At 73.2% G+C, this 57,671-nt stretch carries 44 protein-coding genes (1 of these 44 running past the window's edge); 16 read left to right on the top strand and 28 right to left on the bottom strand.

Annotation, left to right across the window (positions count from 1 at the left end; genetic code table 11):
* The 9 genes in view from AB4880_RS04135 to AB4880_RS04095 are tightly spaced (at most 4 nt apart) and all read right to left on the bottom strand, a layout consistent with a single transcriptional unit that may run on beyond the window.
* Nucleotides 1-1,544, bottom strand: partial view of a phage tail protein gene (locus AB4880_RS04135; protein ID WP_367917937.1) — the 5' portion only. The gene continues 460 nt to the left of window position 1, outside the view; the window shows 1,544 of its 2,004 coding nt (coding positions 1-1,544); its start codon is at nucleotides 1,542-1,544; its stop codon lies off the left edge, out of view.
* Nucleotide 1,545: 1 nt separating this feature from the next.
* Nucleotides 1,546-3,747, bottom strand: a complete 2,202-nt coding sequence (locus AB4880_RS04130; protein ID WP_367917936.1) for a putative baseplate assembly protein — start codon at nucleotides 3,745-3,747, stop codon at nucleotides 1,546-1,548.
* Nucleotide 3,748: 1 nt separating this feature from the next.
* Nucleotides 3,749-4,153 carry a GPW/gp25 family protein gene (locus AB4880_RS04125; protein WP_367917935.1) on the bottom strand — a complete coding sequence of 135 codons (405 nt, stop codon included), beginning with the start codon at nucleotides 4,151-4,153 and terminating at the stop codon, nucleotides 3,749-3,751.
* Nucleotides 4,150-5,907 (bottom strand): hypothetical protein, encoded by a 1,758-nt coding sequence (locus tag AB4880_RS04120; protein WP_367917934.1) that lies wholly within the window; start codon nucleotides 5,905-5,907, stop codon nucleotides 4,150-4,152. The genes AB4880_RS04125 and AB4880_RS04120 overlap by 4 nt, the downstream gene beginning before the upstream one ends.
* A 4-nt stretch (nucleotides 5,908-5,911) precedes the next feature.
* Nucleotides 5,912-6,580 (bottom strand): phage baseplate assembly protein V, encoded by a 669-nt coding sequence (locus tag AB4880_RS04115; RefSeq protein WP_367917933.1) that lies wholly within the window; start codon nucleotides 6,578-6,580, stop codon nucleotides 5,912-5,914.
* On the bottom strand, nucleotides 6,577-7,686 hold the full coding sequence (locus AB4880_RS04110; RefSeq protein WP_367917932.1) for a phage late control D family protein: 1,110 nt from the start codon (nucleotides 7,684-7,686) through the stop codon (nucleotides 6,577-6,579). The genes AB4880_RS04115 and AB4880_RS04110 overlap by 4 nt, the downstream gene beginning before the upstream one ends.
* Entirely contained in the window at nucleotides 7,679-7,855 is a 177-nt protein-coding gene (locus AB4880_RS04105; protein WP_367917931.1) for a hypothetical protein, read from the bottom strand. The genes AB4880_RS04110 and AB4880_RS04105 overlap by 8 nt, the downstream gene beginning before the upstream one ends.
* On the bottom strand, nucleotides 7,852-8,844 hold the full coding sequence (locus AB4880_RS04100) for a CIS tube protein (RefSeq protein WP_367917930.1): 993 nt from the start codon (nucleotides 8,842-8,844) through the stop codon (nucleotides 7,852-7,854). The genes AB4880_RS04105 and AB4880_RS04100 overlap by 4 nt, the downstream gene beginning before the upstream one ends.
* Nucleotides 8,841-9,326, bottom strand: a complete 486-nt coding sequence (locus AB4880_RS04095) for a phage tail protein (RefSeq protein WP_367917929.1) — start codon at nucleotides 9,324-9,326, stop codon at nucleotides 8,841-8,843. Before AB4880_RS04095 ends, AB4880_RS04100 begins: the two co-directional genes overlap by 4 nt.
* Before the next feature lie 94 nt (nucleotides 9,327-9,420).
* Here AB4880_RS04095 and AB4880_RS04090 point away from each other — a divergent pair, with 94 nt between their 5' ends.
* Genes AB4880_RS04090 through AB4880_RS04080 form a run of 3 tightly spaced genes read left to right on the top strand, consistent with a single transcriptional unit; the run spans nucleotide 9,421 to nucleotide 12,273 of the window.
* Complete coding sequence (locus AB4880_RS04090; RefSeq protein WP_367917928.1) at nucleotides 9,421-10,950, top strand: eCIS core domain-containing protein; 1,530 nt, start codon at nucleotides 9,421-9,423, stop codon at nucleotides 10,948-10,950.
* A complete protein-coding gene (locus tag AB4880_RS04085; protein ID WP_367917927.1) occupies nucleotides 10,947-11,270 on the top strand; it encodes a hypothetical protein in 324 nt (107 codons plus the stop codon). Before AB4880_RS04090 ends, AB4880_RS04085 begins: the two co-directional genes overlap by 4 nt.
* A 10-nt stretch (nucleotides 11,271-11,280) precedes the next feature.
* On the top strand, nucleotides 11,281-12,273 hold the full coding sequence (locus tag AB4880_RS04080; RefSeq protein ID WP_367917926.1) for a hypothetical protein: 993 nt from the start codon (nucleotides 11,281-11,283) through the stop codon (nucleotides 12,271-12,273).
* A gap of 15 nt (nucleotides 12,274-12,288) precedes the next feature.
* Here AB4880_RS04080 and AB4880_RS04075 read toward each other — a convergent pair whose 3' ends face one another.
* The 6 genes from AB4880_RS04075 to AB4880_RS04050 are packed head-to-tail and all read right to left on the bottom strand — an operon-like array spanning nucleotide 12,289 to nucleotide 22,815.
* Nucleotides 12,289-16,890 (bottom strand): eCIS core domain-containing protein, encoded by a 4,602-nt coding sequence (locus AB4880_RS04075; protein ID WP_367917925.1) that lies wholly within the window; start codon nucleotides 16,888-16,890, stop codon nucleotides 12,289-12,291.
* 8 nt (nucleotides 16,891-16,898) lie between these two features.
* Entirely contained in the window at nucleotides 16,899-18,917 is a 2,019-nt protein-coding gene (locus tag AB4880_RS04070; protein ID WP_367917924.1) for a phage tail sheath C-terminal domain-containing protein, read from the bottom strand.
* 14 nt (nucleotides 18,918-18,931) lie between these two features.
* Nucleotides 18,932-19,393, bottom strand: a complete 462-nt coding sequence (locus AB4880_RS04065; protein ID WP_367917923.1) for a phage tail protein — start codon at nucleotides 19,391-19,393, stop codon at nucleotides 18,932-18,934.
* A gap of 43 nt (nucleotides 19,394-19,436) precedes the next feature.
* Complete coding sequence (locus AB4880_RS04060) at nucleotides 19,437-21,305, bottom strand: phage tail sheath family protein (RefSeq protein ID WP_367917922.1); 1,869 nt, start codon at nucleotides 21,303-21,305, stop codon at nucleotides 19,437-19,439.
* A 24-nt stretch (nucleotides 21,306-21,329) separates the two neighbouring features.
* Entirely contained in the window at nucleotides 21,330-22,205 is an 876-nt protein-coding gene (locus AB4880_RS04055; protein WP_367917921.1) for a hypothetical protein, read from the bottom strand.
* A gap of 7 nt (nucleotides 22,206-22,212) precedes the next feature.
* Entirely contained in the window at nucleotides 22,213-22,815 is a 603-nt protein-coding gene (locus AB4880_RS04050) for a Pvc16 family protein (protein WP_367917920.1), read from the bottom strand.
* Between the two features lie 114 nt (nucleotides 22,816-22,929).
* Here AB4880_RS04050 and AB4880_RS04045 point away from each other — a divergent pair, with 114 nt between their 5' ends.
* The 4 genes from AB4880_RS04045 (at nucleotide 22,930) to serA (ending at nucleotide 26,982) form a co-directional block, all read left to right on the top strand.
* Nucleotides 22,930-24,078, top strand: coding sequence for a prolipoprotein diacylglyceryl transferase family protein (locus AB4880_RS04045; RefSeq protein ID WP_367917919.1), 1,149 nt, complete (start codon nucleotides 22,930-22,932; stop codon nucleotides 24,076-24,078).
* A gap of 48 nt (nucleotides 24,079-24,126) precedes the next feature.
* The gene (locus tag AB4880_RS04040; RefSeq protein WP_367917918.1) at nucleotides 24,127-24,846 is read left to right on the top strand and encodes an AfsR/SARP family transcriptional regulator; all 720 of its coding nucleotides are present in this window, start codon (nucleotides 24,127-24,129) and stop codon (nucleotides 24,844-24,846) included.
* Nucleotides 24,847-24,989: 143 nt separating this feature from the next.
* Nucleotides 24,990-25,661, top strand: coding sequence for an AfsR/SARP family transcriptional regulator (locus tag AB4880_RS04035; protein ID WP_367917917.1), 672 nt, complete (start codon nucleotides 24,990-24,992; stop codon nucleotides 25,659-25,661).
* Nucleotides 25,662-25,785: 124 nt separating this feature from the next.
* Complete coding sequence (gene serA, locus AB4880_RS04030; protein ID WP_367917916.1) at nucleotides 25,786-26,982, top strand: phosphoglycerate dehydrogenase; 1,197 nt, start codon at nucleotides 25,786-25,788, stop codon at nucleotides 26,980-26,982.
* 339 nt (nucleotides 26,983-27,321) lie between these two features.
* Here serA and speB read toward each other — a convergent pair whose 3' ends face one another.
* From speB to rpsA, 5 genes are all read right to left on the bottom strand, one after another.
* The gene (gene speB, locus AB4880_RS04025; protein WP_367917915.1) at nucleotides 27,322-28,260 is read right to left on the bottom strand and encodes an agmatinase; all 939 of its coding nucleotides are present in this window, start codon (nucleotides 28,258-28,260) and stop codon (nucleotides 27,322-27,324) included.
* Nucleotides 28,257-29,579 carry a flavin monoamine oxidase family protein gene (locus tag AB4880_RS04020; protein ID WP_367917914.1) on the bottom strand — a complete coding sequence of 441 codons (1,323 nt, stop codon included), beginning with the start codon at nucleotides 29,577-29,579 and terminating at the stop codon, nucleotides 28,257-28,259. The genes speB and AB4880_RS04020 overlap by 4 nt, the downstream gene beginning before the upstream one ends.
* A 129-nt stretch (nucleotides 29,580-29,708) precedes the next feature.
* Nucleotides 29,709-30,653, bottom strand: a complete 945-nt coding sequence (locus tag AB4880_RS04015) for a helix-turn-helix domain-containing protein (RefSeq protein ID WP_367917913.1) — start codon at nucleotides 30,651-30,653, stop codon at nucleotides 29,709-29,711.
* 218 nt (nucleotides 30,654-30,871) lie between these two features.
* The gene (locus AB4880_RS04010; protein ID WP_367917912.1) at nucleotides 30,872-32,911 is read right to left on the bottom strand and encodes an aryl-sulfate sulfotransferase; all 2,040 of its coding nucleotides are present in this window, start codon (nucleotides 32,909-32,911) and stop codon (nucleotides 30,872-30,874) included.
* A gap of 97 nt (nucleotides 32,912-33,008) precedes the next feature.
* Entirely contained in the window at nucleotides 33,009-34,481 is a 1,473-nt protein-coding gene (gene rpsA, locus AB4880_RS04005; protein WP_367917911.1) for a 30S ribosomal protein S1, read from the bottom strand.
* A gap of 166 nt (nucleotides 34,482-34,647) precedes the next feature.
* Between rpsA and AB4880_RS04000 the strand changes: the two genes are divergently transcribed.
* From AB4880_RS04000 to AB4880_RS03985, 4 genes are all read left to right on the top strand, one after another.
* Entirely contained in the window at nucleotides 34,648-35,475 is an 828-nt protein-coding gene (locus AB4880_RS04000) for a class I SAM-dependent methyltransferase (RefSeq protein ID WP_367917910.1), read from the top strand.
* Between the two features lie 177 nt (nucleotides 35,476-35,652).
* The gene (locus tag AB4880_RS03995; RefSeq protein ID WP_367917909.1) at nucleotides 35,653-38,244 is read left to right on the top strand and encodes a binary toxin-like calcium binding domain-containing protein; all 2,592 of its coding nucleotides are present in this window, start codon (nucleotides 35,653-35,655) and stop codon (nucleotides 38,242-38,244) included.
* Between the two features lie 84 nt (nucleotides 38,245-38,328).
* Complete coding sequence (locus tag AB4880_RS03990; protein ID WP_367917908.1) at nucleotides 38,329-39,027, top strand: class I SAM-dependent methyltransferase; 699 nt, start codon at nucleotides 38,329-38,331, stop codon at nucleotides 39,025-39,027.
* Nucleotides 39,024-40,058: a hypothetical protein gene (locus AB4880_RS03985; RefSeq protein ID WP_367917907.1), complete on the top strand. Its 1,035-nt coding sequence runs from the start codon at nucleotides 39,024-39,026 to the stop codon at nucleotides 40,056-40,058. Before AB4880_RS03990 ends, AB4880_RS03985 begins: the two co-directional genes overlap by 4 nt.
* 24 nt (nucleotides 40,059-40,082) lie before the next feature.
* On the opposite strand, the gene pgfA is transcribed toward AB4880_RS03985, so the two are convergent.
* From pgfA to AB4880_RS03955, 6 genes are all read right to left on the bottom strand, one after another.
* Complete coding sequence (pgfA, locus tag AB4880_RS03980; protein WP_367917906.1) at nucleotides 40,083-41,060, bottom strand: cell envelope lipid trafficking protein PgfA; 978 nt, start codon at nucleotides 41,058-41,060, stop codon at nucleotides 40,083-40,085.
* 14 nt (nucleotides 41,061-41,074) lie between these two features.
* The gene (locus AB4880_RS03975) at nucleotides 41,075-42,292 is read right to left on the bottom strand and encodes a glycosyltransferase family 4 protein (protein ID WP_367917905.1); all 1,218 of its coding nucleotides are present in this window, start codon (nucleotides 42,290-42,292) and stop codon (nucleotides 41,075-41,077) included.
* Nucleotides 42,292-43,086 (bottom strand): glycosyltransferase, encoded by a 795-nt coding sequence (locus tag AB4880_RS03970; protein WP_367917904.1) that lies wholly within the window; start codon nucleotides 43,084-43,086, stop codon nucleotides 42,292-42,294. Before AB4880_RS03970 ends, AB4880_RS03975 begins: the two co-directional genes overlap by 1 nt.
* A 92-nt stretch (nucleotides 43,087-43,178) precedes the next feature.
* Nucleotides 43,179-43,313, bottom strand: coding sequence for a hypothetical protein (locus AB4880_RS03965; protein ID WP_367917903.1), 135 nt, complete (start codon nucleotides 43,311-43,313; stop codon nucleotides 43,179-43,181).
* Between the two features lie 35 nt (nucleotides 43,314-43,348).
* Nucleotides 43,349-45,046 (bottom strand): MmpA family trehalose lipid delivery protein, encoded by a 1,698-nt coding sequence (locus AB4880_RS03960; protein WP_367917902.1) that lies wholly within the window; start codon nucleotides 45,044-45,046, stop codon nucleotides 43,349-43,351.
* A complete protein-coding gene (locus AB4880_RS03955) occupies nucleotides 45,043-49,098 on the bottom strand; it encodes an alpha-(1->3)-arabinofuranosyltransferase domain-containing protein (RefSeq protein ID WP_367917901.1) in 4,056 nt (1,351 codons plus the stop codon). The genes AB4880_RS03960 and AB4880_RS03955 overlap by 4 nt, the downstream gene beginning before the upstream one ends.
* A 93-nt stretch (nucleotides 49,099-49,191) precedes the next feature.
* Here AB4880_RS03955 and AB4880_RS03950 point away from each other — a divergent pair, with 93 nt between their 5' ends.
* The gene (locus tag AB4880_RS03950; protein ID WP_367917900.1) at nucleotides 49,192-50,448 is read left to right on the top strand and encodes a lipopolysaccharide biosynthesis protein; all 1,257 of its coding nucleotides are present in this window, start codon (nucleotides 49,192-49,194) and stop codon (nucleotides 50,446-50,448) included.
* Between the two features lie 807 nt (nucleotides 50,449-51,255).
* Here the strand turns inward: AB4880_RS03950 and polA are convergent.
* Nucleotides 51,256-53,943: a DNA polymerase I gene (gene polA, locus AB4880_RS03945; protein WP_367917899.1), complete on the bottom strand. Its 2,688-nt coding sequence runs from the start codon at nucleotides 53,941-53,943 to the stop codon at nucleotides 51,256-51,258.
* Between the two features lie 63 nt (nucleotides 53,944-54,006).
* Between polA and AB4880_RS03940 the strand changes: the two genes are divergently transcribed.
* The gene (locus tag AB4880_RS03940; RefSeq protein ID WP_367917898.1) at nucleotides 54,007-54,453 is read left to right on the top strand and encodes a PaaI family thioesterase; all 447 of its coding nucleotides are present in this window, start codon (nucleotides 54,007-54,009) and stop codon (nucleotides 54,451-54,453) included.
* A gap of 22 nt (nucleotides 54,454-54,475) precedes the next feature.
* Here the strand turns inward: AB4880_RS03940 and AB4880_RS03935 are convergent, their stop codons facing one another.
* On the bottom strand, nucleotides 54,476-55,018 hold the full coding sequence (locus tag AB4880_RS03935) for a GNAT family N-acetyltransferase (RefSeq protein ID WP_367917897.1): 543 nt from the start codon (nucleotides 55,016-55,018) through the stop codon (nucleotides 54,476-54,478).
* A 275-nt stretch (nucleotides 55,019-55,293) separates the two neighbouring features.
* Here AB4880_RS03935 and AB4880_RS03930 point away from each other — a divergent pair, with 275 nt between their 5' ends.
* The 3 genes from AB4880_RS03930 to AB4880_RS03920 are packed head-to-tail and all read left to right on the top strand — an operon-like array spanning nucleotide 55,294 to nucleotide 57,661.
* Nucleotides 55,294-56,082 (top strand): ABC transporter substrate-binding protein, encoded by a 789-nt coding sequence (locus AB4880_RS03930; protein ID WP_367917896.1) that lies wholly within the window; start codon nucleotides 55,294-55,296, stop codon nucleotides 56,080-56,082.
* Nucleotides 56,079-56,888, top strand: a complete 810-nt coding sequence (locus AB4880_RS03925; RefSeq protein WP_367917895.1) for an amino acid ABC transporter permease — start codon at nucleotides 56,079-56,081, stop codon at nucleotides 56,886-56,888. The genes AB4880_RS03930 and AB4880_RS03925 overlap by 4 nt, the downstream gene beginning before the upstream one ends.
* Nucleotides 56,885-57,661, top strand: a complete 777-nt coding sequence (locus tag AB4880_RS03920; RefSeq protein WP_367917894.1) for an amino acid ABC transporter ATP-binding protein — start codon at nucleotides 56,885-56,887, stop codon at nucleotides 57,659-57,661. Before AB4880_RS03925 ends, AB4880_RS03920 begins: the two co-directional genes overlap by 4 nt.
* The last annotated feature ends 10 nt before the right edge of the window (nucleotides 57,662-57,671 follow it).

Here is a 57,671-nt window from a genome sequence, read left to right as displayed (position 1 = left end):
AGCTGGCGGCGCGCGGCCTCGGCCCACCGGTCGTCGAGGACGAGCCCGAGGAAGGACGCGAGCCAGTCCAGCGCCTCGGCCGGCGTCCCGTGCGGGTCGAGGAGGATGTCACGGCAGCGCGCGCGCAGGTCGAGGTCGTGGAGGACGCCGTCGACGGTCGCGAGGTAGCGCTGCAGGAAGTCCGCCTGCGCCGGGTCCGCCGAGAACACCCCCGGCAGCCGCCGCATCAGGTGGTGGGCGGTGTGCTCGACCCGCAGCTCGTGCACGCGCGGCGTGCGGCGCTCGTTGCCGGTGAGCGCGACGGTCACCCACAGGTAGCGCCCGGGCGGCGCCATCGCCGGCGCCTCGAAGGTCGCGTAGCAGGAATCGCCCTGCCACCAGGGCGTGACCGGGTCGGGACGGCGGTGCAGCGGCTCGATCGCGTTGCCCGGGTGGAACACGAGGGGCGCGGCGTCGGGCTCCTCGGCGGTGGCGGTGGCGATGGACAGCGCCGTCCCGTCCGGCACCGATGCCTCGATGAGGACGCGACCCCAGCGGTTGCGAGGGGTCCCGCTGTCGAGGCGGTAGGTCGCGCACCCGCCGCGCAGCGCATAGGTGACGCGCACCCGGGCAGCGAGCCGGAATCCGGCCGCGGTGAAGTACCCGATCCGGCCGTCGCCGGTGACGCAGATGCCGCCCCCGTCGTAGCCGGTCGCGTCGAGGGGATGCTCGGGGCGCCAGTCCGCCGGCCCGGGCACGAACCGCCGTAGCAGCGCGCTCTCCCCCGGCCCGACGGCGCAGGGCGCGACGACCACGACGCCGTCCGGGTCGACGAGCAGGTCGGACGCGCCGCCGACGGCCAGCGGCGGGCGGCCGTCGGCGACCAGCCAGCTCTCCCCCGCAGCGTCGGTGGCGAGGACGACGGGCGTCCCGTCGTCCAGGACGGCGACCCGCCGCGCGACCGCGCCCGGCGGCAGCGTGAGCGGCACGTCCGTGGGCTCGCCGAGGGCCGAGAACCGCACCAGTCCGGCCGGTCCGAGCGCCGCGTAGACGAGTCCGCCGCGGGCGGCGAGCCCCGAGGCCACGCCGTGGAGCTGGATCCGGCGCAGCACCCGCCGCCCCCACAGGTCGATCACGATGACGGCCCGGGCAGCCCCGTCGGCGAGGAACATCCGGTCCTGCCCGTCGATCGCGATGCCGACCGGATCCAGCAGCGGCGCGGACGTGGCCGCCACGAAGTCGCCGCGCGACACGACCGGAGCCGGGGTTCCGCCCAGGAAGAGGGTCGGCTCGGGCAGCCGGGCATAGTCGAGTCCGCGATCCGTCGGGCCGACCACGAGCCGCTCGACGACCCCGTCGACCAGCCGGTGGATCCGGCACATCCGGTCGACGGCCAGGCCGCGCGCCGTACAGCCTCCGGGCGGGCTGGGCGGCGCCGGTGCGACGCTCCAGGCCAGCGTCAGCGCGCCGGTGCCGTCGACCGACGTGTCGGTGAGGACGCAGCGCTGCCACGCGTCCGGTCCCACGAGCGAGGCCGGACGTCCCTGCAGCGCGAGCGCGTCCACGTCAGCACACCTCCAGCGGCGACCGCACCGGTACGGCGGGCCCGGTCGGCGTCGGCGGGTCGACCACCTGCCCGGGCGGGAGCGCCTCGCCCTGGACGACCGTGACGGCCACCAGCTCGGGCACCTCCCACGCCTCGAGGTCGATCGACCGCGACAGCGGCTCGGACCAGACGCCGGGTGCGGTCTCCTCGGCGAGCCGGATGCCGACCAGGCAGCCGCTGCCCGGCATCGGCGACGGGGTCAGGTACTCCACGCCCTCGACCTGCAGCGCCGCCGCCTCCAGCTCGGGCGCGAACACGCGACGGCCGAGGGGCCACCCCCGCCCCGCCGGTCCGTACGGCGGGAGCGGCGCGAGCAGCTGTCGGAGCACCCGCTCGACCCAGCGTCGTACCGCCTCGGCGCCGTGGCCCGGCAGCACCGTGACGCCCACCGACACCGCGATCCGCCGGTAGGTCGGGGGGATCACGTGCAGCTCGGTGGTGACCAGCCGCCGGCAGTCGAGGTAGCGGCAGACCTGGTCGAGCAGCACCCGGTCGGGCCGCGGCGCGGTCGGGTGGGCGACGTCGACCCGGGGCCAGACGACCACCGACACGACCCCGGGGGCGGTCTCGTGCGGCGTCAGCGGGTGGAAGAGCGGCAGCACCTCGGCCCGCGCGACGCCGGCCCGCTCCGCCAGCTCGCGGAAGTCGGAGGCGGTCACGGCACGGTCACGGGTGCGGAACTCCGCGGGAATGCGGGCCATCGCGTCCGGCAGCCGCTCGGCGTCGGCGCCGCCGCGCATCGGCAGGTCGTTGACCACGGTCGCCTTCGGGCAGTCCGGCGCGGCCTTGATCGCCAGCGGACCGACATTGCCCGCGGCGCCGCCGCCGCTGCGGTAGGAACGCACCCGGATCCGCTCTCCCACCTGCCAGACCCGGCCGCGCCGGCCGTCGCCGCAGGAGACGGCACCGGACTCGCGGTCGACGACGACATGCCGGTCGTCGATGCCCGACGCGCGGAAGTCGTCGACGTGCTCCCACGTCACCCAGCGGCCCTGCTCCTCCACGTCGACGACCACATCGCCCAGGACGCCGGCATGGACCAGCGAGCGCGTCTGGCCGGGCTCCCCCGTGCCGACGCCGAGGAACTCCGCCGTCGAGGTCACCGACTGCTCGACCGCGGCCGCATTGACGACGACCGACTCGGCCGCCGGGATCGCACCGCCACCGGGGCGGAACACGCGCAGCCACGCGACGATCGTCCGCTGCAGCTCGGTGTCCTCGACCAGAGGCGGCTGGTCGCCGGCGCCGAGCGCCTCCGGGTCGGCGGGAACGTAGACGCCGATGTCGCTCAGGTCGGCCGGCAGCCGCAGCTCGACGACGCCCGGCCCCGTGAGCCCGGCAGTCGTGTCGCCGACGACGTCGAGCGCCCGCCAGATCGGGTCGGCTGTCGCGGGATCCGCCGCCCCCGCTACCGGTACGACGGTCGCGACCTGCCACTCCATCGGCGGCGACGGCGGCGCCTGCCCCTCGCCCGCGCACGGATCGAGCGCCCGCACCTGCATCGTCGGGACGTCGCTCTCGGGCACGAAGCCCAGCGTCACCCGGCCGCCGGCGAGCGCCGTCAGGTCGGGCAGCGCACTCGTCAGTGCGACATAGAGCGTGCCGTCGATCGACGTCGCCGGGTCGAGGACGTCGCCACCCGGCTTCATCGGCTCGTAGGCGCCCCAGCTGGTGCGGTAGGCACGGATCTCGGTCGTCGACGCGCCGACCGCGGCCGCCGCGCGGCCGACGTACTCGAGGGTCTCGCGGTCGAGTTCCTCGGTGACCGGCATCCGGATCGCGGCCCGCGCGCCGATCGGCCACGCGGTCACCTCCCGCAGCGTCTGGAAGGGCACGTCCCCCGCCAGCACGCGGGTGTGCTGCTCGACGAGCACGCCCGCCGGCTCCTTCGTCTCGAAGCGCACCAGCCCGGTCGCGGGGGTCGCCGGCAGCATCGGGATGCCGAGCAGGTCGAGGAAGGCGACCTTCGTCGCGTCGGGGATCTGGTTGAACCGGTAGAGGAGGTTCTCGCCCAGGAAGGCGAACAGCTCCAGCAGCGTGATGCCGGGATCGCTCGGGTTGTGGTCGGTCCACTCCGGCGCGAAGACCGGGATCCGGGCGACCAGCTCGTCGCGCAGCTGGGCGTAGGAGCGGTCGTCGAGCACGGGCGTGCGCAGCGGCATCTCAGACCTCCAGGTAGAACGGGTAGACGAGCGTCGCCTCGCTGCCGTCGAGCACGTGCTGGTAGCGGATCGCCAGGTGGATGAGCGAGGGGTCGTCGCCCGGGCTGGCGACGACCTGGTCGACCTTGATCCGCGGCTCGTACGCCGTGAGCGCGTCGGTCACCGCGCGCTCCAGCCGGCTGCGGGTCGCCACGGTGTTGGGCTCCATGAGGAACTGCCGCAACGGACAGCCGAAGCGCGGCCGCATGAGTCGCTCGCCGGGCTCGGTGCGCAGCACCAGCTCGATCGCCTGGCGCACCTTCTCCGCGCCGGAGCGGTACTGCACGTCGCCCCGCAGCAGGTCCGGGCGGACCGGGAACGCCGGGCCCCGGCCCAGGCGCCGCTCGACGACCGTCGGCTCGCTCATGGGTGCACCACCTCGTCGTACCGGACGCGGGCGGTGTAGGTCACCCCGCCCGCGAACACCGGGCTCGCCTCGAGCTCGGTCGCGCGGCCGTAGCCGTTGCGGATCGCCACCTGCAGCAGCGCGTTGGGCGAGAACAGCGGCGTGGCGCCGTCCATCAGGTGCGCGCCGACCTGCCAGGCCGGCGGCGTCGGCCCCAGCTCCGGGTCCACCGGGTCGAAGGCGTGCTTGAGCGCGTCGATCAGCTGGGCCGGGTCGGTGCCCGGCAGCACGTCGACGTCGACACCCGCCTTGAGCTTGATCTCCGGCGGTTGCACGTCGAGCGCCGCGCTGATCTCGCCCTCCACCTCGATCGAGGGCGGGATGCAGAACTTGAGCTTGAGCATCCACCACAGCCCGAACGCGAACATCACCACGGGCAGGAAGATGTTGAGCACGAAGAAGGCGATGATCGTGATCAGCGGGATCGAGAAGAAGCAGATCTGCGCCGGCCCCTTGCTCGCCCCCCTGGTCGGCGTCTTGCCGTCCTTGAGGAAGCGCAGCGTCGAGTTGGGCGGCGCGCTCATCCGCACCGAGGGCGGGGCGTCGCTCGCCTCGAGCTGGCGGAAGTCCGGGAGTCGCACCTCGGTCGGGCGCTGCGCGCAGCCCGCGGGGTCGTAGAAGGACGCGATCCGGAACGGCTGCGAGGCCTCCGACCAGACCAGGTCGCCGGGGCAGTCACCGTCCTTGGTGCGGGCGAAGACCCGGATCTCGTAGGTGTCCTCGTCGTTGAAGCGCGCCGCGCCGCGGTCGTCGACCTCGTCGCTGCTGGTCGGGACGACGGCGTAGTAGATCGTGCCGTCGTGCGCGGCATGGCCCGGATCGGTGGGATCGGGGGCGAGCCGCCGCATCGGGTAGGTGCGCTCGACGACCTCCTCGGGCGCGTCCGGCATCGCCACCCAGGCACCCATGCTGCCCTCTCCCAGCGGGGTCCAGCCCTCGGTGGTCTGCTCGATGCCGTTGCTCTCGGCCCAGGTGCGCAGCCGCCGGGTGTCGAGCTCGGCCTGCCGCGCCGCCGCCAGCAGCGCCGCCGGCCCCGACGCGACGCGGGCGCGCGCCTCGCTGCGGAACGGGTGCAGCACGCGCGACAGGTCGCGGGCGGCGGCGACGCCCGCCTTGGACTCGTTGAACTTGGCCTGCCGTACCAGGTGCGCCGCCTCGACCGCGAGCTCGGCGGGGACCTGCGCCCGGCGCCGCCGGACGACGAAGCCGACCTCGGCCACGCCGGCCGGGTCGACGCGCGGGAAGCCCGGCTGGTCGCAGTGCAGCTCGACGGCGACGACGTAGAAGCGCTGGTGCGCCGGCAGGAAGAGCTTGCGCATCCCGCTCGGGTGGGGCGTCAGCCGGGTGCTCGCGATCCATTTGCGCGTCGTCTTGCCGGGCACGGTGCCCTTGGGGATGGCGGTCACCTTCTGCAGGACGTCGACGGCCGGGTCGAACACCACCGATCGCTGCGGGTCGGCGAGGAAGTCCTTGACGAAGTCGGAGGTGACGAACTTGTGCAGCACCGGGCGCCCGGCCTCGGCGGCGCGCGCGGGGTCGGGGTGGGCGGCGAGGTCCCAGCGGTACCAGGGCGCCACCAGCCGCCAGGTGGACGTCGGCCGCACCGCGGTCGCGGCGGGCGTCGGCGTGGCCCCGGACGTCGTCGTGGACGTGGTCATGGTCGTGGTCGTGGTCATCGACGTGGTCGTGGTCATGGTCGTGGTCGTGGGCGTCATCGGGTCACCACACGTTCCCCGCACCCGGCGTGTACGACGGCGACACGACGCCCGCGTCCGCGATCAGCGTGGTGCACTCGACGATCCCGGTGAACCGGCTCATCGGCGCGTCGACGGTGACCATCGCGGCCGACACCTCGATCGTGCTGGCCGCCTCGATGCGGATCCCGCCCGCCATGTTCATGGTGATCGTGGATCCGCTCGCGCAGCGCACCTCGACGCTGCCCTGGCCGTCGTCGAGCACCAGGTGGTGCCCGCTCGGCGTCTCGACGGTGACCTTCACCGCGCCGGCCGTGTCGTCGAACTCGAGCCTGCTGCCCGCGCGGCTGCGGATCAGCCGCTTGTCGTTGCTGTTGCTGAACGACTCCGGCGCCGCCGCCTTTCCGTTCCACACCGCGCCCACGACGTACGGATGGTCGAGATAGCCGGCCTGGAAGCCCACCACCACGGTGGAGTCGACCTCGGGGAGCATCTGGAAGCCCTGGTCGTCGTCGGCGTACGGCGTGACGATCGTGGCCCACGCACGGGGCGGTCCGGAGCCGACGTCCGGCAGCCAGGGGAACTCGACCTCGATCCGCTGCCGGCCGTCCGGATCGCCCTGCAGCCCGGTCACCGTGGCCGGGTAGAGCCCGTGGAAGAGCTGACCCGGATGCTCGACGGCGTGCGCGCTCACGACGCCAGCTCCGGTCGCTCGGCGCGGAACCGGGTGCGGTAGCCGGTGGTCAGGTCATAGCTGTGCTGCGCGTAGGTGCACCGATAGCCCGCGCCCTCGAAGGGCCTGCCCACCCGGCGCAGGTCGAGCTTGGCGCCGGGCACGAGCTCGGGCGTGCCGCTCGTCGTCCCCTCGACGGTGACGAATCCCCTGGCCCGGCGGCGCATCTCGGCCTCCGCGTAGGCACGCGCGGTCGCGGAGGTGAGCGTGTCCCTCCGCGACCGCACGAGATCGGATTTGCTGAAGATGTCGCCGACGACGTCCGGCCCGAGCTTGCCGCCGCCGGCGACCTCGGCCTGCACGATCGCGACCTCGGCGTCGCCGGTGGCGGCCTCGACGGCCTTGTCGTCCCAGCCGCGGTAGGTCACCTTCGTGCGCTGGTGCGCGACGTCGGCCCGCAGCTCGGCGGCGATGAGCTCGTTGCCCTGCACCAGCGTGATCTCGGTGCCGGGGCGGTCGCCGCGCTCGGCGAGGTGGATCTTGTCGTCGTCGTCGGCCCACAGCTCGGCGTTGAGCCGCACCGCCCGCCCGCGCGCGAACGCCAGGTCGGACTCCTCCCACTGCTGCACGAGCGGGTTGGTCGGCCCGGTGACGCCGTGCGCCTCGAACGCGAGGCCGTGGGCCGAGGCCACCTCGCGGACGATGTCGGCGTCACTGAGGCTCTCGTAGCGGGCGGTGCGCTCGCTGATCCGCAGCTTCATCAGCGCGTCCTCGGCGTACAGGCTGACGATCGGCGGCCCGCCCTCGGTGAACCCGAGCTCGAGCGCCGACACGACGCCGTGGAAGATCTTCCGCTCCCCGCTGGGCGGGCCGATCGTGACGTCGAGCGTGCTGCCGAGGTGGACGATCTCGCCGTCCAGGTAGGAGAGATCGCCGGCGGAGCCGTCGCTCGCCGGACCGACCGCGTGCAGGTGGACCACGAGCGTGCGCAGCCCGAGCGTGCCCTCGCAGACGTCCATCCGGAGCAGGTCGCGGGCGAGCTCGCCGCGGTGGCGGTGGTCGACGGTGAAGATCGGGGCGTGCGAGGCGTAGGGGTGGGCGCCCGGCAGCGTGGTCAGCTCAGTCATCGATGCCCCCGGTCGCGGTGCGGGCCCGGTCGCGGGCGACCCGCTCGACGAGGGCGGCGACGCGCATCCGCTCCTCCCAGGCCGGCGTCTCCTGCTGGGCCGGCGCATCCGGTACGACGGGCGCGGCGGAGTGCACCTCCGACGTCACCTGTCCGATGTGGACGGTCATCCCAGGCTCCCCTCGACGTCGATGCCGGCCCGCAACGGCACGCCCGCACCGAAGGACGTCGCCCGCGCGTCGACGTGCGCCTCCGCTGACGCCGAGAACGCCCCCGACGCCGTGGCCGTGCCGCCGAAGCTCACGCGCGCCGCGTCGACGGCCGTGAGCGACAGCGTCGCCTGCTCCTGCGCGAACGCCAGCGTCGGCCCGCCCGCGGCCGAGAGCGCGAGACCCTGGTCGACACCGACCCCCGCCTCCAGTCCGAGCGAGGCGCCGACGGAGACGTCGAGACCGAGGTGGACGCCGGCGGAGACGCCCAGTCCGGCACCGGCGGACAGGTTGCTGTCGAAGCCGATCGTCATGCCCGCCTGCAGCTCGATGCCGCCGGAGACGTCGAGCGCGGCGCCGAGTCCCCGCCAGGCCTCGGGCGGCAGCCCGTTGCGCGCCATGAAGTCGGCCGCCGACTCGCCCGCCAGCGCGGCGGCCGCACGGTCGACCGGACCGTCGCTCGCGTCCTGGTTGGCGCCCGGGCCGGACTCCAGCGCCGCGAAGCGCGCGTCCTGCTCCTTGATCTGGACGCTCAGCTTGGAGCGCAGCGGCACGCCGTCCCGGGAGAAGAGGCTGAGCTCCTCGCTGAGGCTGTTCATGACGCCGGTCAGCTCGAAGGTGCCCCAGCGGAAGCGCACCCGCGGCGGCGCCTGCTTCGAGCTGGTGCCGCCGGGAAGCACGAACTGGCGCACCTTGTTGGTCCGCGTCCGTACGTCGACCGGGTTGCTGTTGGTGCCCTCCTCGGCCGTGTCGAACTGCAGGTCGAGGCTGAGCTGGGTGCTCGCGCTGCCGTTGTACTGCTGGGTCTGGCGCCCGCGCGACGTCCCGCCGTCGACGCTGTTGGTCATCTGCAGCTGCATCGTGGTCGGGTTGAACTGCACCGGGATGGTGTCGGTGGCCCGGTCGTTCTTGTCGAGCACCTGCAGCTCGGCCTTCACGAGCGCGCTCACGTCGTCCCCTCCAGGACGAGGCCCTCGTGCTGGAGGTGCAGCTCCTCGATGGCGACCTCACCGCTCTTGGCGTTGAGCGCCGGGCCGACGATCTTCGCCGGCAGCGCGCGCTGGAAGCGCCACACCGCCATCGTCGCGCCGGCCTGGTCCTGCACGCGGATCGTGCCGTTGTAGCGCCGCACCGGACGCACGCCCGCGACCACGTCCTGCAGCCACTGCCACATCTCCGACTCGGCGTCGCCGCCCGACGGACCGAACATGCCGCGCTTGCACACCAGCGGCTGGTACTTCGCCCGGCCGATCCACCGCACCGCGCCGTCGTTGCGGCCGCCCTCGGCGTACTCGCCGACGTCCATCTCGACCTCGAGGCCCGACACCTCCTGGAAGCCGCCGTCGCCCAGCTGCTGCGGGCCGTCGCCGGTCGCCCGGTCGAAGGTCACCTCGAACCGGAACGTCGTCAGCAGCCTGTCGTCGCGCGCCACGTCTCCCAGGTTCGGGGCGGGACGTCACGTGTGCGTCACCGATCGCGCGCCGCACGGTGACGGCCGCGTGACGTGCTCCGAGCAGGCTCGCCGCATGCGCCCGCTCGATCGCGCCGCCGCCGAGCGTGAGGCCGACGAGGCGGCCCACCGCCTGCGCGCACGGCGTACGCCGGCCGCGGTGCTCCGCGACGGCCCCGTGCCCGAGGCGGTGCGCGCGCCGGTCGAGGAGCTGACCGGCGCCGACCTCTCGCACGTCCGCTTCGACACCCACACCGACCCGTACACGGTGGCGGGACCCGACGGACTCGTCGCGGCGACCGACGGCGACACCGTCTACACCGGCCTCACCCACGCGATCGGCGACAGCCCGCTGGCCGGCCAGGTGGTCGCCCACGAGCTGGTCCACACCGCGCAGCTCAGCCAGGCGCCCGGCGGGAGGCGCCCCACGCACGGGGTCGCGCCGCTCAAGCTCGGCTTCTGCGGCGGCGGGTCCAAGGACCGGTTCGCGCTGCTGCGCTCGGGCAACCCGCTGACCGCGGCCGACGCGAAGTCCATCGTCTCCGCGTACGGCAAGCTCGGCGAGGCCGATCGCGACAAGGTCGTCGCCGAGTTCCACAAGACCGGCGACGCCCACAGCGGCATCCAGCGCCTGCTCGCCGCGCTCTCCCCCGCCGACCTCGAGGCCAGCCGCGACCTCGTCTCCGACCTGCAGGACCGGGTGCAGCGGCTCGCCGTCGAGGCCCGGGCCGGCAAGTCCCTGGCTCAGCTCGGCGCCGACGAGGGCGCGGCGATGAAGAAGGAGGCCGAGGCCGCGGCGCTCGCGCAGGCACAGGCCGACGCCGCCGCCAAGGGCCTGCCGCCACCGGCGACCGTCGGCGCGGGCGACGTCTCCAAGGCCCACGACGAGGAAACCAAGAAGACCAGCCCGATCCCCGCGACGGTCGTCAACGCGTGGGACGCGCTGAGCGCGGCCGACCAGTCCTCGTGGAACGCACGCGCCGCCGCCGTCATCGCCAAGGTCGTCACGGCCTGCAACAAGCTCGCGCCCGACCTCAAGGTCACCGCCGCCAACCTCACGTGGGCCCCACGCGAGGTGGCGGCCTTCGGAGCCAACGTCTACGCCTTCTCGGGCGACCCGATCAGCTTCGGGATGAGCTTCGTCGAGACCGCCGAGTCCGACCCCGAGTACGTCGTCCGGACCGTCGTGCACGAGCTCGCCGGCCACCCGTCGTTCGTCAAGCGCTACCAGAGCGCGGAGGCCGTCATCTACGCCGAGGCGCACAAGGCCGAGCCGTCGCTCGGCGCACCCTGGGACACCTCCGAGGAGAAGAACACCTTCGGCTACATCGGCACCGAGATCTACGCGGCCCTGCGTGAGGTGCCCTTCGAGAAGCCGCTGTCGGCGGCCGACGCCGCGAAGGGCCTGGTCACCGGCATCACCCCGGCCGACAACATCGACAACAAGATCAGCCTGGTGAAGACGAAGTTCACCCTCCCGACCGGCATCGCGATCGTGCAGGGTCTCTACGAGCGCTTCCGGATCGACCCGCGGGTGACGTCGGCCGCGCTCGCCCTCTTCGTGACGAAGGTCGAGAAGTACTTCGGGAAGGTGCTGAAGACATGAGCGAGATGACCGTCGAGCACGCCGTCGCGCTGCTGCGCAGCACGCATCCGCCGGACATCGAGGCGGCCGAGAGCTGGTTGACCGCCCACCCAGAGGCCGCCGTACCGGCCCTGGTGGAGGCGCTGCACACGCCGTCGGCGCAGGCTGCCGCGGTGCTGCTCGGCGCGATCGGGGACGACGGCCAGATCGCCGCCCTCGTCGCGGCTCACCGCCGCGGCGGTGAGGGCCTGCGCAGCGCCGTCGAGCGCGGCCTGCGGCGCAACGGTTCCGCGGCGGCACTCGCCGCGCTGCGCTCGCTCGACGACCCGGCGGATGGGTAGGGTCGCCATCGTGAGCGATGCCGGCTACGCCGCCAGCGAGCGCGACTTCTTCCGCGGTCGCGTCGACCTCGCGTTCACCGGACCGCTCCCGGCGGCCTGGGAGGCCCGCAAGGCCGCCCTCGACGCGATCTCCGCCGCGCAGTGGGCAGCGGGCGCCGACCCGCGCGATCCCGGCCTGGCCGACTCGGTCCGCGATCTCGGCCAGCTCGGCGTCGTCCTGCTCGAGTCGCTGCGCGGCCGCTCGGCGGAGGTGCCCTACCGCGGCGACCTCCTCACCGCGCCGCCCGGCCTGAGCCCCGGCGAGCTCGACGCCGGCCTGTGGGCACGCTGCCTGCTCGCCGCCACCGCCGCGCAGGACGCGGCCGCCGCCGTCCGGCTCTCGCGGGTGCGCTTCGACGCGTTCGTGCCCGGCGGCGCGCCCGGCCAGGCCGACCTGGCCCGCGCGATCGCCACGATCTGGGTCGGCGACGGCGACATCGGCGGGGCCGTCGTCGCCGCGCTCGAGCAGACCGACCCCGACCGGCTGTCCGGGCACGATGCCGACGCGGCGCTCGACCTCGTGGTCCCGCAGGCCGCCGTCCTCGACCGGATGGCGTCCGGCGAGCCCGCCGACGCACTGCTGGTCGAGGCCGCCGACGACTACGCCGCCCACTGGTCAGGCCACACGCCCGAGGTGTTCCTCGACATCGAGCTGTGCGGCATCGCCGTGCTGGCCCGGCTGCTCGGGCGCGCCGGCGACGTGCGGCACGCCGTCCTCGCGCCGGCGCTGACGGCGGCCGACCCGGCGCGCATCATCGCCTGCCCGGTGTGCGCCGAGCCCTTCGACGAGGCCGAGCGCACCTGCGTGTGGTGCGCGAGCGACCTCACCGCCGACGCGCCCCTCGAGCTCGCGCTCGACGACTGGCTCGGCGACCTGCTCGGCGGGCGCCGGGTGCCGTGCGGGCACTGCGGCGCGCTGCGGCACCCGCTCGCGGTGCGCTGCTGGTCCTGCGGCGAGCGCTGAGCCCGCCGAGGCCCGTCACGGCGTGACGGTCGTCGTGGTCGTCGGCGTGGTGGCCGCCGGAGTGATGTCGAACTCCCGGATCGAGATGTCGTTGAGCTGCGAGCTCAGACCCGTGCCCGATGCCGCCGGCACCGACTCGATCGGCGCCGAGACGTGCATGTAGTGCACGCTGCCCGGCGCGGTCCGCGCCGCGGTCTCGACCTGCGAGGCCACCTTGCGCCCGAGCCCCGGCGTGCGCTGCATATTGGTCAGGATGTCGGCGAAGTACGGCGTGCTCCCCTGCTCCGCGCGCGGCCCGGAGCCGGGCCCGGTCGGCCCCGCGACCCGGCGCGACCCCAGGTCGCTGGCGCCGCCCTTGGCCTCCACGACCACCCAGATCGTCTGGTCGCCGCGCCGGCACTCCCAGATCTGGTCGAAGTCGCCGGAGCGCGACACCGCCGTGCCCGACGGATAGCGCAGGGCCGGGCGCGGCGGACCGGGATAGGCCCGGTTGACCCACATCGAGGCCGCGTGCTCGCCGATCTGCCGGCTGGCGTCGACCATCCGGTAGAGCGCCCGGTTGGCGGCCTCGGTGTCGGGAGGGATCCGCGACTTGGCCAGGTCGCGCTCGCGGCGGGCGGCGTCGCGCTCCGCGAGCAGCGCCGACGTCCGGTTGCGGTCGGCCTCGCTGATGTTGATCCGGTCCGAGCCCGACGGATGCATCCGCTCCTCGGTGCCCCGGTAGCGCGCCGCGACCTCGACCCGGTCCTGGCTGATGTCGACCAGCCGGCCGGTGTCGGGGTTGAGCCGTCGGCGCAGCAGGTAGCGCTGGGCCAGGTCGGCGTCGTCGAGGCTGGACTCCGGATAGCGCGCCTTGTAGCTGCGGATGAAGTCCTCCTGCGACAGCGTGTACCAGGCCGGCGGCACCTCCGAGCTCGGCACCAGCCGCTTCGCGAACAGGTCGGGCCGGGTGTCGAGCTGCGGGTCGACGTCGCCGAGGTGCGTCGGGTGCTCGGACTCGACCCGCGCGCGCACCGGCACCAGCTCGGCCCGGCGGATCTGGAGGTTGTCGAGGGTCTGGTAGGCGTTGTCGATCAGCGCGGCGGTGACCTCCGGGGAGGCCGCGCCCTGCGCCGGCGGGTTGGCGACGTCGGCCTGGAGCCGCGAGATGAGGCGGCGCTGGCCGTCGATCTCGAGGTCGAGGCGGGCCTCGTGGGCGCGCAGCCGCTCGACCGGGGACGCCGTGGCCCACCGGCCGCTGACGTCGGTGAACGTCTGCGCGGCCTGCCGCGTGCGCAGCAGCTGGGCCTCCGCCGCCCGGTCGCCGCCGGCCATCGCCCGCACCTGGCCCACGCTCTGGTCGGCGAGCGCCAGCTGCTCGAGGTGGATCGCCTCCTCGCGCATGGCGGAGGGGTGGATGCCGTCGACCACCTCGACCTGCCAGTGCCCGCCGACGCGGGTCACCCGCGTCATGCCGATCGACGAGCCGATCTGGTCGGGGTCGACCAGCACCACCCGGACCGGGTTCCGCTCGCCGGTCGCGCCGAGGTGGCGCTGGAGCTCGGCCTCGTACTCCGCCGCGGTGGCCCGGCCGGGCACCAGCACCTCCCCTCCGGCCTGGATGAACCGCGGCCGGGCGCTGTTGAGAGCGGTGTCGAGCTCGTGCAGGTTGCCGCGGATGCCGACATAGCTGAGCCCGGTCGTGACGCCGAACTGCCCGATCGCCAGGGCGTAGGCCCGCAGCTTGTCGCCGTCGGACATCGCCGAGTTCGCGATATTGCTGAGCGTGTGGACCAGCTCCTGGCCCGAGAGCACGACCTGGACGCTGTCGGCGCCGACCTGGGCCATGGTGAGCACCCGGAGGGAGGACGCGAACGGCGTCACCCGCCCGACCGCGCCCGCAGCCTCGAGCGCCTCCCCGGCGAGCAGCATCCGGGCCGCGGTGACGGTCTTCAGGCCGGCCGCCGCGCCACCGGCGAGACTGCCGACGATCTGTGCCAGCCCCAGCACGATGCGGCCACCGGTGAGCCGGCCCTGGTCGGACGCGTGCACCATCCCGGCGACGGCGCCGACCACCCCGGCCGTGGCGGACAGCCCCCACAGCATCGGTACGACGACCGCCGCGGCGCCGCCGGTCAGCACCGCGCCCGCGAGCAGCGCCGCCCCGGCGAGGCCGAGCGCGATCCAGGAGGCGACGTCCTCGATCTCCCACGGCTCGGTCGTGCGCACCACGCCGGAGCGCCCGGTCGGGCCGGCCAGGACGTACTGGATCATCCCCTTGGGGAAGCGCTGCTTGTCGTTGAGCTGATCGAAGAGCTCGGGCGGCGGCTCGGTCTGCCCGGCGGTGAACGGTGCGCGCAGGACGCCGATGCTGTCGGGCCGCGACGGGTAGGTCAGGTCCTGCAGCATCCACTGCGACCCTTCCTTCCAGTAGTACAGCCGCAGCGGGACGTTGCCGGGCGAGCCGGTGCGGATGAACTCCGGCGCGGAGTGGAAGACCGCGATCGCGCGCTTGAGGCCGGGCTTGTCGACGAGCTGGTCCTGCAGCGCCGACAGCTGCTGGAGGCCCTCGATCCGGTCCGCCTGCTCGGTCATCCCGCGGGCGCGGTAGCGCGCGCCGACCCAGCTCGCGACCCGCTGGCCGAGGTCCTTGATCAGCCGGCCCGCGCCCACCAGGTCGTGCGCCGCGAGCGCGTCGGCGATCCGCTTCGCCACCCGCTCCGTGTTCGTGAAGTCGGCGGAGACGTAGCCCGTGTACTGGTTGCTGACGCTGTCGAAGGTGTCGCCCCTCGCATGCTGGTGCGTCTCGTGTGTGGCCGAGGCGGTCTCCGCGGTCCAGGTCGCGTCGAAGGCGAGCGCCGCGGCATGGGCGGCCTCGAGCGCCTGCTGGCGCCCGCTCTCGGGCGCGGCCAGCGCCGCGAGGTAGGTGTCGATCAGGTGGTCGAAGGACTGGGACGCCGTCGCGGAGAAGACCCCGGCGGTCGCCGCCTCCCGGCGCAGCGAGGTGAGGACGGCCTGCTGTCGGATCACGTCGGTCGCGAGATCGGGCACCTGCGCGGCCAGGCTGAGGCCCTCGGGGGTGGCCGCGGCCGAGATGACGTCCATCTCGTCGGTGAGGTTCTGGCCCTCGGCCGTGTAGTTGCCCTGCCGGACCTCGCGCTGCGACCGGCCGTAGGTGCGGGCGCCGGTGCCGTCGGTGACCGTCAGGACGAGCCGGCGCTGGTTGCCCGGCCCGCGCTGGGTGGCGCCGTACTCGTAGTTCGTGGTCGGCGTGACCTGCTCGAAGAGCCGGATGTCGGGCCGTCCGTCGCCGTTGAGGTCGATCGCCAGCTCCGGCCCGCGCGCGCTGACCACGCGGACGTCGAGCGGCCCGACGGTCTCGACGTCGATCGCCTCGGTGCCGGCTGCCTCGCCGCCGGCCAACGGGCTGACGCCCATCCGCACTCGGTTGGAAGTCTGCTCCGGCTTGTAGAACGTGAGCCGGTAGTTGTCGGCGAAGCGGCCCATCGTGATGTCGAGCGCCCAGACCGAGCCCGCCTGCTGGGGCGTGCCGGGCAGGAACACCGGGAACACGTCGGCGGGGTCGCGCGGGAAGGAGAAGCTCTGCGGGGCGAGCTGGCGATGCCGGTTGCCGTAGTCGTCGGCGAGGTCGATGGTGACCTGGTAGTCGGCGCGGGGACCGTCCGGCGACGGCGGCGCGATGAACATCGACGCGAACGCCTGCCCGACGGAGCCGGTCGCCTGGATCTCGGTCGGCTGGTGGCCGTCCGTGCGCTGCACCAGCTTGGGCGACAGCGAGTTGTCGAACGTCCGGCCGCCGCTGATGTCGAACGACCGGGTGATCGGCTGCGTGGTCAGGTTCGCGTGCTCGGTGGTGTTGCTGAGCCGCTGGGCGGTGACGTCGATCGTCTGCGGATCGCTGAACGTGCTGCCCGGGCCGGGCCGGAGCGTCAGGTCGAGCTCCGCGGACTGGTCGCCGTCGCCGTCGATGATCGCGTGCCGAGCACCGCCGCCGCCGTGGACGATGTCGAACATCCCGAGGTCGTCCACCGTCTCCTGCCGCGACCCGGCGTACGTCGGCGACGGCGTGGTCGGAGCCTCGCCGGTCCGCGAGCTCGCCCACTCCGGGTCCTCGCCGCACCGCTGCAGCCGCAGGCCGAGACCACGGGTCAGCGGCGGCGCGCCCTGGGCCGCGACCGGCTGCGGGTCGATGCCCCGCGCGCGGATCTCGTCGTGATGCCGCCCCGACCGAGCCAGGACGGCGGCCGCCGCGCGGTGCGCCTCGTGCTCCGCGCCGGCCGGTCCGGGCGGCGCCGTCTCTGCGGTCGCTCCCCCGCCGTCCTGTCGCGCCCCCTGCTGGACGACGTGCGCGAGCTCGTGCGCCAGGATCGCGTCACCGGTCAGCGTCCCGGGCCGCACCGACGACGCGAGCGCGATCCGGTCGCCCTCGGCCGTGGCCAGCGCGCCGTGCCCGCGCACATGGGCGTCGGCGAGCGGCCCGGTGTGCACGCGGACACCGGCCAGGCTCGCGCCGTACGCCGCCTCGGCACTCGCCCGCAGCTCGGCCGACACCGGCTCGCCGTCCCCGAGGCGCTTGCGCTCCTCCGGCTCGGCACGGGGCGTCGGCGGCGCGTGCACGTCAGCGCCTAGGACGAGGCAGCGACCCGGACGCTGTCACTGGTCAGTGCGATCTCGATGACGACGTACTCCACCGGCTCGACCGGCGCGACCCCCACCAGACAGACCAGGCGCCCGCTGTCGAGGTCGTTCTGGGTCATCGTGGTCCGGTCGCAGCGCACGAAGAAGGCCTCCTTCGTGGTCGCGCCGCGGAAGGCGCCCGCCTCGAAGAACCGAGTCAGCAGGTCGTGGACCAGGCGGCGCACCTCCGCCCAGAGGTCGGGGCCGTTGGGCTCGAAGACCGCCCACGTCATCTGCCGCTCGAGCGTCAGCCGCAGCACCGTCATCAGCCGGACGACGCTCAGCTGCCGCAGCTCGCCCACCCGCGACAGCGTGCGCGCGCCGGTGAGCCGGATCCCGTCGCGCTCGGGCACGAAGACGTCGACGCCCGCCACGTGCAGGGCGTCGTGCTGCCCGGGCAGCACCTCGTCGGCGACGCGGACGGCGCCCACGGCGATCGCGTTGGCCGGGCCGTGCTGGACGCCGAGCCGGAGCTCGCGGTCGGCGATGACCGCCGCGGCGAAGGCCGACGGGTTGATCCGGACCAGCGCGTCGCGGTGGTCGGTGGGCGTCGCGACGTCGAGCCACGGGTGGTAGGCGGCCGCGTAGGCGCTGTCGAAGTCGTTGCGCCACGCGAGGATCTGCCGCTGCGCCAGGCCGGTCGGTACGTCGAGCAGCACGGTCAGGTCGCGGCGCTGCTCGGCCCAGGCGACCAGGTCCTGCTGGGCGCGCACGATCACCGCCAGCTCGGCGGGCATCCGCGGGTCGAGCCGGAGGCCGTCGAGGCCGGGCTCCGCCGGCGGCGGCGGTACGGCGGGCGGGTCCTCGACGTGCACGTCGAAGTCCGGGCCGCACATGCTCGGCGGGTCGGACACGTCGTCCAGCGGGGCGAGTGGCAACGGGTCGTAGAGGTCCGGCGCGAGCACCAGCCCGATGTCGTCGCGGTCGGCCAGGCACTGCACGCCGTCGCCGGGCAACTCGTCGCCATTCACCCACCCCGGGTCGAAGAAGTCGGCGGTGGTGATGTCCTGCCAGCGGTCAACGCCGCCGGTCATGTGGTCGACGACGACGCCCAGCTCACTGCTGTGGAGCGGGACGTCGGCGAGCGTGAGGTCGGTGACGGTCACCGCCGACGCGGTCCACTCCGGCGCCGGCCACACCAGCGCCGACTCGTCGATCACCGCGCGGCTCAGCCAGCGCGGGTGGTCGGCGCGCAGGCCGAGGTCGGCGAGCTCCTCGCGGCGCGGGTAGTCGCGGTCGTCGTCGCGCACCTCCAGCCGGGCGGTGACCACCTCGATCGCGGACGGGGCCTGCGACGCCGCCGCCGAGAGCGTGAGCACGCGGTGCACCCGCGGCCCGGTCGTGTCGGCCTGCTCGAGCGACAGGTCGACCCACGCGAGCTCGCCCGCGCCCGTGGCCGTCGTCAGCCGCAGCAGCGAGCCCTGCGGCACCCACTCGCGTCGGTCGACGACCAGCTCGGTCGTCGTCGCGCCGCGCAGCGTCACCGGCCGGGTGTCGAACCGCAGCGTCGCGCGCAGCCCGTTGCCCCAGCGACCCTCGTCGCGCGCCTGCAGCACGACGTCGCCCAGCCGGCCCTGCGCGCAGCCGGCGGCGTCGGCCACCGGATCGCCGTACGCATGGACGATGCGGACCACATAGGCGAGCCGGCCGCCCCCGGCGAAGAAGGCCGACACGGCGTAGGGCAGCCGCCCGGGGCCGTCGTACCCGCCGAAGAGCCGGCGGTACTCGTCCCAGCTGGTCACCGCCACCGCCTGCGACCGTCGCCGCGGCGCGGTCGCCAGCCAGCTGGCGACGTCCGCGTCCGCCGCCAGCGGTACGGCGGGCAGCCGGGCCGGTCCCCGTGGCGCGACGCCGAGGAAGGCCGCGACGTCGCGCGGCACGCCGACGAGGGTGCGCACCGGATCGGGCGCGACGAACCGGATCCCGGGCGCGCCCAGCGGTCCCAGGGGCGAGGCGACGGAGGTCATCGATCAGGTCCGGATCAGGCGTAGTCGATGCCCTCGTGGCAGAGCACGAGCTCCTCCATGGCCACCTCGGTGCCGCCCTTCGCGGCGAGCGTCGGCCCGGTGTACTTCTTCGGCTGCGCCTTGTTGAGCTTCCAGGTGCCGACCGGCTTGCGGGCCTCGTCGAGCAGCGTGATCGTCACCGGCCGCGGGTCGATCTGGCCCTGCCGGACGCCCTTGAGCCACGCGAACAGGTCGGCCGAGCCGATCAGGCCGCGCTTGAGGGTGACGTCCTCGACGGTGAAGGTGTTCTGCACCTTGCGGACCGTGTTGACCTTCTCGTTGCCGTTGCGGTACTCGGCGTACTTGACCTCGAAGCCGAGGCCGCTGACGTCGCTGAAGCCGCCGACGATCTGGCCTTCGTCGCCGGTGCCCTGGGCGCCGCCGAGGGAGACCAGGAAGTTGAAGGCACCGTAGGGGTTGTCACGCTGGACGGGCATCGGTCAGCTCCTCACTGGGATGTGTCTGGGTTGTCGGGTCGGATCAGGCGCGGGCGTCGGCGGTCCACTGGCCGATCCGGAAGACGACGAACTCCGCCGGCCGGGTGGGCGCGACGCCGATCAGGCAGATCAGCCGCCCGTTGTCGAGATCGTTCTGCGTCATCGTGGTGCGGTCGCAGCGCACGAAGTAGGCCTCCTCGGGCGTTGCGCCCAGCAGCGCGCCGTTGAGCCACTGCACGTAGAGGAAGTCCTCGACGGTCTGCCGGATGTTGGCCCACAGCCGGTCGTTGTTGGGCTCGAACACCGCCCACTGCATGGCCTTGTCGATGGAGTGCTCGAGGTAGATGAAGAGCCGGCGGACGTTGACGTAGCGCCACTCCGGGTCGGACGACATGGTCCGCGCGCCCCACACCCGGCTGCCGCGGCCCTCGAAGAAGCGCAGCGCGTTGATGCCCTCGGGGTTGAGGACGTCGTTGCGCGCGCGGTTGATGTTGGCCTCGAAGCGGGTCAGGCCGAGCACCACCTCGTTGGCCGGCGCCTTGTAGACGCCGCGGGTCACGTCGCTGCGCGCGTAGATGCCGGTGACGAAGCCCGACGGCGGCAGCATCATCCGCCGCGGCGGCGCGCCCTGGCCGGCGCCCGGCGACGGGTCGAGGATCTCGATCCACGGGTGGTAGATCGCGGCCCGCGTCGAGTCGAACTTCCCCCGGAACTCGCGGACCTCGGTCATCGACGACCCGGCCGGCGCGTCGACGACGGCGATCCGGTAGCGCATCCGCTCGGCGTGGCCGATCAGCCGGTCGGCCGCTTGCTCGCAGCGGGTCAGGTCGTCGTACGTGCCGCCGTCGGGGAGCGCGACGATCGCGATGTCGTCGACCTCGCCCAGGGCCTCCAGGCCGGTCGCCTTGACCTCGGCGTGGTCGGGGTCGGCGGGCAGGCCGAGCAGGTCGTCGGGCTGGGCGATCGCGCCGTCGGTCCCCTGCGCCAGCCGACTGCCCTCGGCGGGCGTCACCAGCGCCAGCATCAGCGCGACCGCCCGGCCCACGGTGTCCGGGGCGGCGGTCTTGAGCCAGAGCACGCAGTTCTCGTCCTCGGGGTCGCTCTGCTCCATCACCCGGCCGATCCAGCGCCGCTGCGCGGGATGGCAGGCCAGCTCGTCGTACACGTCGAGGCGGCCGTCGGCCGCGCCGATCCGCACCTGCAGCACCACCTCCTTGACCGTCGAGTGCGAGGCGACGGCGACCGGGTTGCCGTTGACGTCGACGAAGCGCTGCAGGGGCAGGCCGTTGGCGTCGACCGTCGTCCGGTCGACGTCGACGACCGCGAGCTGCGCCGGGACGAGCGGCGCACCGGCCGCGGGCGGCGTGCCGCCGGGCGCGGTGATCTCGACGACCGCGCCGTGGCGCAGGCCGCGGGCCTGCGGACCGAAGCCCGGCGACACGGTGTGGTCGTAGCAGCTGTTGCCCTTCCGGACCGGCAGCACGGTCAGCAGCACGTTGCCGTAGCGGCCCGGCCAGCGCGCCTGCCACGACGCCGAGTCCCCGCCACCGAAGGTCAGGTCGAGCCGGGCGATGCCGTCGGTCGCACCCGGCACGAAGACGCGCGTGATGTAGAGCCGGCTGCCGCCGTTGAGGAAGAACGCCCGCGCCGCGTGGGCGACGAACGCATCGCGCTCGGTGGGCACGCCGCCGTCGTCGACGAGGACGGGGTCGAGGCCGCCGTACACCCGCTCGAACTCGGTGAAGCTGGTGATCAGCCGGGGCTCGGTGGCCGACGGGCCGCCCGTGAACTGGACCGGGCCGTAGGCCGTCATGCCGGCGTAGCCGGTGGTGCTGGTGGGCACCCCCTCGATCGACTTCGAGCGGAAGCTCACCTCTTCGACGTACACGCCGGGGGCCAGGTACTCGGGCATGTCAACGCTCCTGTGGTTGTCGGGTCAGGCGATCGTGAGGACGACCGACGTCTGCCGGCCGTGCCGCAGGGACAGCGGGCCGGCGGGGCTCAGCGGCGCACGGTCGAGGAAGGTGGGGATGAAGCGGCGGCCGGTGAGGGTCGCCTCGGTGGCGGGCGTCCGCGACGGGACGACGGTCTCGAGCGGCAGGTCCCAGAGCGGGTCGACGCGGGCGAGGTCCGGATCGGAGGCGGGCGGCACGGGCGGCGGGTCCGGCCGGCTGACCGTCAGCTCGACGACCATCGGGTCGACGGGCACCGTCAGCGCTCCGCGGGCGGGCCGCAGCACCAGCACGAACTCGCCGCGGTCGTCGCCGTGCGCCCAGCCGATCTCCGCCCCGGTCGGCGTCACCGCGCGCACCCGGGCCCAGCGGACCGGCTGCGGCACTCCCCCGACCTGGCGGACGACGTGCCCGCGCAGCACGGTCGCCCCGGACGTCAGCGGCGCGGCCGCGCCCGGGAACAGATCCACCGGGAAGCTGCGGCGCCACGCGGGATCGGGCACCAGGTGGGGGCCGACCGCACCCACCACCGTGGCCTCGTCGGGGATCGGGATCTCCAGCCGGCGCGGGACGTAGCGGCGCTGCCGGTCGACGAGCCGCACCAGCATCGGGCGCGCGACCTCCTCGTCGTACCGACGGGCGAAACGGCCGGAGCTGTGCCGGTCGATGCGCGGCAGGACGTCGGTCAGCGTCTCCCCCGGGCGCCAGGTCCGCCACCGCCCGACGGGCTTGGGATAGCGCTCCCAGCGGACCTCGAGCCCCGCGTCGAGGCGGGAACCGGTGAGCGAGGACCGCGGCTCGATGCCGAGCGCCAGGTGGTAGCGGTGCTCGTCGTACGGGCGGGACAGGAAGACGCTCACGGCCGGCTCACGGTGTCAGGGTCGGGGCCAGGCCGCTGATCGCGGTGAGGACGTCGGGGTTGTCGGGCTCGACGGGGGCGTCGATCCGGGCGATCCGGGCGACATAGGAGACGCTGAGCCGGAAGTCGGTGGGCAGCGTCTCGAAGGTGCTCATCACGTCTTCGGTGATGAGGTCCTCGTTGATGAGCTGGATGCCGTCGCGCGCGTCCCAGCCACCGAGCGGGTGCAGGCGCGGACCGGTCAGGATCGGCGTCGCCTCCAGGCACTGCATCGCGGCGCCGAGGATCCGCAGCTCGGCGTCGGCGTCGCTGTCGAAGGGCGTGAGCAGGAAGTGGATGTCGACCGGCAGGTGCGCCGACCCGTCGACGGAGCCGACCGCCGCCCAGGGCGAGCGCATCGCGCGGTTGACGTCGACGCGGTAGCAGAACAGCGTCAGCGACGGGAACTTGATCAGGCTCCCCGCCGCATTGCCGAAGTTGCTGAAGTCGTCGGTGCGCACGATCTTCACCGTGGGCAGCGCGCGGAAGGCGCTCGGGTCGGACGCGGCGAGCGTGGTGAACCAGCGCTGCAGATGCTCGCGCAGGCTCAGCGCGGTTGCTGCGATCGCCATGGAGTTCGCCACCCGACGAGTGTCGGCGCGGGCCCGTCACCGACCCGTCACCCGCCGCCGGGCGCTGGTGACGGGGTGGCGACGGGTGCGCACGAGCATCGCGGTGTGGGCGGCATGAACGCATGGTTCGACCGGCTCCCGCGGATGTGGTTCGACGTCGGGGCGCGGCGGGTGCCGGCGTTCCGGTCGCTGGGGATCATCGGCTATCACCTGGCGGTGCTCGTGCTGCTCGCGACGGCGCTGCGGACCGGGATCGCGCTGCTGACCACGCTCGGCGTCGCCGGTGTCGCGGCGCTCAGCTTCTTCAGCTGGGGGCTGCTCCGCCGGGCGGTGCTGCGGCGAGAGACGCTGGTGCTCATCGAGTACGTCTGGGTCGCCTATGCCTGCGTCGCCGGCTTCGCCTGGCTCGTCGCGTCGGGCTCGACGGCGGTGCGGGTCGTCGACCTGTTCTCGGTCGCGGTCGGGCCCTTCCTCGCGTTCGGCCGGCTCGGCTGCGCGACGGTGGGCTGCTGCCACGGCCATCCCGCTGCCGTCGGCCTGCGCTACGGCCCCGACCACGAGCTGCCGCCGCGGCTCACCGGACGTCGGCTGTTCCCGGTGCAGCTGGTCGAGGCCGCCGCGCTCTTCGTCATCACCGCCGTGGCGTTCCTCCTCGCGACCGGGCCGGCCGGGACGGCGACGGTCTGGTTCCTCGCGTCGTACGCCGTGGTGCGCTTCGGCCTGCAGCGGCTGCGCGCCGACTACGGCACGGTCGCGCGCCGCCTCCCGGTCGCGCAGCTGATGTGCGTGGTGCAGGTCGGCGCGGCGGTGCTCCTCGACCGCCGCTGGCTGCATCCCTCGTCCTCGGGTGTGGCCGACCGGGCGAGCGTGGCGGGCGTCGCGGTCCTCGTCGTCGTCCTGGTGGCGGGGCTGGCGCTGCACGCGTCGCGAAGAATCTCGCCGCTTCTCGCGCCCGAGCATCTCGACGAGGTGTGGTCGATCGTCACGGCGGCGTCACCGCTGCGTCGCACCGCCGAGCCGGAGCTCACCACCACCTCGCGCGGGCTGGCGGTGGCCGTGAGCGAGGCGGGCGGGACGTGCCACGTGTCGCTGTCGCACCCGTCGTACGAGACGCTGCCGGTGGCGCTCGCGCTCGGGCTGCCGCACCCCTTCACCCGCAACGGGCTCACCCACGCGACGCTCGGACCGGCCGTCGAGACGGGCCCGGCGCGGCCGCCCGGCTATCCGGCCGACTACTTCGCGCGGTCCGCGACGTGGCAATAGCCCGTTCGGGCCATGTCGTGGCCGGTGGGCGTTGCTACTTTTCTTTACGTGGGGCCGTCGGCGAGTCTGAATCTCCTCGGGCAGTTCGAGCTCTCGCGTCTCGGGACGCGGGTCGAGCTCGCGCCCGCCGGCCAGCGCGTCCTCTCCCTGCTCGCCCTTCTCGGCGGCAACGCCCACCGGCTGCGGCTCGCCGGGACGCTGTGGCCCGACCAGTGCGAGGCCCGCTCGCTCTCCAACCTCCGCTCCGCGATGTGGCGGCTGCCGGAGCCGGCGCGCGACCTGGTCCAGCGCCGCGGCAACTCGCTGACCCTCGGCTCCGACGTCGCCGTCGACCTCGACGCCGCCCACGGCCTCGCCAAGAGCCTCGCCAGCGACCACGACGGCCTCGCGCTCGCGTCGGTCGACCGCGACCTGCTCGCCCGCGACCTGCTCCCCAACGAGGACGACGCCTGGCTCGTCGTACCGCGTGAGCAGCACCGACAGCGCCGGCTGCACGCACTGGAGAGCCTCGCTCTCCACGACCTGCGCGACGGCCGGCCCTTCGACGCCGTCGACACCGCGCTGGTGGCGGTCGCCGCCGATCCGCTGCGGGAGTCGGCGCAGCTGCTGCTCGTCCGCGCCCATCTCGAGGCCGGCAACCGGGCGGCCGCCGTCCAGCACTTCGACCGGTTCCGCGACCAGCTGGCCCAGGAGCTCGGCGTCGCGCCCAGCCGCCGGCTCACCGAGCTGGTCTCCGGCATGGCCGGCGCCCGCGTGACGCCTGCGTGACTCTCGCCTGATCCGCTGGTGCCACGCGGCTCTCGCGTGCCCTGCGGCGCGTCGGCGGCGCGACGCGGGTGCGACGCGGTCGTGACGTCGGACGGGCGTCGGCGGCGATGATCCGGCACCGCCCGGCCTGCTGTCCTCGACGCATGACGATCACCGCCCCCGCCCCCTCGCCGACCTCCGCCGTCGCGCCGCACGTCCAGCTCCGGCTGCTCGGCGGCTTCGAGCTCCGCATCGACGGCGCCGTCGTCGACCTCCAGCCCGCCGTGAAGCGGCTGACCGCCCTCGTCGCGCTCACCCCGTGCGGGCTGTCCCGCGACTTCGCCGCCTTCCAACTGTGGCCGGACAAGTCCGAGGCCCGCGCCCGCGCCAACCTGCGCTCCACGCTGTGGCGGCTGCACCAGCTCGCCGGCGACATCCTGCACGCCTCGGCCACCCACCTGCGCCTCGACGACTCCGTGTCGCTGGACACGCGCGACGTGCTCGCCGGCGCCGACGCCGAGGACGGCGTCCCGCGGCCCTTCGAGACGCTGATGGCCGACCTGCTCCCCGACTGGTACGACGAGTGGATCGACGTCGAGCGGGAGCGCTTCCGTCAGCTGCGGCTCGCCCGCCTCGAGCAGCGCGCCCACGCCGCCCTCGCCGATCGGGACGCGGCCACCGCGATCCAGCTCGCCCTCGCCGCGCTGGCCATCGACGCGACCCGCGAGTCGGCGCACCGGATCGTCGTCCGGGCGCACCAGGCCGAGGGCAACGAGTGGGAGGCGGAGCGGGAGCGCTCGCGCTACCTGCGCAGCCAGCAGGAGGTCGTCGCCTGACCTGTCTCCGGGCGCCGTCCGGGCGACGTCCGGGCGGCGGCCGGGCGGCGGCCGGGCGGCGGCCGGGTGTCCACGTCCGGGCTCCGGTGCGGAGGCGACACGGCGGGAGCCGTAAGGTTCTGCTGTGAAGGCTCTGCTGCTCGAGAACATCCATCCGGCCGCCGTCGAGACCCTCGAGGCTCGCGGCTACGAGGTCGAGCTGCGCGCCGGCTCCCTCTCCGAGGACGAGCTCGTCGCCGCGCTGTCCGACGGCGTCCAGCTGCTCGGCATCCGCTCCAACACGACCGTGACCAAGCGGGTCCTCGACGAGGCGCCCGACCTGCTCGCCATCGGCTGCTTCTGCATCGGCACCAACCAGGTCGACCTGGTCACGGCCGCCGACAAGGGCGTCGCGGTGTTCAACGCTCCCTACTCCAACACCCGCAGCGTCGTCGAGCTGGTGATCGCCGAGATCATCTCGCTCGCGCGTCGGCTGCCGGAGAAGACCGAGCGCATGCACGAGGGCGTGTGGGACAAGTCGGCGAAGGGCAGCCACGAGGTGCGCGGGCGCACGCTCGGCATCGTCGGCTACGGCAACATCGGCACCCAGCTCTCCACCGTCGCCGAGGCGCTCGGCCTGAGCGTCGTCTTCTACGACACCGCCGACCGCCCCGCCCACGGCACCGCTCGCCGGGTCCGGACCCTCAAGGAGCTGCTCGAGGTCGCCGACGTCGTCAGCCTCCACGTCGACGGCCGCCCCGGCAACGCCGGCTTCTTCGGCCCCGACGAGTTCGCCGCCATGAAGCCCCGCGCGCTGTTCATCAACGCCTCGCGCGGCATGGTCGTCGACTACGAGGCCCTGCGCGACAACCTGATCTCCGGCCACATCGCCGGTGCCGCCGTCGACGTCTTCCCCGCCGAGCCGAAGGCCCAGGGCGACCCGTTCGACTCCGTCCTGCGCGGCCTCGACAACGTCATCCTCACGCCCCACATCGGCGGCTCGACCCAGGAGGCACAGGAGGAGATCGGCTGGTTCGTCGCCGAGAAGCTCGCCCGCTTCGCCCTCGAGGGCTCCACCGCCCTCTCGGTCAACCTGCCCGCCGTCCTGCCCTCCGAGCTGCCGGCCGGCCGCCGCATCGGCCTCCTCCACCGCAACCTCCCCGGCGTCCTCGCCGAGCTGAACGCCACCTTCGCCGCCGCCGGCGACAATGTCGTCGACCAGCACCTGGCGACCAAGGACGGCCTCGGCTACGTCGTCACCGACGCCTCCGAGCCGCTCTCGGCCGAGGCGATCGAGACGCTGAGCAAGGCGGAGTACTGCATGTGGGTGCGCACCTGGTGAACCTCGTCTGAGGTGCCCGGCTCCCCCGTCGCACCCGGCAGAAATGCTCTCGATTCGGCGAAATCGGAGCAGGAATGCCGGGTGAGACCGGAGATGCCGAAGGGCCCGATCTCCTGAGGAGATCGGGCCCGACGCTTCAGCCCCTGCCGATGTGGTCGTACCACTGTTTACGGATCACGGTCGCCACACAGGATCGGAACCTGCCGTGGCCCGTCCGCCCCAGGGGCGGGGCGAGACCTCAAGGATACGCACCACCATCTACCAGGGTCCAACGTCATCCACCACGGGGTCGTGACTCGTAACAACCCCGTGGTGGATCCACGAACACCGAGTTACAAGTCAGGCCGGCTTGCCCGGCAGCACCGACAGCAGCTCGTAGGCGACGTGCGCCGCCGCGATGCCCGTGATCTCCGCATGGTCGTACGCCGGCGACACCTCGACGATGTCCGCGCCGATGACGTTGAGCCCCTCGAGGCCGCGCAGCACCTCGAGCAGCTGGGCGCTCGAGAGGCCGCCGGCCTCGGGGGTGCCGGTGCCGGGGGCGTGGGCGGGGTCGAGGACGTCGATGTCGAGCGAGACGTAGACGGGGCGGTCGCCGAGGCGCTCGCGCATCCGGTTGATGATGTCGTCGATCGGCGAGCGCACGAAGTCGCGGGCGTGGACGGCGGAGAAGCCGAGGCGCTCGGACTCGTCGAGGTCGAGCTTGCTGTAGAGCGGACCGCGGATGCCGACGTGCATCGCGTGGTCGAAGTCGATCAGGCCCTCCTCGGAGGCGCGGCGGAACGGCGTCCCGTGCGTGTAGGGCGCGCCGAAGTAGGTGTCCCAGGTGTCGAGGTGCGCGTCGAAGTGCAGGACGGCGATCGGCCCGTGCCGCTCGGCCTGGACCCTCAGCAGCGGCAGGGCGATGGTGTGGTCGCCGCCGATGGTGAGCAGGGTCCGGGAGGTGCCGGACAGCTCGCGGGCGCCGGCCTCGATGGAGGAGATGGCCTCGTCGAGCGAGAACGGGTTGGCGCCGAGGTCGCCGGCGTCGGCGACCTGCGCCCGGTTGAACGGCTCGGTGTCGTTGGCCGGGTTGTAGGGGCGCAGCAGGCGCGAGGACTGGCGGATGTGGTTGGGGCCGAAGCGCGCGCCGGGGCGGTAGGACACGCCGCCGTCGAAGGGCACGCCCCAGATGACGGTGTCGGCGTCCTGGACGTCGCTCAGGCGGGGCAGCCGGGCGAACGTGGTGTCGCCGGCGTAGCGCGGGGTCTGGGTCGCGTCGATGGGTCCGACGGTCATGCGATGCCTCCCTGGGAGTTGAGGTTCTGCGCGTCGAGGATCTCGACTGCGCCACGCTTGCCCGACTCGATCGCGCCGTCGATGAAGGCGCGCCAGCGGGTGGCGGTGTGGGAGCCGGTGAAGTGCACGCGGCCCTCGGGGCGCGCGAGCGCCTGCTCGTACTTGGCGAACTGACCGGCGCGGAAGGTCGCCCAGGTGCCGTACGAGAACTCGTCGTGCACCCAGTCGTGGGCCGCCGCGTCGACGACGACCGCCTCGGGCGCGTACTCGCGCACCGCACGCTGGACGTCGGCCAGGTCGCTCGCGTCGACCCGGTCGTGCTCGGGGGCGAAGCAGACGAGGACGGTGCCCTGCGGCGACTCGTGCATCGCGCCGACGTAGTCGAACGCCGTGCCCCAGCCGTAGCCACTGATGTCGTCCGGCACGTTCTGCGCCAGCGCCCAGACCTTCTGGCCCTGGCCGGCGTGGTTCTCGTGCGAGGCGGCGAGCTTGTCCTCCGGCAGCGCGGGCTCCCACGCGATGTCCTTGAGGACGCCGATCGGCACGGTCACCAGGACGCGTCCGGCGGTCGCGGTGCCCCCGTCGTAGGACACGGAGACGCCGTCGGCGCTCTGCACGACGCTGCGCACCGGCGCGGACAGCTTGAGCTCGCCCGCCAGGTCGGCGCGGATCGCGTCGGCGAGCGACTTGGTGCCGTCGGTGAAGGTGAAGCCGAGGACGGACGCCTGGACCATGCCCCAGAGCGAGTTGTCCATCGACGCGCACCACCGGATGATGTCGAGCGCCGAGCCGATCGACTCGTGGGCGTTCGCGCAGCCACAGAACCACGAGATCAGCAGCTCGCGGGCGTTGCCGGTCAGGCCGGCGTTGTCGGCCCACTCCTCGATCGAGACGTCGAGGTCGGCGAGGTCCTGCTCGGAGAGCCGGCGGGTGTAGTCGAGGCGGTCGCCTGCGGCGAGCAGCTGCCGTACGGCGTGCTCGAGCTCGCCGTACTCCTCCGGCGTGCACGGCAGCAGCGTGTCGAGCACCTTGCCGGACGCCGACCAGGTCATCCGCTCCGGCAGCACCGAGTCCTGGATCGGCACGCCGTAGCGCTCGACCTCGGCCCACACGTGGGTCTGCTGCGGCACGATCCAGGTGCCGCCCATCTCGAGGCCGACGCCGCCGAGCAGGTCGGTGCGGTACCAGGTCGAGCCACCGATCCGGTCGCGCGCCTCGAGCACGAGCACGCGCTGCCCGGCCTCGCCGAGCTCGCGGGCCGCGGTCAGGCCGGAGAATCCGGCGCCGATCACGATGACGTCGTAGTGGTTCTGGCTCACGCTGGGCTCCTCGTCACCCGAAAACTGATTGCCCGTTCAGGGTGACCCGGGTCACCGCGGGACGACAGGGACGGAATCTCCAATGTCTCCGAAGGCCGTTGGAGGATCCTCCAGCGCCGAGCCGGGGGCTCAGCAGGCGAACTGGCGCCGATAGCTCTGCGGACTCACCCCGCGCACCCGCACGAAGTGGTGCCGCAAGGTCGCCGCGTTGCCGAAGCCGACCTCGCCCGCGATCCACTCGACCGGCTGCTCGGTGCGCTCCAGCAGCTCCTCGGCCGCGGCCACCCGCTGCCGGGTGACCCAGTGGTGCGGCGTCGTCCCGGTCTCCTCGCGGAAGCGCCGGGCGAAGGTGCGCGGCGACATCAGCGCGCGCTTGGCGAGCGTCTCGACGCCGTGGTCCTCGGCGAGGTTCTCCAGCACCCAGGTGAGCAGCGGCCGCAGCGTGTCGGCGTCACAGTCGGGCACGGCGCGCGCGATGTACTGCGCCTGTCCCCCGTCGCGGTACGGCGGCACGACCGCGCGGCGGGCGATGATGTTGGCGATCGCGGCGCCGTACTCCTGGCGCCACACGTGCAGCGCGGCGTCGAGGCCGGCGGCGCTGCCGGCGCCGGTGACGATCTGGCCGGCGTCGACGTAGAGGACCTCGGGGATCACCTTCGCCTTCGGATAGCGCTGCTGCAGCTGCTCGGTGTACATCCAGTGCGTCGTGCACTCGCGGCCGTCGAGCAGCCCGGCCTCGCCGAGGGTGAAGGCGCCGCTGCAGATCGACATGATCCGCGCGCCGCGGTCGTGGGCCGCGCGCACCGTGCGCAGGACGGCGTCGGACGGCTCGGCGAGCTTCATCGCCGGGATGCCGACCAGGTCGGCCTTCAGCACCCGGTCGAGGCCGTGGGCGGCTTGCAGGGTGAAGCCGCTGGAGGTGCGCATCGGAGCGTCGTCCTCGGCGCACACCGCGAAGTCGATGGCCGGCACGCCGTCGGCGGTCCGGTCGATGCCGAACGCCTCGCACAGGATGCCGAGCTCGAAGGGGGCCACGCCGTCGAAGGCGATCACGGCCACATTGGTCAGTGCCACCGCACCACCATCGCAGGCGCGTGGCAGTAAATCAACGGTCTTCGGCAATGCTGCCACTGGTGGCAGGAATCATCCGAGAGGAGGATTTCTGCCATGAACCTCGCGCTGAACCTCCTCTCCCTCCTCCTCCTGGTCCTCGTGGTTCTCGCCCTGGCCACGTGGGGCCGCCGCGACCGCTTCTCGACCGGCCGCGACCTCCACTCCGACCGGATCGCCGCTCACCGCCCGCGCAGGCCCAGCACCACCGAGCTCCCGGCGGCCGACGTGCCGAGCCGCGAGACCGTCACCCGCACCCGGCGCGGCGACACCCGGCGCGTCAACCGGGTCGCCACCACCTCGAGCCGCGCCTCCCGGCCGGGCGCCAGGACCGGCGTACGCCAGGTGCCGGCCCGCACCGCCGCGGTGACGTCGCGCCCGTTGGCGAAGTAGCGCACCCGGTACGACGAGCCGCCCGCCGCGCCGCGGACGACCAGGGTCGCCGGCCGCACGCTCGGGTTCGTCACCCGCAGCACCGCCGTACGGACCGCACCGCGGCGCGGCAGGCGCAGCGTCCGCTCCGCCCGCCAGGCGCCCGACGACCGGACACCGATCCCCGGCTGCGGCGAGCCGACGGTGTAGGCCCGCTCGACCGTGGTCGTGTTGCCCGCCCCGTCGACGGCCGTCACCGTGAACGTCTGCCGGCCCGCGACGCCGGTCGGCACCAGCGCCGACCAGGTGCACGACTGCAGCGTCGAGCCGCCCCGGTCGGCGCACCGCACCTGGGGCGTCACCCGGTCGCCGACGTCGTACCGGCCGGCGTCGGGCAGGGTCACCGTCACCACCGGGTCGGTGCGGTCGGGGACCTCCGCCTTCTCGGCGCGATAGCTGAGCGTCGTGGGAGCCTTGAGCTCCCACACGATGGTGCCGTCGGGAGCGACCTCGCTGACCAGCGCCTGCTGGTAGGCCGCCCAGTCGACCAGGGTGTTGCCGCCGTCGAGACGCCGCGCGGAGCCGGCGAAGTAGGCGAACCGGCCGGGCGCCGTCCAGGAGCGGACCAGCGTCGCAGTCATCGCGTCCTCGTCGAGCGCATACTCCGTCACCCGCGTCCGGACGCGGTCGACGGTCGGCCCGAGACGGTCGAGCGGGTCGACGCAGTACGACGGGTTCGCGCCCAGGACGCCCGAGCCGTTGTCGAAGACCAGCAGGTGGCCGTTCGCGAGCCGACCGACGGTGTGCTGGGCGCACGGGCCGCCGTCGGGGTCGTCGACGAAGTCGAACGAGCTCTGCCGGCCGCCGAAGCGCCACACCACGTCGCCGCGGACGAAGCCGTCGTGGTCGGACCAGGCGATGCGCAGCGCGGCGCTGAGGTGCCGGAAGGACGCCAGCACGTCGCCGTCCGGAAGCAGCTGGATCGCGTTGATGTGCGCCCAGTCCGGCGAGCTGCCGGCCGTCGTCTCGGCGCGGTCGAGGTGGTCGCCGCTGTCCCACGTGTAGACGACCTCGCCGTCCGCGTCGACCTCCTGGATCACCGCGTCGACCATGCTGCTGTCGGCGTCCGGCTCGTAGGAGACGAACAGCCGGCCGCCGTCGGGCTTGAGGATCACGTCGTGGTTGTCGGTGTTCTGCAGGCCCACCGCCCGCGAGGTCCGGACGTCGGCGAAGCGCTCGTCGAGCTCCACCAGGTTCCAGTCGCTCGCCGGGCCCGGGCGCCGGACCATCACCGTGTAGTGACCGTGCGGCGCGGGCTTGAGGTCCGACACCGACGCCCCGAAGTCGCGCAGCTGCACCGGGACGCCGTTGCGGTCGACCGCCACGGCGACCGTGCCGAGGGTCAGCATCACGTTGCCGGCGGTGACGCCCGGACCGTCGACCACCTTCGTGATCTCGGGGAAGCCGGCCGGGAGGTAGACCAGCGCGTAGGCGTGGTGCCCCGCCGCGTCGTCGACGATCACCGACACCTCGTCGCCGGCGCTCAGGCCGCTCACCTCGGTCGGGCCGCCGACCACCGCCCCGTCGACCCGGACGACGCCCGCCGGGTCGCTCGTCGACGCCGTCACCGTCAGCCGGCCCCCGGTCGGGGCCGAGGTCGCCACGGCGTACCGGCTCACGGCCGGGTCGAACGCCGGGCGCAGCGCGACGCCGTCGCCCGACACGGCCAGCGAGACGACCGGCGCCGGATCAGCCGCCGAGGCGGCCGAGGCAGCCGAGGCGAGGGCGGGGACCGTCGGGCTCAGCCCGACGAGCGCGAGGAGCAGGGCAAGCAGCAGTGGAGCACGCATGCGCTTTCCCATCGGCCCGCCCGCCACGGACCTGAGAGCCCGCACCACAAAAAGCCCGAAGGCCCCGACCGGTGCGGTCGGGGCCTTCGGAGTGCGATCAGTTGCCGCCGGTGAGCTTCTCGCGAAGCGCCTGGAGCGCCTCGTCGGAAGCGAGCGAGCCACCGTTGTCCTCGGCCGGAGCGGAGGAGTAGGAGTTGGCCTCGCCGGCCTCGATCTCGGCCTGCTTGGCCTCGGCCTGCTGCTTGACGTGAGCCTCCCAGCGAGCGTGCGCCTTGGCGTACTGCTCCTCCCAGGTCGCGCGCTGCTCCTCGAAGCCCTCGAGCCACTCGCCCGTCTCGGGGTCGAAGCCCTCGGGGTAGATGTAGTTGCCCTGCTCGTCGTAGGTGGCGGGCATGCCGTACAGCGTCGGGTCGAACTCCTCGACGTCGGCAGCCGTGGCGGTCTCGTTGGCCTGCTTGAGGGACAGCGAGATCCGGCGACGCTCGAGGTCGATGTCGATGATCTTGACCATGACGTCGTCGTTGACCTGGACGACCTGCTCGGGGATCTCGACGTGGCGCTCGGCCAGCTCGGAGATGTGGACCAGGCCCTCGATGCCCTCCTCGACCCGCACGAACGAGCCGAAGGGAACCAGCTTGGTGACCTTACCGGGAACGATCTGGCCGATCTGGTGGGTCCGGGCGAAGTGCTGCCACGGGTCCTCCTGGGTCGCCTTGAGCGACAGGGAGACGCGCTCGCGGTCCATGTCGACGTCGAGGACCTCGACGGTGACCTCGTCGCCCACGGTGACGACCTCGGACGGGTGGTCGATGTGCTTCCAGGACAGCTCGGAGACGTGCACCAGACCGTCGACGCCGCCGAGGTCGACGAACGCACCGAAGTTGACGATCGAGGACACGACACCCTTGCGGATCTGGCCCTTCTGCAGCTGGGTGAGGAAGCCGTGGCGGACCTCGGACTGCGTCTGCTCGAGCCAGGCGCGACGCGACAGGACCACGTTGTTGCGGTTCTTGTCGAGCTCGATGATCTTCGCCTCGAGCGTCTGGCCGACGTAGGGCTGCAGGTCGCGGACCCGGCGCATCTCGACGAGCGACGCCGGGAGGAAGCCCCGGAGGCCGATGTCGATGATGAGGCCGCCCTTGACGACCTCGATGACGGTGCCCTCGACGACGCCGTCCGCCTCCTTGATCTCCTCGATCGTGCCCCAGGCGCGCTCGTACTGGGCGCGCTTCTTGGACAGGATCAGGCGACCCTCCTTGTCCTCCTTCTGGAGGACCAGGGCCTCGACCTTGTCGCCCACCTGGACGACCTCGGACGGGTCGACGTCGTGCTTGATCGACAGCTCGCGCGAGGGGATGACGCCCTCGGTCTTGTAGCCGATGTCGAGCAGGACCTCGTCGCGGTCGACCTTGACGATCGTGCCGTCGACGATGTCGCCGTCGTTGAAGTACTTGATGGTCGCGTCGATGGCGGCGAGGAAGTCCGCCTCCGAGCCGATGTCGTTGACGGCGACCTGCGGCGCGTTGTCGTCGTAGCTGCTCGGGATGGCGGTCGAGAGGGTGCTGGTCATGAAGGTGGGTGATCCTTGGGTGGGCAGAAGTAGTTGGGATGATGCTTCGGCGTCCATGAGGACGCAGACATTCAAGGGTACGCGCCGCCGGACCCGTGAGTCCAACCGGCGGGGCCCCGCGCCGGCCGTCCACGGCGGCTGAGCGGGTCCGCACTATCCTCTCATCGTGCAGGACCTGCAGGAATGGCCGCATCCGCCCGTCACCGCCCACCGCCGGCCCGCCGACGAACGGGAGTCGCGCCGGGCCAACGGCGCCGACTGGGACCGGTACGCCGACGAGTACCAGGCCACCCACGGCGACTTCCTCGGTGACGTCGGCTTCCTGTGGGGTCCCGAGGGCCTGACCGAGGCCGAGGCCGGCATCCTCGGCCCGCTCGACGGCAAGGACGTGCTCGAGGTCGGCTCCGGCGCCGGGCAGTGCTCGCGGTGGATCCGCAGCGCGGGCGGGCGCGCGATCGGCCTCGACCTCTCCTACCGCCAGCTCCAGCACTCGCGGCGCATCGACGAGCAGTCCGGCGTCCCCGTCCCGAGCGTGCTCGGCACGGCCACCGACCTGCCCTTCGCCGACGGCTCGTTCGACATCGTCTTCTCCTCCTTCGGCGCGCTGCAGTTCGTGGCCGACATCGAGCGCGCGGTCGCCGAGACCGCACGGGTGCTGCGCCCGGGCGGGCGCTATGCCTTCTCGATCACCCACCCGACCCGCTGGATGTTCCCCGACGACCCGGGCGAGGAGGGGCTGACCGCGACCCAGTCCTACTGGGACCGCACGCCGTACGTCGAGGTCGACGACGCCACCGGCACCACGTCGTACGTCGAGCACCACCGCACGCTCGGCGACTGGGTGGCCGTCCTCGCCGGCGCCGGCTTCCGGCTGACGACGCTGCTCGAGCCGGAGTGGCCCGAGGGCCACGAGCGGCTGTGGGGCGGCTGGTCGGGCGTGCGCGGGCGGCTCACGCCGGGCACCGCGATCTTCGGCGCCGACCTCGCCGGGTGAGGCATCGGGGGATCTCTGACCGATCGTCAAGGAAAAGCATCACCTCCTTGGCGAAGGCTCGTTGCGAAGGGTGACTGGACACGGTCACTCCCGGGATCTCGGCTCGGGAGATCGCTGAGGGAGCGACAGGCTGCCTCAGCCTGCCCCCATGAAGCCTGGCAACAGGAGCGATCCCCCATGTCCCATCCCCTCATCCGATCTCGGCTGCTGAGGGCGGTGTTCCTCGGCACGTCGGTGTCGACGGCCGCCGCGTTCGCGGTCGCCGTGCCGTCGAGCCCGGCCCACGCCGCCGCCCCGCTGCCCGCCTTCTCCGCGGACAGCCACTCCGATCTCGTCAACCTCCGCACCGGCCTGCTCGGCGCCGACCTGGCCAACGTGTACGTCGGCCACGCACAGGTCCAGGTCGACAGCCAGGGCGGCCTCGTCGACCCCGAGGGCGGCCTCGCCGTCCCCGCCTCGGCCCGCGTCCACGCGGAGAGCTCGAACGTCGACGCGCAGCTGCTCGGCAAGAACCCGACGATCCAGACCGACGCCACCGAGGCCGTCGCTCCCCCGCCGGCCGACCCGCCGCAGAAGACCCTGCTCGACGTGCCGCTGGCGCCGCTGGCCGACGTCGGCGTGATCCGCGGCGACGTCTCGGCCCGCTACGCCGCCGACGACGCGTGCCCGGCCGCGGTCAACGGCGCCCGGCTGCTCGGCAGCGCGCGCACCGACACCGCGGGCGTGAGCCTGCTCGGCGTCCCCGGCCTCCCGGTCGCCAACGTCGGCCAGATCGGCGCGTCCTTCGTCGAGAACAAGACCGAGCTGGTCGACGTCCCCGGCCCGGGCGACGCGGTCCGCTCGACGGCGAAGCTCGACATCGCGCCGATCCACCTGCTCGGCGGGCTGGTCGAGATCCGGGTCGCGAGCCCGGTCGTCATCACCGCGACCTCCGACGGCGTGAGCGCGCCGACCACGACGGTCAGCAACACCACGGCCGAGGTGCTCGTCGGCGGCAAGAGGGTCCTCGACCTCAAGCCCGACGGCGCCACCCTGCCGGTCCCCGTCGACCTCGGCCTCGCGAAGGTCGACCTCCAGGTCGGCCTGTTCCAGGCGCAGCCGAAGATCACCGGCCGGACGGCGTCCCTCGACCTGGGCGCGGTGCTGTCGGTCGATCTCAACGTCAAGCTGCTCGGCGGCAACCTCGTCGACCTGCACCTCGGCGCCGGCCAGATGAGCGTCAGCGCGACCGCCCCCGACGGCGGCGTCCAGTGCGACGCTCCCGTGCCCGGCGACCGCGACGGCGACGGCCTCCCCGACGCCGAGGAGGCTCAGCTCGGCACCGACCCCGCCAACCCCGACACCGACGGTGACGGGCTCACCGACGGCGCGGAGGTGCACACCCACCAGACCGACCCACTCGACGCCGACACCGACGACGGCGGCGTGACCGACGGCGCCGAGGTCACCCGCGGCACCGACCCGCTGGACGGCAAGGACGACTTCCCGACCACGGACACCGACGGCGACGGCCTCACCGACGCCCAGGAGGGCCAGCTCGGCACCGACCCCGCCAACCCCGACACCGACGGTGACGGGCTGACCGACGGCGCCGAGGTCAACACCCACCACACCGACCCGAAGAAGGCCGACACCGACGGCGGTGGCGTCAACGACGGCGACGAGGTCACCCGCGGCACCGACCCGCTCGACGCGAAGGACGACCAGCCGGCGTCCGGCACCGACAGCGACGGCGACGGCCTCACCGACGCCGAGGAGGCTCAGCTCGGCACCGACCCGCACCAGCCCGACACCGACGGTGACGGGCTCACCGACGGCGCCGAGGTCCACACCCACCAGACCGACCCGCTCGACGCCGACACCGACGACGGCGGCGTGACCGACGGCGCCGAGGTCGCCAACGGCACCAACCCGGTCGACGACCCGTCCGACGACTTCCCGAACGACGACAAGGACGGCGACGGGCTCACCACCGACCAGGAGATCGCGCTCGGCACCGACCCGGCCAACCCCGACACCGACGGCGACGGGCTCACCGACGGCGCCGAGGTCACCACCCACCACACCGACCCGCTCGACCCCGACACCGACGGCGGCGGCGTGAAGGACGGCGCCGAGGTCACCCGCGGCACCGACCCGCGCGACCCGAGCGACGACGTCCCGGCTCCGGCCGACGTCGACACCGACGGCGACGGCCTCACCGACGCGGAGGAGGCCCAGCTCGGCACCGACCCGCACAAGGCCGACACCGACGGCGACGGCCTCACCGACGGCCTGGAGGTCGACGGGACGCCCGGCTGCACCGCCGGCCGGTCGACGAGCCCGCTCAAGCCCGACACCGACGGCGACGGGCTCAAGGACGGCGTCGAGGTCAAGGGGATCGACGTCAAGCAGGTCGTCTACACCAACCGCGGCCGGCCCCGGAAGGGCCACAGCATCGGCGTCGTCCGCACCAACCCGTGCGCGAAGGACACCGACGGCGACGGCCTGACCGACAAGCAGGAGGTCGACGGGATCGCGATCAACCAGAAGGTGATCCGCTCCAAGAAGAACGGCGGCGCCTACAAGATCACGGTCCGCAAGACCGACCCGACCAAGGCCGACACCGACCGCGACGGGCTGACCGACAAGCAGGAGGTCACCGGCAGCGCGAACAAGAAGTACAAGTTGCGCAAGTCGGACCCGACGGTCAAGGACACCGACTGGGGCGGCGGTCCCGACGGCAGCGAGACCCGCAACGGGTTCGACCCGAGCCGTCACGACATCTGAGCCGTTTCACCGACGCGACGTCATTCGTTCTGTGGGCGAGAGCCCACGGAACGGATGACGTTGTGTGCATCTAGGCTCCTGCGCGTGGACGCGGAGGAGATCGCCAAGTCGGCAGCACTCGAGCGGCGGCACTGGTGGTACGCCGCGCGCCGCGCGCTGGTCCGCCGTACCGTCCGGCCGTGGGCGGCCGGCCGCGCGATCGACGTCGGCTGCGGGATGGGCGGCAACACCGCGGTCCTGCGGCAGCTGGGCTGGCAGGCGGTCGGCGTCGAGTACACCGACACGGGCGCCGAGATCGCGTCCTCGCGCGGGATCCCCGTCGTCCGCGGCGACGGGCGGCGGCTGCCGGTGGCCGACGCGTCCGTCGACCTGGTGATGTCGACCGACGCGTGGGAGCACATCGACGACGACGTCGCGGTGGCCCGGGAGAGCTTCCGCGTCCTCAAGCCGGGCGGCAGGCTGCTCGTCGCCGTCCCCGCCGGGATGGACCTGTGGAGCGGCCACGACGTCGCCCTCGGCCACGTACGACGCTACGAGCGCAACCAGCTCACCGCACTGGTGGCGGAGGCGGGCCTGGTCGTCGACGACGTCTGGTCGTGGAACGTGCTGCTGCGCCCGGTCGTGCGGCTGCGGCGGCGCAAGAAGGACGCGCCGGAGAGCGAGATGGAGGCGGTGAACCCCGTCCTCAACGCGGGCCTGCGCGCGGCCGTCGGCCTGGAGCGGGTGCTCCCGCTGAAGCGCCGCCGCGGCGTCAGCCTGGTCCTGGTGGCGCACAAGCCATGACCGACGAGACCCCGGTCTGGGTGGCCGATCCGCGCATCGGCTGGCGGATCCTGCTCACCGCGACGCTGCCCGTCCCCTCGTCACCCGATGACCTGGCGGCGCCGCTGCGGCAGCTGTGCGAGGCGCAGGGCTGGCCGTACGCCGCGCCCGTCGCCGCCGCGGCGCGCGACCTCCTCGGCGACTCCGGCCCGCCGCTGCTGGTCGGCGTCGACGGGGCTGACGTCGTCCTCTCGGCCCACCACAGCGCGGTCGACGGCCTCGGCCTGCTCGCCCTGCTCGACCGCCTCGGCCTCGGCCCGGTGACCTCGTCGGCCCGCGGCGTCGGCGAGCGGACGTCGACCGGCGGTCTCGCGCGGACCGTCGCCCAGCGTCTCGGCGAGGTCGCCTTCCGCCCGCCCTCGGGCGTCACTCCCCCGGTCCGGCCGGTCGCCGACCACGGCGACGTGCTGGTGTCGGCGGAGATCCCCGGCAGCCACCGCACGGCCGACCTGGTGCATGCGGCCGCGCAGGCCGTCGTACAGCATGAGGAGGCGCGGGGCCGCACCGCACGCCACGTCGCCATCGCCATCGGCGCCGCACGCGACCAGCAGCCCGAGGCGCCGGTCCGCGACCGCAGCGTCCTGCTGCGCCTGCGCGACGTCGAGCGCCTCGACCGCGCCGGTGTCGCCGCCGCGCTCAAGGCCGCGCCGGTCCAGACGCCCCCGGTCGCCGCGCGCCGACGGCCCTGGACGCCCGTCCTCGACCGGCTCACCACCGCCGGCCTGCGCGTCCTCGGACCGCGCCTCGGCTCGACGATGCTGGTCTCGCACCTGGGCGACGTCACCGCACCGGCCGTGGAGCGGCTGGCGTTCCACCCCGTCACCGCCGGCGGCACCGGACTCTCGCTCGGCGCCGTCGGCCACGACAGCCACGACGGCCGGACCGTGCTGACCCTGCGCGCGCGGGCGTCGTCGTGGAATGACGACGGCCTCGAGCAGTTGCTCGAGGCCGTCATCTCCCTCCTCGTGGAAACGGGACGCATGCGTCCCTGAGAGGAGCCTTGGGAGGCGGGGCGGTCAGACCCCCGCCAGCGCCCGGTCCTTCTTCTTCTGTGCGCCGTTGCCGACACCGTCGTGCGCCGAGCGGCTCAGCACCACGCCGAGGCCGAGCAGCAGCGCGCCGACGACCAGCATGATCAGCGGCCAGGTCAGCTGGAGGCCCTTGAGCATCGTGGCGTTGGACTTGCCGTCGCTGACCAGGTCGGCGACCTGGGCCTTGGTGTACTGCACGGTGCCGGTGAAGGCGGGAACGCTCACGCCGTCGTAGCGCAGCTCCTGCACGCGGTTCTCGACGCGGTTGACCGGCGAGCCCGACTGCGGCTCGACCCAGAAGGTGCGGGTCATCTGGTACCACATCTCGGCCTGGACCGACGCCTCCTTCGAGCCGAAGACGGAGCCGGGGACCTCACGGGTCTCGATCATCGTGTCGGGGATGGTCTGCACGAACTTGTAGACGGTGAGGCCGTCGAGCTTCTCCTCGCCGGCGAACTTCGCCGTCGTGGCCTTGCCCAGCGCGTCGTCCCACACCGGGTAGCCGTGCTTCTGCGTGCCGAAGGGGAACTTGTAGACCTGCCCGTGGCGGGTGACCGGCTCGCGGTCGCCGGCGGCGACCTCGGTCCAGGAGTCGCAGGCCTTGCAGTCGACGGCCGCGCCGGACTTGGCGTCGAACGGCGCCCGCTCGCGCGACTGTTGGAAGATCGAGCCGTCGGCGCGCTTGACCGTCGTGGAGTTCACCCACACCACGTCGCCGTCGGGCGCCTTGGCGCCGCTGTCGGCGATGGTGCGCGAGGAGATGTCGAGGTCGCTGGTCTCCGGCGCGAGGACCTCCGGGTCGCTGTTGAAGATCTGGGCGCCCTTGGCCTCGAGCTTGGTCACGCCCTCGTAGTCGGCCGGCACGGTGGCCAGCGACGGGTAGGCGTAGAAGCGGACGAGTGCCGCGGCGACGATCAGGAAGACACCGAGTCCCACGGACACGTGGGCGAGCTTGCTGCGCATGGCGGAGATACCTCTCAGACGGCCACGCGAGCGTCGCGTGGGTGACGGTCGGGCTGCGCGTCGGCAGACCCGAGGAGCGAAGCGGTCAGGTCACAGGCGTTGCGGCGCATCTGCGACCAGTCGAACTTGTGCGCCCAGGCGCTGCACGCCTCGGCACGGAGCTGGCGGGTGGCGGGGTCGGCGGCCGCGACGAGGGCGTCCTCGAGCGCGTCCGCGAGCCGTCGTACGACGTCGGGCGCGGCGCCGTCGGGCACCAGCCAGCCGGTCTCACCGGACCGGATCGAGTCGCGCAGGCCGGGCACGTCGCGCGCCACGGTCGGCACGCCCCAGGCGGCGGCGTCGATGACGGCCTGGCCCCAGCCCTCGGCGTCGGAGGCGCAGACGTGGACGGAGGCCCGCGCCAGCAGGGCGTCCTTGACCTCGTCGGCGACGAAGCCGTGGAAGACGACCCGGTCGGCGAGGCCGCGCTCGGCGACCAGCGCGACGAGGGCGTCGTGCTCGGGTCCCTTGCCGATGACGTCGACCCGGAGGTCGCGGCCCGCGAGCGTGCTGCGGGTGCGCACCCGGTCGATGGCCTCGACGACCAGGTCGACCCGCTTGTGGGTGACCAGGCGGCCCAGGACGACGATCCGGTCGGGGTCCTTGGCCGCGGCGTCGAGCGCCTCGGGGGCCGGGACGGCGGCGCCGTTCTCGAGGATCCGGATGTCGCCGGTCCAGCCGAGCTGGCGGCGCATCTCCTCGCGCGTCGAGCAGGAGACCGCGGCGGTGACGTGGTGGCGGTAGACCCGGCCCATCGCGACCCGCTCCAGCCAGCGCCCGAAGGCGGCGACCGGCGCCGGGAAGTGCGCGCCGAACTGCGCCTGGTGCACGTGGTGCACGATCAGCAGCGCCGGGGTGCCGCGCCGCAGGACGAGCGGCGAGAACGACGGCAGCCCGCCGGCCGGGTCGATCACCGCGTCGATGCGACGCCGGTGCCGGAGCAGCCAGCCAAGCGCGAAGAGGTAGAACGTCAGCGCGCCCCCGCCCCGCCGTACGGCGATCCCGTCGCGGGTCTCGCGCGCCGACTGTCCCGCGTCGCGCGCGGTCACGAAGCGGACGTCGGCGCCCGCCTCGTGCAGCGCCCGGGCGTACTGCCAGGCGTAGATCTCCGCGCCACCGGCGAGCGAGTGGTCGCGGTCGCGCCAGTTGACGATGACGACGCGCTTGCCCGCGAGGGCCTCCGCGGCGCTCATCACACACTCCCTGCCGGCAGGGCGGCGGGAGCCGGCAGCGGCATGGGGGACCGCGTGCCGCCCGCCACCCTGCCGGGCTCGGGCGCCAGCCCGCGGCAGCGCCAGGCGATGCGCGCGAGCTCGGCGAACGCCCCGGCGCCGTGGCGCGCGGGGACGAAGGTCGACCCGGGCACGTCGGTCCAGGTCACCGGGATCTCCTCGACGACCGCTCCGGCCGCACGCAGCAGCACGAGCAGCTCGACGTCGAACGAGAAGCCGGCCGTCCGCAGCCGGCGGGCGGCCCGCCGGGCCACGTCGCCGCGGAAGAACTTGAACCCGCACTGGGTGTCGGCGACGCCGGGCACCAGCCGTCCGGCGAGCCGCCGGTACGCCGCGGCGCCGGCCGAGCGGGTGCGGCAGTGCCGCGCCTCGGTCAGGCTGCCCGCGACCGCGCGCGAGCCGATCACAACGTCGGAGCCGAGCAGCATCCGCCGCCAGGCCTCCTCGATCGCGTCGAGCCCGGTCGCGCCGTCGGCGTCCATGAAGCACACCAGGTCGGCGTCGGTGGCGAGCAGGCCCGCCCGGACCGCGGCGCCCTTGCCACGGCGTACGCACCGCACCACCCGGACGGGCAGTGCGGTGGAGTCGGCCGCACGGGCCACCTCCGCGGTGCGGTCGGTGCTCGCGTTGTCGACGACGAGCACCTCCACCCGGCCGAGCACCCCGCGGTGCGCCGCCACATGGCGACGCAGCTCGCGCAGGGTGCGCGGCAGCCGGCGTTCTTCGTTGTACGCCGGAATCACGATCTGCAGCATCGGACCCTCCCAAGCCGTCTGCTCAGACGTCCCCCTCCCAAGGGACGTATGACGGAACCGCGCGCGACCCGAGTCAGGGCGCGGTGAAGGTCCTACTGATCGGCGTAGCTGTAGAGCTTCTCGTTGCTGACGGGCTTGGCGTCATTGTTCTGCGCGACGTTGACGCCGGCGACCAGCACGACGGTCGAGGTCAATGCCCCGACGGCGATGGCAATCAAGGTGTTCATGCGCAGGTCCCCTCCCAAAGACCGGCACAGAGCATTCACTCCCCATGACTTTCATGATTGTGATGCTCGTTACTTCCAGACCGGAGTATCCATGCGGCACCGAGCAAAAGCAAAAGAATCGCTGAAGAATGACCGATCGACACAAGTAACTGCCGCTCGGGGCCCGCTTCCTGGTGCGCCCGGTCTACCGGCCCGTTCGCGGCGAGGTCGACGAGGGTGAGTCCCCCGCCGTCGTAGACGACCGCTCCGACCGGTACGACGACGTCGGCCATGCCCTGCTCGACGAGCACCCAGCGCACGCCCAGAGCCCGCAGCCGGGCGCCCGGATCGGGCGCGGCCAGCGCGGCCGCGACGGCGACGACGCGCGGGTCCTCGGGCGGCACGATCACGTCGCGCAGCAGCACCCGGTCGTCGATGAGCACGGTGCCGGGCAGCGAGCGCGGCGCCGGGTCGAGCACGGCCCGGCGGTGGTTCCAGTCGAAGCCGCGGTAGAGGCCCGCCCAGGGCAGCACGACGGTCGTGTCGTGGGCGCCGATCCGGTCGGCGACCTCGTCCCACGCCTGCGGGTACGACGAGCGCTGCAGCTCGCCGAGCGCGCCCCACGCCAGGCTGGGCAGCAGCATGAGCGGGGCGACGACGACCAGTGCGACCGCGCTCCACAGCGCCTGCCTGCCCGGCCGCACCTGTGCGCGGATCTCGGCCACCGCCGATGCCGCACCGACCGCGAGCACCAGGCCGAAGGGCGCGAGGAAGCGGTGGGAGTCGCGCAGCAGCGCCAGCCCGGGGACGTGGTCGCCGATGGTCTGCAGCAGGTCCGCTCCCCCGGGGACGACGGGCAGCAGCGCGAGCGCCACGGAGATCGCGCCGAGCAGCAGCCAGCGACCGCCGTCGGAGACACGCCGCAGGCCGGCGAGTGCGACGCCGCTGAGCACGCAGGACAGCAGGACCAGCAGGGCGCTGGTGCGCTCGGCCGGCAGGATCGAGGTCTTCCAGATGCCGCCGAGGGAGAGCACGCTGGCTGCCGTACCGGCTGTGGACTCGGCGCGCGCCGCGAAGCCCGCGAACACCCCGTCGACGCTGACGTGGACGGCGTCGGCGGTGAGCGCGGGCACCAGCCAGGTGAGGTTGGCGCCGAGCGCCAGGACGGCGACCTGCAGCCACCGCACCGCGTCGCGACCGAGCGCGAGCACGGCGAGGACGCCGACCGCCATCACGCCGCTCGAGGGGCTGCACACAGACGACGCGACCAGCACGACGGCCGCCGGCCCCCAGTCCCGGCGGTCGGCGCGGAGCCGCAGCGCGGCGAGCGCGACCCACGGCAGCAGGAGATAGCCGAGCAGGATCGCCCACTGCCCGATCAGCAGCCGCTCGTAGACCCACGGATTCCAGCAGCAGAGCGTGATCGCGGCCGCGCGGGCGTACCAGGGCAGCTCCGGCCGCAGCCGGGTGACGAGCCGAGCGATGCCGAGCCCGCCGGCGAGCAGGCCGCCGAAGAGCAGCAGCCGCTGCACGATGCTGCCGGGGACGACCTGGGTGACCAGCGAGATCAGCGCGTCCATCGGGACCGCGCGCGGCAGTGAGCCGTCGAGGCCCAGCCAGGCGGACTTCCAGGGCTGGTGGGGCACGAAGACCATGTCGCCGACCAGCCAGAAGCCGCCGCCGAGCAGCAGCGGCCCGAGGATCACCAGGGTCACGCCCAAGGTCACGAGCAGGTCGGGGCCGGGTCGCCTCACGGCCGCTCCGGCCGGTGGGTCAGGGCCGCGGCCAGACCGAGGGCCAGCGCGGCGCCGGTGACCAGGTCGACCGCCGCGGGCGGCCGCTGCACGGTGTGCTCGAGCAGGACGACGAGCGCCACCAGCGCGCCGAGCAGGGTGACGCCGACGATCGCCTGGACCAGCCGCGGCCGACGGGCCAGCAGCACGCCCGCCACGGCCGCGGGCGCCGCGACCGAACCGCCGATCAGCAGGCCGGCGACCCCGGCGATCACGACCTCGGCCGCGAGCGGCAGGCGACGTCGGGGCGTGGGCTCCGCCGTCACCGGGGAGTCCGGCCTGCGGCGGCGGACCAGGAGCGTCAGCGCGCACAGCAGCACCGCGCCGAGCACCAACAGTCCCCCGATCAACCCGACCAGATAGCTGCGTTGCGGCGCGAAGGTGAGCTGGACGTCGCCCGACAGCCCGGCCGGGACGACCCATCCCTGCGCCCAGCCGTCGACGGTGATCCGCCTCAGCCGGTGCCCGTCGAGCGTGGCGACCCACCCGGCGTTGACGTTGTGGGGCGCGGAGAGGATCGCGTCCTCACCGGGTCCGACCCGCAGCCGCACGCGCGCGTCGTCGGACGAGAGTAGCCGCAGGTCGCGGGAGCGCTCGGCCTGCGGCAGGGCCGCCGTACCGCCGTGGGTGGCGGTGAGCGTGAGCCCCACCGGCTGGAACTGCTCGGTCGAGCGCAGCTCGACGTGGTGCTCCCCCGCGGCCAGGTCGAGCCGCCGCTCGCCGCACGGGACGACGGCCAGCCGGCCGCCGGCGACCACGTCGCCCGTCAGTCCCTCGACCCGCGTCTTCACCGGGCGGCCGTCGATCTCGAGCTCGGGGCCGTAGCCGCAGACCGAGCCGGTCGGCGCCGCCCCGTCGATCGGTACGGCGACCCGCGCGCCGCCCAGCGACAGGTCGCCGATGCCCAGCGGCTGTCCGGTGGTCGGCGTCGACCGGCTGAAGGTGATGGTGATCCGGCGGGCGCGCAGCGGCGCGAAGCCGCCGTAGCCGCGCAGGTCGGCGTCGCGGACCTGGGCGGCGCCGGCACCGGTCTCGGCACGGATCACCGCGTGGTCGGGCAGCGTCGCGGCGCCGGCCGGGGCGGTCACGCTGAGCCGGCGCAGGGTCCGCTCGCGGCCGAGGTCGACGGTCAGCGTCGGCTCGGGATCGCGCGGGTCGGCGATCCACGACGTGGCCGGGTCGCCGTCGTAGGCCATGCGTGGGGAGACGGTCGGGTCCTGGGCGAACCACGACGAGCCGGTCATCCGGACGCCGTGCTGCGGCTGCACCAGCTCGAGCGTGCCGGGGCGGCTGCGCGCGATGACGAGTCCGCGCAGCCTCCACGAGCCCGCCGCGTCGAGGCGGAAGGTGCGGTCGATGCCGGTCTCCTCCTCGGACGCGCGGCGCCGGTTGCGGTCGCAGTCGGGCCCGAGCAGCGTCGTCACGCAGGCGCGCAGCGCCGGCTGCGCGTCGAAGAGCAGGTCGGGCGACCCGTCGGTCGCGGTCGTCGGCAGCACCAGGGTGCGGGTCGGGTGGATGCCGTCGATCGTCAGCTCGGCCAAGCCCACCGCCGAGTCGCGGGTCGGCGCGGCGAGGACCTCGACGCGGATCCGGTCGGCGCGGACGCCGAGGTCGACGCTCCCCCGGCCGGTGAACGGATCGGTCGTCACCACACGGCTCTCGCGTCCGGCGGTGACCCGCCAGCGGCCGACGTGGTCGAGGCCGAGCTCGGCCGTCGGCTCCTGCAGGGTCACCCGGCCGATCGGGCGGGTGCCGTCGAGGCGGACCTCCAGCCACTGGCCGCGCGGGTCCTGCAGCGGCATCGGCTGCCAGTACGTCGCCTCGGAGCCGTCGAGCGCCGACCACGGCGCATTCTCCGGCTGCACCGGCCCGAGCGTGCTCGCCCAGCCGCGCGAGCTGGACGCTTCGATGCCGGCCACGCCGCCGCCGTACCGGGCGACGACGGGCTTCGCCCCCGGCGCGCCGGGATAGTTGGGCAGCACCCGACCGGCGCGGTAGCGCTCGCCCGGCGCCATCACGTTGCTCTCGGCGTCGTGGATGCGGCCGAACGCCCGCTCGCGCAGGCGGTACTCGTCGCCGACTACGAGCGCCTTCCGGTCCCAGCCGGCCGCGCCCGCGAGCACGATCGGCTGCGCCGGGCCCACCAGCCCGGAGCCGACCGCGGCCACCGCAGCCTCGACGGATCCGGCCACGGTGACGGCGTCGTCCACGTCGCGGAGGTCGTAGCCGCCCGTGTCGGTCTCGGTGCCGACGGACCGCTGCACCTCGTAGACCTCGATCGCCGGGCCGAAGGTGAGCTTGCCGAAGGTCCCGACCCGGTCGAGCCCGGGCGAGCGGGCCAGCGCGACGCCGACCAGGCTGCCGGAGGTGACCTGGGAGACCTGCGGCTCGAGGTCGTGACGGACCAGGACGTGGTCGATGCCCATCCGGTCGAGCATGTTGCGCAGGTACGGCGATCCCGAGCCGGTCTCGAGGAAGGACTCCAGCGCCGACAGCACGCGGATCGTCTCCGGCGGCGTCAGCGGCACCTGCGAGCGGGTGACCCACGGGCTCTCGGCGACCGCCTCGAAGGGCTCCTCCATGGTCCAGCCCCACTGCTGGATGCCGAAGCCGGAGCCAGGGATCACCCACGTGGTGCCGGCGTCGTGGTCGCGCAGGTAGCGCGCCGCATCGGTCCAGTACGACGGGATCCGGTCCCAGCCCGGCGTACGGGTGTCGGCCGCGGCGATCGGCTGCGCCGCGGCGACGAGACCGCCCAGCAGCGCGACGACCACACCGGCGGCGGCCACCCGTCGGGGCAGGTCCCGGGGCAGGCGCCGGGCCGGGTCGCTGGGCAGGCCGCGGGGTCGCGCGAGGGCGCGCACCGCGTCGTCGACGAGCACGCCGACGCCCACGCACAGCGGGACCCGCAGCACCGGATCGGCCTTGGGGACGTTGCGCAGCGGCGCGAGGGGCCCGTCGAGGAGGTCCTGCAGCCACTGGCCGATCGGGCTGTCGAGCGGGCCGGTGTGGGCGATCACCTGACAGGCGATGCCGAAGGCGGCTGCGAGCAGCAGCGGCGTCCGCAGCGGGCCGCGCAGCCGGAGCAGGCCGATCACGCCGAGCACGGCGAGCAGGCCGGTGCCGAACACCAGCCACGGCTCGTAGGCGAGGTCGTAGCCGGCCGGCCACCACCGCTGGCCCCCGACCGTCAGGTAGCCGACCCAGTTGCTCGCGCCGCGCAGGGTCGCGGCGAAGCCGGAGGTGCCGGTCGTCGTACGGGCGTCCTCGACGAAGTCGTAGAAGGGCGGGCTGTAGGCGCCCAGCCGCAGCAGCGCGATCGCCCACCACGCGCTCACCGCTCCGATCAGCGCGAACCAGCCGAGGCCGAAGCGCCACGACAGCCGGTGCTGCCACACCGACCAGACGACGACGATCGCCAGCAGCGCTGCCGGTGCGGCGGTGGCGGTGCCGTTGACGCCTCCCCCGCAGGCGAACGCGGCGGCCGAGAGGACCGCCGCATGGCGCGGGGGCATCCGGCGCTGCCAGGCCAGCACGATGGGCAGCAGCGCCCACGGCAGCACCGCGCCCGGCAGGATCTCCGCACTGCGGACGCCGAGCTCGGTCACCGCCCGCGGCACCAGTCCGTAGGCCAGGCCGGCCACCGCCGCGCCCCACGGGCCGATGGCCAGCGCGCGGGCGAGCCGTCGTACGCCCTCGCAGGCGACGATCAGGACCAGCACCGACCACAGCCGCTCGGACAGCCAGCCGGGCACGTGCGCCGCGTGGAGCAGCGCGTAGAAGGGGCCCTGCGGGAAGAGGTAGCCGTAGGCCTGGTTCTGCAGCTCGCCGAGCGACACGCCGGGGTTCCACAGGTGGAAGGTCCCGGCGAGATAGCGCCCGGGGGTCTCGGTGAGCTCGAGCCGGGTGTCGTTGGTGGTCTCGCCCCACTTCTCGACGACGACGAGGAGCGCCAGCGCGGCGTACACGGTCACCAGGAGCGCGCGACAGCGTCGCTCGTCGGTCCCCTGCATGCCCGCCTCCCTCTCCGCCTCGTGGCGGGCCTCACCCTATGCGGAGTCGGGTCGACTTCCCGGAACCCTCGGCCCACCCCCTAACCTGCTCTGGTGACGACGACCGCCCGCATTGCCGAGTCGCGCCTGGGCCGCCTGCTGCGCTCGAGCGCCGGCATCGCGATCGCGATCGCCGTGATGAACGTCGGCACCTACGCCTTCCAGATCATCTCCGCACGCCTCCTCGGCCCGCCGGAGTACGGCGCCGTCGCCGGCATGATGGCCCTGCTCATGGTGCTGTCGGTGGTCCAGCTCGGGCTGCAGGCCACCTGTGCGCGGCGGATCTCCGCCGACCCCGAGCATGTCGCGGTCATCGAGGCCGCGGTGCTGAAGACCTCGTGGCGCGCCGCGGGCGTGGTCGGCGTCCTCGCCGTCATCGCCTCGCCGCTCGCATGGAAGCTGCTGCACCTCGACGGGCCGCTGCCCGCCGTCCTGCTGGCGCTGTCGGTCGTCCCCACGACCGTCATGGGCGCCCAGGCCGGCGTCCTGCAGGGCGAGCGGCGCTGGCTGCCGCTGAGCCTGGTCTACATCGCCGTCGGCGCGCCGCGCGTGCTGATCGGCGCCGTCTTCCTCGTCGCCTCGCCCACCGAGACCAGCGCGATGCTCGCCGTCCTGGTGTCGTCGTGGGTGCCCGTGGCCGTCGGCGCGTGGGCGCTCGGCCGCCACGAGCGGCACCCGTCGACCGTCAGTGAGTCGGAGATCCGGCGCGACGTCCTGCACGAGACCATCGGCAGCTCGCTCGCCCTGCTCGCCTTCGTCGCCCTCTCGAACCTCGACGTCGTCGTCGCCCGCAGCACCCTCGGCGAGCACCACGCCGGCCTCTACGCCGGCGGCCTGATCGTCACCAAGGCCGTGCTCTTCCTTCCCCAGTTCGCCGTGGTGATCCTGTTCCCGTCGATGTCGACCGACGGCGAGAGCCGCGCCGCCGTCCTCAAGGGGCTGGGCTTCCTCACCGCGCTCGGCTCGGCGTGCGTGCTCGCGACGTACCTCCTCTCCGACGTGGCGCTGATCTTCATCGGCGGCAAGGAGTACGCCGGCGTGCAGGACCGGCTCTGGCTGTTCGCCGTCCTCGGCGCGCTGCTGTCGGTCCTGCAGCTCCTCGTCTACGCCGGCCTGGCCCGCCGCGGCGTCGCCACCAAGTACCTCGTCGCGCTCGGCGTCGTCGCGCTGATCGGCCTCGGGTCGCTCGCCTCGTCGGTCACCAGCCTCGCCATCACCGTCGCGTGCGTCGACACCGCGGTGCTCGTCGTACTGATCGCACTCCAGATGCTGCGCCACCGGGCCGACGCGGAGTCCACGCCTGCTGCGTAGGGCGGCGAGCAGGCGAGCTACGAACGATCCACCCCGCCGCACCACCCCGCGCCACAACCCGCCCACAACGCTCATCGGCGCGGATCCGATGAACCAGGTTCACGCAATCCCCGCCGATCACCCTCTGCGGGCCGACCGGGCGAGCGAAGCGAGCCAGGAAGGGGCGGCCGCGTCAGCGGCGGCGCGAGCGAACCGAGCCAGGGGCGGCCGCGTCAGCGGCGGCGCGAGCGCAGCGAGTGCCGACAACCGAGCCGCCAGCCGACCGGCCGGGCCCCGCAGTCAAGGACGGCCGAAGGCCGCCGCGAAGCGGGCCGAGCGCAGCGAGGATCCTTGACGGCGGGAGCCGGTCGGCTAAGCGCGGCCGCCCACCAACCCCGTAGACACCAACCCGCACCACACCCAGCTCCGCCAGAGTCGTGTGCCTGACAACCCGCCCACACACGTTCTCAGGCACACGACCCACCAAAGAAGCGGCGGCCGCGTCAGCGGCGGCGCGAGCGCAGCGAGTGCCGGCAGACCGCGTCGCCAGCCGACCGGCCGGGACCCGCAGTCAAGGACGGCCGAAGGCCGCCGCGCAGCGGGCCGAGCGAAGCGAGGATCCTTGACGGCGGGAGCCCGTCGGCTAAGCGCGGCCGCCCACCAGCCCCGTTACACCAGCCCGCCGCGCCATCCCCCAACTAGCTCATCGGCGCGAGCCAGTTTCTGCCGGGTCGGCGCGTTTGCAGAGCCAGTTTGTGCCGGGTCGGCGCGTTTGCAGAGCCAGTTTCTGCCGGGTCGGCGAGCAAGGCCCCGCAGCCGGCAGCAGTCCTAGTGCGCCGCCTCGTGCCACGACCGCCCGGTGCCGACGGAGACGTCGAGCGGCACGGTCAGGTCGGCCGCACCGGCCATCTGCGCGCGCACCAGCGCGTCGAGCTGCTCGCGCTCCCCGTCGGCGACCTCGAACACGAGCTCGTCGTGCACCTGCAGCAGCATCCGCGACGCCAGCCCGGCCTCGCGCAGCGCGGCGTCGGTGCGGAGCATGGCGACCTTGATGAGGTCGGCGGCCGAGCCCTGGATCGGGGCGTTGAGGGCCATCCGCTCAGCGGCCTCGCGGCGCATCCGGTTGTCGCTGGTGAGGTCGGGCAGGTAGCGGCGGCGGCCCATGATCGTCTCGGTGAAGCCGGCCCGGCGCGCCTCGTCGACGACGCCGGCGAGGTAGTCGCGGATGCCGCCGAAGGTCTCGAAGTACTCCTTCATCAGCCCGCTCGCCTCACCCGGGTCGATGCCGAGCTGCTGCGAGAGGCCGAAGGCGGACAGGCCGTAGGCGAGGCCGTAGTTCATCGCCTTGATCTTGGCGCGCATCTCGGGCGTGACCTCGTCGGGCGCGACGTCGAAGACGCGCGAGGCGGTCTCGGCGTGGAAGTCGCGGCCGGAGCGGAACGCCTCGATGAGCAGCTCGTCCTCCGAGAGGTGGGCCATGATCCGCATCTCGATCTGGCTGTAGTCGGCGGTGAGCAGCGAGTCGTAGCCGCTGCCGACGACGAAGCTCTCGCGGATCCGGCGCCCCTCCTCGGTGCGGACCGGGATGTTCTGCAGGTTCGGCTCGGTGCTGGAGAGCCGACCGGTGGCGGCGATCGTCTGGTGGAAGGTGGTGTGGATCCGGCCGTCGGGCTGGACCGTCTTGAGCAGGCCCTCGATGGTCTGCCGCAGCCGGATCACCTCGCGGTGGCGCAGCAGGTGCAGCAGGAACGGGTGCTCGGTCTGCTTGAAGAGCCCCTGCAGCGCGTCGGCGTCGGTGGTGTAGCCGGTCTTGGTGCGCTTGGTCTTGGGCATGCCGAGCTCGTCGAAGAGCACGACCTGCAGCTGCTTGGGCGAGCCGAGGTTGATCTCCTTGCCGATGACGGCGTACGCCGCCTCCGCCTCGCCGCGGACCTCCTCGCCGAAGTGCGCCTCGAGGCCCTCGAGGTGCTCGATGTCGACCGCGATGCCAGTCTTCTCCATGCCGGCGAGGATGCCGACGAGCGGCATCTCGACCTCGGTCAGCAGGTTGCGGCCACCGGCCTTCTCGACCTCACCCGCCAGCTCGGCGGACAGGTCCAGCGCGGCGCGGGCCTGGACCATGGCGCTGCGGGCGACATTGGCGTCCTCGTCGAAGAGCATGCCCTGGTCGTCGTCGCCGGCCTGGGCCAGCTCACGGTGGAGGTAGCGCAGGCTGAGGTCGGCGAGGTCGTAGGAGCGCTGGTCGGGGGCGACCAGGTAGGCGGCGAGGGCGGTGTCCTCGACGACGCCGGCGAGGTCCCAGCCCTGGGCGGCCAGCGCGAGCAGCGGGCCCTTCGCGTCGTGCAGCACCTTGGGCCGCGCCGCGTCGGCGAGCCAGGCGGCCACCGCGGCGTCGTCGGCCGGCGTCAGCGTCTCGACGTCGACGTACGCCGCGCGGCCGTCGGCGAGCGCCAGCGCCAGGCCGTTCACCCGGCCGGTGCCACTCCCCCAGGTGCCGCGCACGCTGAGGCCGATCTGCTCGGCGCCGACCGCGTCGAGCCAGGCGCCGACCGTGTCGGGAGCCAGGGTCGCGCCGTCGAGCTCGACGCCGGCCTCGACCGGGGCGTCCTCGTTGGGCGCGACGACGTCCATGATCCGGGTGCGCAGCTCGCCGCGGAACTCGAGCTCGTCGAGCAGCTCGAGCGCGGAGGCGCGATCCCACTCGGTCAGCACCAGGTCGTCGACCTTGATGCCGAGGTCGAGGTCGCGGACCAGCGCGTTGAGCCGCCGGTTGCGGATCACGTCGCCGAGATGCTCGCGGAAGGCCTCGCCCTTCTTGCCGGTGATCTTGTCGGCCTGCGCGATCACGTTGTCGAGGCCGTCGTAGGTGTTGATCCACTTCGCCGCGAAGCCGGCGCCCACGCCGGGGACGCCGGGCAGATTGTCGGACTGCTCGCCGACGATCGCCGCGAGCTCGGGATAGCGGTGCGGCGGGACACCGTACTTGTCCTCGACGAAGGCGGGCGTCATGCGGGACAGGTCGGACACGCCGCGCATCGGGTAGAGCACGGTGGAGCGATCGGTCACCAGCTGGATGGAGTCGCGGTCGCCGGTGAGGATGAGCACCTCGAGGCCGCTCGTCTCGTCGGCCAGCGCCTGGGTGACGAGGGTGGCGATGATGTCGTCGGCCTCGTAGCCGGGGTGCTTGATGTACGTGATCGAGAAGCTGTCGAGCATCCGCTCGATGAGCGGCAGCTGGCTGCTGAACTCGCCCGGCGTCTTGTTCCGCTTGGCCTTGTACTCGGAGTACTCCTCGGTGCGGAAGGTCTGCCGCGACACGTCGAAGGCCACCGCCACGTGGGTCGGCTGCTCGTCGCGGAGCACGTTGACCAGCATCGAGGTGAAGCCGTAGACCGCATTGGTGTTCTGCCCGGTCGCGGTCGAGAAGTTCTCGACCGGCAGCGCGAAGAAGGCACGGTAGGCCAGCGAGTGGCCGTCGAGGAGCAGGAGGCGCGGCGGACGGTTCGTGTCGGTCACCCGGCGACTCTACCGATCCGGACCGACACTCTCCGACGCCACCGTGGTCGCTATCGTCGAGCCATGACGAGCCCCGTGCCGAGCACCGACGAATCCGGCGAGATCGCCGCCTACCTGCGCGCCAACATGGGCGCGCTGAACGAGCGGATGGGCATCGAGCTGGTCGAGATCTCCCCCGACCGCGTGGTCGCGACGATGCCGGTCGAGGGCAACACCCAGCCCTACGGCCTGCTCCACGGCGGCGCGTCCGTCGTCCTCGCCGAGACGCTCGGCTCGGTGGCCGCCGCGATCAACGCCGGGCCCGACCGGTTCGCCGTCGGCACCGACATCAACGCCACCCACCACCGCTCGGCGACCTCCGGCAAGGTCACCGGCGTCGCGACGCCGCTGCACCGCGGCCGCACCATGGCCAGCTACGAGATCGCGATCACCGACGAGGCCGGACGGCGCGTGTGCACCTCCCGGATCACCTGCGCCCTGCTCGAGCGCGACCCCAGCCCGCAGGGCTGAGCGGGCCCGCGTCAGGCGGGCGTCAGGCCTGCTCGGGGTCGGGCAGCGCGAGCCGCTCGGCCCGGGCCCGGCGCAGCGAGCGCCGGGTGGCGAGCACCCGGCTGCGGGCGCCGCTCTCGGCGCCGAGCTGCGGGCGCGCCGGCGAGACCCGGCTGCGCAGGACGGCGGTCGGGGCGACCCGGTACATGACCACCGGCGCCAGGCCGAGGCGCGCCATGAACCGGTTGGCCTCGCGTGAGGCGTGCGGTACGGCGGTCACTACGTGCAGGATGCCGTGCTCCTCGGCGAAGGCGGCCGCGGCGTCCATCAGGGCGCGGCCGACGCCGTGGCGGCGGTACTGGTCGAACACGCGCGGGTGGATCGACTGCACGCACGGCTCGAGGTTGATCGGCGAGAGCGTGGCGATCCGCAGGTAGACCGCGCCGGCCACCTGGCCGTCGTACTCGACGACGACGACGCGCTGCTCGGGCGAGGCGGCGGCGCCCTTGACGATGAGCTCGAGGTCGGCGACCTGCTCGGACGGGTCGGCCCGTCGTACGGCGTCGCTCCAGAGGTCAGCCAGCACAGCGGCGTCCTCACGCGTGGCGACGCGTGTGGTCAACGAATAGCGGCTCATCGGGCCCGGCCTCCTCACCCCAAGACGACACACCCACGGAAACGCCCGGCGGGCGATCCGGGGCGCAACACTACGCCCCCGCCCCGGCGCTCGACAGGGGGACCGCTCACGTCATCTCGAAGTCATCCGATGTTCTCGTATACGAGACACGAAACAACTTTTCGTGCCTCGCTGGCGGCCCGAGAGCCTCGCTCCAGGCCGTCGGAGAGGCCTAGAGTGCCGCCATGCGTACCACCCGTATCACCGCCCTCGCGCTGTCCACCCTCACCGTCCTCGCCTTCGGCGCGTGCGGCTCCTCGGACAGCGGCAAGACCGCCACCGGCGCGAACGTCATCTCCAAGGGCACGCTCACCGTGTGCTCCGACGTGCCCTACCCGCCGTTCGAGGACTTCGACAAGACCAGCCCCAGCGGGTTCAAGGGCTTCGACGTCGACATCGTCTCCGACATCGCCAAGCAGCTGAAGCTCAAGCTCAAGATCCAGGACTCCTCCTTCGACGCCCTGCAGAGCGGCCAGGCGCTCAACGCCGGCCAGTGCGACCTGGTCGCCTCGGCGATGACGATCACCGACGACCGCAAGAAGAACCTCGACTTCTCCGACGGCTACTACGACTCCAAGCAGTCGCTGCTGGTCCCCGACAACAGCAAGATCGCCTCGATCAACGACCTCAAGGGCGTCAAGGTCGGCGTCCAGCAGGGCACCACGGGCAAGACCTACACCGAGCAGAACGCCAAGGGCGCCGACATCGTCACCTTCCCGAGCGACGCCGAGATGTACCAGGCGATCAAGGCCGGACAGGTCCAGGCGCTGCTGCAGGATCTCCCGGTCAACCTCAACCACGTCGCCGACGGCGGCTACAAGATCGTCGAGACCTACAACACCAACGAGCAGTACGGCCTGGCCATCAAGAAGGGCAACGAGCAGCTCGTCAAGGACGTCAACAAGGCGCTGGAGAAGATGCACAGTGACGGCAGCTACGACGCGCTGTACAACAAGTACTTCGAGGTGAAGTGAAGCGCACGACGCGGCGCCGGCTGAACATCTGGGGCATCAACCTCGCCGTCGTCGTCGTCATCGTCGTCGTCGCGCTGATCGCCGACTGGGGCAAGATCCACCACAACTTCTGGAACCCGGGCGGCGTCAGCCTCGGCAGTGACGGCAACTGGGGCGACCTGATCACCATCGGCGCGGTCAACACGGTCAAGTACACCGCGATCGCGTTCATCCTCGGCCTGGTGCTCGCCGTCGTCCTGGCACTGGCGCGGCTGTCGCCGATCGCGACGCTGCGTTGGATCTCGACCGCGTACGTCGAGTTCTTCCGCGGGCTGCCGGCGCTGATCGTGATCATCTTCATGGGCACCGGCCTGCCGATCGCGTTCGGCTGGACGCCGCCGGGCGGCCTGGTCGGCGCGGGCCTGATCGCACTGATCATGGTCGCGGGCGCCTACATGTCCGAGACCCTGCGCGCCGGCATCCAGGCGGTGCCGAAGGGCCAGACCGAGGCCGCCCGCTCGCTCGGCATGAGCGGCGGGGCCACGATGTTCAAGATCGTGCTCCCCCAGGCGTTCCGGGTGGTGATCCCGCCGCTGACCAACGAGTTCGTGCTGCTGATCAAGGACACCGCGCTCCTGTCGATCATCGGCGCCACGGTCGGCGACCGCGAGCTCACCAACGTCGCTCGGGACTTCCTGTCCTCGGGAGCGTCCGCCGGCACCGCCACCAGCCTGATCCAGGCCGCGCTGATCTACCTCGTGATCACGATCCCGTTGACCCAGCTCGTGGCCTGGCAGGAGCGCCGGCAGAGGAAGGCGACCCGATGAGCACCCAGCCCACCATCCAGCCCGCGACCGCGCACGGCGAGCCGATCCCGGCGATCGCCGTCCGCGGCCTGCACAAGTCCTACGGCCACCACGAGGTGCTGTCCGGCATCGACTTCTTCGTCGACACCGGCCAGGTCGTCTGCGTGATCGGCCCGTCGGGCTCGGGCAAGTCGACCCTGCTGCGCTGCGTCAACCGGCTCGAGGAGCCGACGTCCGGCGAGATCCTGATCGAGGGCGTCGACATCTGCGACCCCGAGACCGACCTCGACGCGACCCGCTCGCGCATCGGCATGGTGTTCCAGCAGTTCAACCTGTTCCCCCACCTGTCGGTGCTGAAGAACCTCACCCTGGCCCAGCGCAACGTACGCAAGCGCAGCAAGGACGAGGCGGTCGAGATCGCCCGCCAGAACCTCGCCAAGGTGGGGCTCTCGGAGAAGGAGTCGGCCTACCCGGCGCACCTCTCCGGCGGGCAGCAGCAGCGCGTGGCGATCGCCCGCGCGCTGTCGATGAAGCCCGACATGATGCTCTTCGACGAGCCCACCAGCGCCCTCGACCCCGAGCTGGTCGGCGACGTCCTCGCGGTCATGAAGGAGCTCGCCCAGGAGGGCATGACGATGATGGTCGTCACCCACGAGATGGGCTTCGCCCGTGAGGTCGGCGACAAGCTCGTCTTCATGGACGGCGGCGTCGTGGTCGAGGAGGGCCGTCCCGTCGACGTCCTCTCCAACCCGCAGCACCAGCGCACCCAGGCGTTCCTGTCCAAGGTGCTCTGACCCGCCCGTA

The organism is Nocardioides ginsengisoli (genome assembly GCF_039537225.1).
GTDB lineage: Bacteria > Actinomycetota > Actinomycetes > Propionibacteriales > Nocardioidaceae > Nocardioides > Nocardioides ginsengisoli.
This window is presented reverse-complemented; position numbering and strand designations above follow the sequence as displayed.

Excerpts from the sequence above, each read along its gene's own strand:
- AB4880_RS03970 (WP_367917904.1), bottom strand. The coding sequence starts at position 43,086 with ATGCTGCAGATCGTGATTCCGGCGTACAACGAAGAACGCCGGCTGCCG.
- AB4880_RS03985 (WP_367917907.1), top strand. The coding sequence starts at position 39,024 with ATGACCGACGAGACCCCGGTCTGGGTGGCCGATCCGCGCATCGGCTGG.
- AB4880_RS03955 (WP_367917901.1), bottom strand. The coding sequence starts at position 49,098 with ATGCAGGGGACCGACGAGCGACGCTGTCGCGCGCTCCTGGTGACCGTG.
- rpsA (WP_367917911.1), bottom strand. The coding sequence starts at position 34,481 with ATGACCAGCACCCTCTCGACCGCCATCCCGAGCAGCTACGACGACAAC.
- AB4880_RS03995 (WP_367917909.1), top strand. The coding sequence starts at position 35,653 with ATGTCCCATCCCCTCATCCGATCTCGGCTGCTGAGGGCGGTGTTCCTC.
- AB4880_RS04105 (WP_367917931.1), bottom strand. The coding sequence starts at position 7,855 with ATGACCGTCCACATCGGACAGGTGACGTCGGAGGTGCACTCCGCCGCG.
- AB4880_RS04085 (WP_367917927.1), top strand. The coding sequence starts at position 10,947 with ATGAGCGAGATGACCGTCGAGCACGCCGTCGCGCTGCTGCGCAGCACG.
- AB4880_RS04035 (WP_367917917.1), top strand. The coding sequence starts at position 24,990 with ATGACGATCACCGCCCCCGCCCCCTCGCCGACCTCCGCCGTCGCGCCG.
- AB4880_RS04065 (WP_367917923.1), bottom strand. The coding sequence starts at position 19,393 with ATGCCCGTCCAGCGTGACAACCCCTACGGTGCCTTCAACTTCCTGGTC.
- AB4880_RS03965 (WP_367917903.1), bottom strand. The coding sequence starts at position 43,313 with ATGAACACCTTGATTGCCATCGCCGTCGGGGCATTGACCTCGACCGTC.
- AB4880_RS03940 (WP_367917898.1), top strand. The coding sequence starts at position 54,007 with ATGACGAGCCCCGTGCCGAGCACCGACGAATCCGGCGAGATCGCCGCC.
- speB (WP_367917915.1), bottom strand. The coding sequence starts at position 28,260 with ATGACCGTCGGACCCATCGACGCGACCCAGACCCCGCGCTACGCCGGC.
- AB4880_RS04010 (WP_367917912.1), bottom strand. The coding sequence starts at position 32,911 with ATGCGTGCTCCACTGCTGCTTGCCCTGCTCCTCGCGCTCGTCGGGCTG.
- AB4880_RS04060 (WP_367917922.1), bottom strand. The coding sequence starts at position 21,305 with ATGCCCGAGTACCTGGCCCCCGGCGTGTACGTCGAAGAGGTGAGCTTC.
- AB4880_RS04110 (WP_367917932.1), bottom strand. The coding sequence starts at position 7,686 with ATGACTGAGCTGACCACGCTGCCGGGCGCCCACCCCTACGCCTCGCAC.
- AB4880_RS04120 (WP_367917934.1), bottom strand. The coding sequence starts at position 5,907 with ATGACGCCCACGACCACGACCATGACCACGACCACGTCGATGACCACG.
- pgfA (WP_367917906.1), bottom strand. The coding sequence starts at position 41,060 with ATGCGCAGCAAGCTCGCCCACGTGTCCGTGGGACTCGGTGTCTTCCTG.
- AB4880_RS04130 (WP_367917936.1), bottom strand. The coding sequence starts at position 3,747 with ATGCCGCTGCGCACGCCCGTGCTCGACGACCGCTCCTACGCCCAGCTG.
- AB4880_RS03920 (WP_367917894.1), top strand. The coding sequence starts at position 56,885 with ATGAGCACCCAGCCCACCATCCAGCCCGCGACCGCGCACGGCGAGCCG.
- AB4880_RS04125 (WP_367917935.1), bottom strand. The coding sequence starts at position 4,153 with ATGAGCGAGCCGACGGTCGTCGAGCGGCGCCTGGGCCGGGGCCCGGCG.
- AB4880_RS03930 (WP_367917896.1), top strand. The coding sequence starts at position 55,294 with ATGCGTACCACCCGTATCACCGCCCTCGCGCTGTCCACCCTCACCGTC.
- AB4880_RS03975 (WP_367917905.1), bottom strand. The coding sequence starts at position 42,292 with ATGAGCGCCGCGGAGGCCCTCGCGGGCAAGCGCGTCGTCATCGTCAAC.
- AB4880_RS04050 (WP_367917920.1), bottom strand. The coding sequence starts at position 22,815 with ATGGCGATCGCAGCAACCGCGCTGAGCCTGCGCGAGCATCTGCAGCGC.
- AB4880_RS04045 (WP_367917919.1), top strand. The coding sequence starts at position 22,930 with ATGAACGCATGGTTCGACCGGCTCCCGCGGATGTGGTTCGACGTCGGG.
- AB4880_RS04090 (WP_367917928.1), top strand. The coding sequence starts at position 9,421 with ATGCGCCCGCTCGATCGCGCCGCCGCCGAGCGTGAGGCCGACGAGGCG.
- AB4880_RS04070 (WP_367917924.1), bottom strand. The coding sequence starts at position 18,917 with ATGACCTCCGTCGCCTCGCCCCTGGGACCGCTGGGCGCGCCCGGGATC.